Consider the following 57,671-nt stretch of genomic DNA (forward strand, 5'->3'; position numbering starts at 1 on the left):
CCCTTCCAGGGGGGCCTAACAACGCGCTTCTTCTTTTCGCCTCCCCTGAAAGGGGAGGTGCCGAACGAAGTGAGGCGGAGGGGTTGTGTTTGAAGTGGTGCGTTCAGTTGTCCGTCCCCCGCCGCAGCGCCTCGACCTCGTCAAGGGATAGCCCGGTGAAGTCGGCCACCTGTTCGGACGGAACACCCCGGGCCAGCATCCGCTGCGCCGTGGAGGCGATGCCCTTCGCCTCCCCCAAGGCCTCGCCCTCGGCAAGCCCCTCGGCAAGGCCCTCGGCAAGGCCCTTTGCCCGGCCCTTCGCCATGCCCTTCGTCATGCCCTTCGCTTCCGCCTTTCGCTCTGCCAGCCTGAACGTGTTGTGGTAGTCCGTCTCCTCCCGCTCGTGCATTCGGTACAACGCAAGGTTCCCAGGCGTACGGAAAAACAACCGCTCTCCACGCCTCAGACGCTCGATCCCGGCGTCCCGCTCCGCAAGACGTTCCATCTCCGCTTCCCCTCCTATTCGTCCAAGGTACCGCAACAGACGTTCCAACCCCGTCTCCGCCCCTCGCTCCATCCCACCCGACTCGTACAGTCGACGCAGCTTCCCCAGCTCAAAAAATTGAAACTCCAACAGGTCGCTGCGGCAACGGTGGTCCTCCACGTCCAGAATGCGGTGCACGGAGCGCCACTTCAGCGATCGCTCCTTGAAAAGACCGTGCTTCAGAATCGACACGAACACCACGGGCCGCAGGCAATCGTAACCCTCCCCGCGCGACAGCTGGTCGCTCAGGCTGCACGCCGCGTAGTACGTCACACGCTCAAAAAAATTCTCCTCGTTCGCAAGCTGGACCTCGACGTGAAAGATTCGTCCGTCCCGGGAACGAGCCAGAACGTCCAGAAACGACGTGTGCCCGCCGAACCGCGGCGGGTCGCTCTCCCGGTCCAGACACTCCACGCCCGACACCCTCCGCTTCGGCCCCAGAACGTCGTTCAGCAGGCGAAGAAGGTTCGCCCGGTTCTCCTTCGCCGCAAACAGGTACTTGAAAAGGATGTCGTTCAGCGGGTTCACAGGGAACGTCCGCACCTCGGCTCCATCCTCCGCCATGCCTCCCTCACCCCTTTCGCCGTCCCGACCATAGCACACCCCGCCGCAAAAGGCAAGAAAAACAACCCGTAGGGAGACCGGGGTCGCTTCTCGCGCCAAAACAACCCCTCAGTCTCGCCCCTACGGGGCTCGCCAGCTCCCCTTCCAGGGGAGCCTAATAAAACGGGGGCCTAAAGTGTGCCGCTTCTTTTTGCCTCCCCTGAAAGGGGAGGTGGTTCGCGCTAGCGAACCGGAGGGGTTGTCTTTCGCGCCAAAACAACCCCCTGAGCCTTGCATTTTTTACGGATATCTGGTATCTTTCACAATAACCATCGTGTGTGGGGTGTTCGTATTTTTCAGTTGAGAATATCTATCACTATACCTTAAGGAGGAGTTGGGAACATGGTTTTGAACAGGAGGTTTTTGCGTGTGGCGGCGCTGGGGGCGGTCTTCGCCCTGGGCCTCGCCGGGACCGCGTTGGCGCTGCCGACGACTTATAAGTGGAAGGGGGAGGCTTCAGGCTCTGAAAAGAAATGGGCTGAGGCAGGAAACTGGGTGCCCCTTGTGGGTGATGGCACTACTTACCCCAAGACCACCGACACGGCGATTATCGGAGCAAACTTTGAGGTTGAGGTCGATGGAGAGGCGGCAGCAGCAGCGGTGGTGGACCTTGGCGATGGCGCTAAGCTGACGATTAAGACCGACAAGCTGACCCTCGACAATAACGGCGAGCTCAGGGCATCGGGCAGCGCGACGGTGACGAGCAAGGTGGCGGGTGGACTGGAGTTCACCGGCACCAACAAGGTTGCCGTCTCCGCGGACAAGACCCTGACCCTGGCGGCAGAGGGTGCGGGAGCGACCATAGTCGGCGCTGCCGCCGCCCTGCAACTCTCCGGCGCGGGCGCGCTGATTCTGAAGACTCCAATGATGGCGGCCACGGACCTGAAGATCACGGACCGCAGCTGGCTGATCGTGAATGCCGACACCAGCGATAACAAAGGGGCGTTGCCGGGGCTTTCTGCTGTTTCCCTAGAGATCGACGACGGTATCATCACCGTCAACGCAGAGCATTTTGGCGTTGGCACTGGAGTAACTAACACGCTGAAGATGAAGAAGGGCACGCTGGAGCTGAAAGAGCCGCTGGCAGCGAACATCAAGACCGTCGATATCCAGAATGGTGACCTGTTTGTTTTGGAGAACGGCGCGATTGGCGTCGAGGCCACGCCGGACGGTATATTGAATCTGGGAGTTAACTCAAATTCTTCAGGCCATCTCCATCTGCAGCGTAACATGACCCTTGTGAAGTTGACGACGGCAACAGGAGATGTTGTCAACACCATCGACATCGCCAGCGGCAAGGCCTTGACCGTCGCGGAGCTTGATACTAATACGCTCAACGCTGCGGTGACCGGGAACGGAACCCTGCACCTGAAGGGTGCTGCTGGCTATACGGCCACCCTGAAGAAGGCGGTCGAGGGAACGGTCAAGATCGAGGCTGGCGGCGCCGGCGTGTTGACCCTGAACGCTGACGAGAACGTAGACGCGGTCGAGTTTGCGGGGCCTACCACTACTACCGCTACCCTGGCTCTTGCGGTCGATAAGAAGATTGGGACTCTGACTTTCGGAGATGTGACCACTTCCCTTGCCCTGAATTTTAGCGGCAACAACACGATTGAAAAACTGAATTTGAATTCAACGAAACCCCTGACGGTCCAGAGCGGCGGAGCAGAGAACACGATCAACTTCCTGGCCCCTGTCGCTAACGCCGAAGTGAAGGTGACCAGCACGGGGCCCCTGTCGATCGTGGACGGAACGCCGAGCGTGAAGTGGAACGCAGAGCTAGCAGCCGGTGCCAAACTCGCGGTGAAGGGCAAGGACCTGCTCGCGGGGGAGGTCAAAATAAAGCTTGCTGGCGGCACCCTGACCCTGCCCAGCGGGGAGTTCTCGAAGCTGGAGCTGACAGAGGACGCTGCCAACTCGGCGATTGCGGTCGACGTCGCGACGCAGGACCCGGTCCTGAAGGTGAAGAAGGTTACGCTGGCGAATGGCTTGACGATGAGGGGTCCTGCGACCTGGTTGCAGGACCAGCCGGCGGGCGGAAAGGTCACGCTGCTGGAGATGGAAGATGAGCTTACTCCGGGAAAGAACATCACGAGCGATATTGACCCCACTTTTGCGACCGCGGCACTCGATACCGATAGGAAGAAGCTGATCCTCACGATGGTGAAGCCTTTCGGCATCCCTGCGCTGGAGGCGACGACGGCCTCCCTGGGGAACCTGTGCGACGTGACCGTGAAGGTCATCAATAACGTGGTCGTGGGGGCCGGGAAGTGGACGACAGAGCTTGTGAGCCTCGATGCCATGGGGACCGCCGAGGTGACGCCGGGCCTTGCCGGCGATTTCAGGGCGGAGTACCGTGTGACTCTGAAGCAGGGCTTCAAGAGCGGGTTCCTGAGGGTTATCGCTGAGAACAGCGATGGCTTCAAGGGCTTTGTCGACGTCGAGCTGAAGGCCGGGTCCGGCGGCAGCAACGACGACGACTCCGATAAGCCGAGCATCGACCCGGCGAGCTGGACCACGACGGCCATCAGCGGGGACGCGGGAGAGGTGGTGCTCCAGGCGAAGCTGAAGCTGGCGGGCACGCCGAAGGCCGTGGCGGTGGAGACCTCCGGCATGAAGGAGAAGCCGAAGGCCGAGCTGCTGGACGCGAACGGGAAGAGCGTCCTGCCCACGGCCAGCGCGAAGACCAAGGAGTACACGCTGAAGCTGACGTGCAAGACCACGAAGGCCGAGATCGCGGCGGGTGCGGCGATCAAGAAAGTGACCGTGACGATGACCGACGGCACGAAGCAGGATATCACCGTGGACAAGAAGCTGAAGGACATGAAGGCCGACACCAAGAAGCCCGGCGGCAACAAGCCCGGTGACGGCAACAAGCCTGGTGACGGCAACAAGCCCGGTGACGGCAACAAGCCTGGCGACGGCAACAAGCCCGGAGACAACAAGCCTGGCAACAACAAGAAGGACAGTTCCGGCGGCGGGTGCGATGCGGGGTTTGGCGGACTGGCGCTGGCTCTTGGCGCGGCGTTCCTGCTGAAGCGGAAGGCGTAGTCCGAAACCAGATGACGAGGCGGGCCTCCCTCGAGGCTCCAGCCTGAGAGACACGCGAGAGCGGCGCCCACAGGGCGCCGCTCTCGCGTCTTTGCTTTTGGAGTGCCAGTGCCGGTTGATACCAATTTGCGTCTAAAGGGAAAGAAAGGCCCCCCTGCAAGGGGGGCTGCCCCGAAGGGGCTGGGACTGACGGCCCGTGAGCGGTAGCGAACGGCAGCCGGAAGGCTCCCCGAAGGGGAGGGGTGTTTTTCATAAGACGCGCCTGTCTGACATTCCCCGTCAACGCCTCCACAAGGCAATCAAATGCCTTGCTTCGGCACAGCCGACCGACACGACGCCGACCGCCTGTCGGCGTCCGTAAGTCGTGTCGTCTGGCCGAACCCCTCCGCCGCCCTTGGCGGCACCTCCCCTTTCAGGGGAGGCAATCCGTATTAAACGTAAATTGGTATCAGCTTCCGGTCCCGGCCCTCAGCGCCTCGACCTCGTCAGGAGACAGGCCGGTGAAGTCGGCAACCTGCTCGGACGGGACACCTCGCGCCAGCATCCGTCGCGCCGTGGTGGCAATGCCATCTGCGATGCCTTTGGCCAGACCCCTGGCTTCGCCCCTCGCTTCGCCCTCGGCGCGGGCAACTCGGCGGATCGTCTCATCGCGCGTCATCGCGTCCCGCATCGCCTTATAGCTCACAATGTATCGTTGCCGTTCCTCACGGCTCTGCAAAAACAGCTTCTCCAGGTTCAGCGCCTCACCAATCATCGGGTCCTTCACCATCGCCTCAGGCATCTTCCTCGCCTCCATCCCCGCAAGATACATCAGCCAATACTCCAGACGATTCCGTGGCGTCCCATAACGCGCGCACTTCGGCACCTCAAGGTAGATCAGCTTCAGGTCGTCGCTCAGTTTCTCCCCGCTCTCCACGTCGCACAGACAAAACTCGCGGCGAAAACGCTCCCCGGCAAACAGGCTGAACGCCAGAATGTGAATCGACACCGTCCGCTTCAAGTCCAGGTACGAACCACCCAGGCTCATCTGAGAGGCGTGCAGCGTGCTGAGGTAGTAGGCGGAACGCTGCAGGTAGTCGTTCCAGTTCCTCACCTGCACCTCGACCTCCACCTGCGTCCCGTCCGCCATGTTGGCCACGATGTCCAGGTAGCAGTCCTTACCCTCGACGCGCACGGCGGAGAGCTCGCGGTTCGCGTACTCCAAACCGGTGAAGCCCGCGCTTCCGTCGGGAAACACAAGGGCGTTCACGAGGTCCAAAAACAGGGGCTTGCGGTCCTCGCGGCCCAACAAAAATTTGAAGAAACGGTCGTTGAGGCGATAGATTTTTCCCCGCTCCAGGTCCGCCTCGATTTGCCCTTCCGTCACGGGCCCCGACGCCGGACCGATCAGCCCACCGTCGCGCTCCCGCTCTGCGTCCTCCATGTCCCCGCCTCCTCGCTAAACGTCCTCTCACTGCCTGACTATATTATACAATTTGCCCGCTGCGTTCTTTGCCTCCCCTGTAAGGGGATATGCCGAACGGAGTGAGGCGGTGGGGTTGTTTTTGAAGTGGTACGTTCAGTTTCCGGTCCCGACCCTCAGCGCCTCGACCTCGTCAGGAGACAGACCGGTGAAGTCGGCAATCTGTTCGGGCGAAACGCCCCGCACCAGCATCCGCCGCGCCGTGGTGGCGATACCTCTGGCCTCGCCTCTGGCCTCGCCCAACTGAATACCTCTGGCCTCAACCTTGTCCAAAACGCTCAACATCGTGACCGCCTCCCCCTTCCTGAACTCGCTCTGCGTCTCCTCAAACCGATGGTCCCGCGTCAGCGCAGACATGAGCTTCAACACCGCATCCACGTGCTCGATCGTCTGACGCGGGGGCACGTAGTCCTCGTCCCGACCCATCTGTACAAAGTAGTCCGCAACGATCCTGAAGTCGCTCTTGAACTGCCCCACCTGCTCCGCCGTCAGACGCGGAATCTCAAAGACGTTGACCCGGTAGTCGTTCACAAACGGCTTCAACCCCTCAGCCACCGAAACCCTCTCGAACAGCGTCCGCGGCGCCGTCCAGGGCGAATCACCAAAGTAGAGGACCAGCGTCACCACCGGGTACAGTCCCTGACCCGCGGACAGCTGACCCCGGTAGTCCGCCCCCTCGTACCCCAGCACCCGAAGCGCCATGTCCCAGTCCGCCTCGGTCTGGTTCTCGAACCCGATCAGGGAGATCACGGCCCCCTCGGAGACCCACAGCTTGGAGACGTCCCGCTCCTGCTCATGGAGCTTCCCGTCCGTCTTGTAGAACGTGCGGGCCCGCGTGTCCTTCAGGTCCTCCGGCTTCACCCGCCTCTTTCCATCGAAAAGCAACACGTTCACCACGTCCGCAAAGACGTCGTTGTATCCCTCCAGGTGCTTCTCGGTCATGTCACGCTCCGGCACCCGCATCCCCCTCCTTCAGCGAGTTTCTTCACCGACCGTCAGTTCCCCACTTCGGGGAGCCTTCCGGCTGCCGTTCGCTGCCGTTCGCTACCGCTCACAGGCCGTCAGTCAGGAATAATGAGACCCGAACAATCACACGTCGTCGTAGGGCGTGTTGACCAACAATCCGCATCCCTCCCCCATCCCTTCGGCTCCTGGCCTCATTATAGCAAACAAGCCCCTCGCTCAAAACCGATCAAAACAGGGAAACACCCGGCAGGCGCACAATAAAGAGAGCGGATGGTCCCGCGTCAGGGGCCATCCGCTGTAAGTGGTACTTTCGCCGGAGGGAGCGCTTTCGCCTCCCCTGAAAGGGGAGGTGGTTCGCGTTAGCGAACCGGAGGGGTCGGCCAGACGACCGGCCTCACGCAAGCCGATCTTTCGGGAGGATTGCGGCGGCCGGTCGGTCGGCTGTGCCGAAGCAAGGCAATGGATTGCCTTGTGGAGGCGTTGGCGGGGAATGTCAGACAGGCGCGTCTTATGAAAAACACTCGCTGCTCCTACACCCCCCTTCGGGGAGCCTTCCGGCTGCCGTTCGCTACCGCTCACGGGCCGTCAGTCTCGCCCCTGTGGGGCTCGCCAGCCCCCCTTTCAGGGGGGCCTGAAAAACCGGGGGTCTTTGCCTCTCCTTATAGGGGAGGGCTTCACGTCCTCTCAGATTTCGGACGCCTCGTTTGACAATCTCGTGTTTTGCCGTATAGTTATGGGGAGAGACAAATTGAACCTCGAAAGGCGTTCGGGAAGTCCGGTGAGAGACCGGCGCGGACCCGCCACTGTAAGCTCGGCAATGCCGACCATGCCCACTGGGACGTTTTTCATCCTGGGAAGGGGGTCGGAGTAAGGAGAGCGAGCCAGGAGACCGGCCTTTCGCAGGGAGCGCACGCCCCCCCGCGCGGATTCGGGCCGGTATGCGGAAAAAGCATGGCCTTTGGCGTCCCGCACCGGCGGCGAACGCCGTCCAAAGGCCACTTCCTCCGTCATGCAGGGCCGTCCTCGCCAGAGGGCGGCCCTTTGCGGCCCTCTGGGGCCGACGTCATCGAACGGGAGGAACCCTACACATGCAAGAAGCGAACAAAGCCCTGTTGTCCCACCCCCTGAGGAAGCTCTTCGCCCCGGAAAGCATCGCCATCGTCGGAGCCTCGTCGAGCCTGGAGCGCCTGACGGGCCGGACGCTCCGCTACCTCCAGTCCTTCGGCTACGGCGGAGCCATCTATCCCATCAACCCCAAGGCCGACGTCATATCGGGGCTCCCCGTACACCGGAACGTCACGGAGGTCGAGGGGCCCATCGACCTCGCCATCCTCAGCATCAAGGCAAAGCTGATCCCCGACGCCCTGCGCGCCTGTGCGGACAAAAAAATCCCCTTCGCCCTGATCTACTCGTCCGGGTTCTCCGAGACGGGCGACCGCGCGCTTCAGGAGGAGGTGTCCGCCATCGCCCGCGACGGAGGCATCCGGGTCCTGGGGCCGAACTGTCAGGGGCTGGCGAACTTCGCCGAGGGGATCCCCCTGACCTTCTCAGGGGCCCTTTACGAGGTGCCGCGGCCTCTGCCGGGGCACGTGGCGCTCGTGTCGCAGAGCGGGGCGTTCGGGTTCTCCTCCTTCGGGGTGGGGTTGGAGCACGGGGTGCGGTTTCGCTACGTGGCCACCACCGGCAACCAATCGGACCTCGACGCGGTGGAGTGCGCGGACTACGTGCTCGATGACCCCGAAGTCCGCCTCCTGATGCTCTATCTGGAGGGCCTCGAGGACGGCGCAGGGTTCCTCCGGCTGGTCCGCAAAGCGCGGGAGCGCGACATCGCCGTCGCCGTGTTGAAGGCCGGACGTTCGCCCTCGGCCCGTGAGGCGGCCAAGAGCCACACGGCAGCCCTGACCGGGGACGATCGCGTCTGGTCGGCCGTCTTCTCGCAGTACGGCGTCATCCCGATGGAGGACATCGACGACATCATCGGGATCGGTCAGGTGCTGGGCGCGGAAAAGCGCATGAGCGGCGGGCGTTCGGCGATCCTGACCACCTCCGGCGGAGCGGGCATCGTCATGGCCGACTGCCTGAACGACGTGGGCCTTTCCGTCCCCGTCTTCTCGCACGACACCCGGTCCCGCATCGAGGCGGCCATACCGCCCTTCGGGGCGTCCCGCAACCCCGTGGACATGACGGTGCAGATATCGGAACAGCCGGAGAACTTCCGCAGCGTCTTCGACGCGGTGCAGGAGGACCCGGAGCTGGACTCGATCGTCACCTCCCTCTCCATGATCGTAGGACACGCCGGCGACGTCATGACGGACACCATGATCGAGAGCTACGCCAAGAGCCCCAAGCCTCAGGCCGCCGTGTGGATGATCGACCACCAGCACGGCGGAAGCTTCATCGAACGGCTGAAGACGGCCGGCATCCCGATCTTCCAGAGCTTCCGCCAATGCGCGCGGGCCCTCAGGGAGTTGAACCGATGGGGGGCGTTCAAGCCGCCCGCAGCCCCTGAGGTCGGCGGGAATGCGCCGATCCTGCCGCAGTGGAAGGACGCCATGACGGAGTACGACGCCAAGGTCTTCCTCTCCCGCTACGACATCCCCGTGACGCGCGAGCGCCTCTGCCTGAACCTGGAGGAAGCGTGCGACGCGGCCGAGGAACTGGGGTTCCCCGTGGCGCTCAAGGGGATGGCCGCCTCCGTGCTGCACAAGACGGAGGCTGGGATCGTGGCGCTGGACGTGCGCTCCTTCGAGGAGCTTCGGGGAGCGCTGAAGACGGTGCGCAAGCACCTGGCCGACTACGTGGGGGACGGCGCCGTTCAGGGTTTTCTGGTCTCCGAGATGGTGCGCGGCGGGTTCGAGTGCATCGTCGGGGTGAAGCGGGACCCGGTGTTCGGGCCGATGATCGCCGTCGGTCTGGGCGGCATCTACGTCGAGGTCCTGGGCGACGTGTCGCTTCGGCACGGCCCCGTGGACGAGGAGGAGGCGCTGAACATGATCCGCCAGCTCAAGGGGTACTCGTTCCTGTCCGGGACCCGGGGCAGCAAACCGCGGGACATCCGCGCCCTGGCCGGCATCGTCAGCCGGGTTTCACGCCTTGCCGCGATCGAGACGGACCTTCTGGAGCTGGACATCAACCCCGTCTTCGTGCTGGAGGAGGGAAAGGGCGCCGTCGCCGCGGACGCGCTGGTCGTGAAGGCGTGAGACGGCAGAAGAGGGCGTGAGCCGACCTCCGCGCTGGGTCGGCGCCCCGCCCCCGCTGGAACGCGAAAGCCCCGGCCCCTCCTGCGATGGAGGGCCCGGGGCTCATTGGCTCGTCATTAGAAAGCGCGCAGGAGCGTCAGGGATAGGAGAGGCCTTGCACGCCGCGGGCACCTACCGTCCCGTACTGCCGAAGCCCCCCTCGCCCCGCTCCGTGGCGTCCAGCGTTTCCACCTCGCACCAGGCCACGCGGGTCACGGGCGCGAAGACCATCTGGGCGATGCGGTCCCCCGACTCGACGACGAAGGGCTCGTCCCCCAGGTTGATGAGGATCACCTTCACCTCGCCGCGGTAGTCCGCGTCGATCGTCCCCGGACTGTTGGGCAGCGCGACCCCGTGCTTCAGGGCCAGGCCGCTTCTGGGGCGAATCTGGGCCTCGTACCCGCAGGGGATGGCCAGCCGAATGCCCGTCGGCACGAGGGCGCGGGCGCCCGGCGCGATCACGCAGGGCTCGGAGGCGCGCAGGTCCAGCCCCGCCGACGCCTCGGTGGCGTAGGCGGGCAGAGGGAACTCCCTCGCCCGCCCAAAGCGTTGGATCCGGACCTGAACTTCGGCCATGAGGGCTTAGTAGTCCCTTCTCCGGGGCCGGTCGTCCCTCCTGCGGTCGCTGAAGCTCCCGCGGTCGCGGTCCCTGCCGGGGCCGCGGCGGTCCCCGAAGCCTCCCCGATCCCGATCGCCGTAGCTGCGGTCCCGGTCGCCATAGCCGTGGTCGCGATCCCGGTAGGAGGAGGGCTCCCTGGCGGCCAGCTGGGCGATCAGGTTGTCGCGCTCCCGCTCATCCGGCAGCGCGCCCTCCAGGCCGACCGCGCGCACCCTGTCCTCGTCCGCCAGAAGGCGCCGCCGGGTCAGGTTGACGCGCCCCTGGTCGTCGATCTCCTTCACCATGACGAGGACGCGGTCGCCGGGCTTGAAGACGTCCTCCACCCGCGGCACGCGGCTCGTGCTGATCTCGCTGACGTGCAGCAGCCCCTCCTTGCCGGGCAGGCACTCCACGAAGGCGCCGAAGGCCATCAGGCGCGTCACCGTGCCGTGGTAGACCTCGCCAGCCTCGAGCTCCTTCGTCAGGGAGACGACGATCCGATGGGCCTCGTCCACCTGCTCCTGAGAGGCGCCGGCGATGGACACCTGCCCCGAATCCTCGACGTTCATCTTCACGCCCGTCTGCTGGGTGATGCCGCGGATGACCTTGCCGCCGGGGCCGATGACGTCGCGAATCTTCTCCGGGTCGATGTTGAAGGTCATGATGCGCGGGGCGTTGGGCGAGAGCTCCCTGGGTCCGGGCGCCGCGGCCTCCATCTTGTCCAGGATCTCCATGCGGGCCCTCCGCGCCTGGTTCAGGGCGGACTCCAGGATCCCGCGGGTGATGCCGCCGGCCTTGTTGTCCATCTGGAGCGCCGTCACACCCTGCCGCGTCCCGGCCACCTTGAAGTCCATGTCGCCGTAGTGGTCCTCGAGGCCCTGAATGTCCGTGAGGACCCGCACCTTGTCCCCCTCCTTGATGAGGCCCATGGCAATGCCCGCCACGTGGCAGCGAAGGGGCACCCCGGCGTTCATCATGGAGAGGCTGCCGCCGCAGATGCTGGCCTGGGAACTCGACCCGTTGGACTCCAGGATGTCCGAGACGACGCGCACCACGTAGGGGAACTCCGACTCCGGCGGCACCACGGGCGCCAGGGCGCGCTCCGCCAAGGCGCCGTGACCGATCTCGCGCCGGCCCGGTCCCCGCATGGGGCGCACCTCGCCCACGGAGTAGGGCGGGAAGTTGTAGTGGAGGATGAAGCGCTTGGCGGGCTCGTCCAGCTTGATGCCGTCCAGCACCTGGTCGTCCTCCCCCACCATGCCAAGCGTCGTCACGGCCAGGGATTGCGTCTCGCCCCGCGTGAAGAGCGCCGACCCGTGGACCCTGGGCAGCACCCCCACCTCGCAGGCGATGGGACGGATCTCGTCCATGGAACGGCCATCGACGCGAATGCCCTCGTTGACGATGATGGAACGCATGATCGCCTTCACCCGCCCGTCCACGAAGGCGGAGATGTAGTCGCCCTTGTTGGGGTAGGCCTCGGCGAAGTGCTCCTTCGCCGCGTTCTTGACCTCGGCGATCCTCTCGGCGCGGGGCTTCTTCTCGTGAATGCGCACCGCCGCGTCCACCCGGTCGTCCAGGTTCGCCGCGATCCACTCCTCGATCTCCGGGATGCGTTCGGGCGCGGGGACGACGACCTCCGGCTTGCCGACCTCCTCCTTCATCTGGCGGAACAGCGCGATGATCTTGCGAATCTCCCGCTGAGCCAGGTCCAGAGCGTCCACCAGGAGCTCCTCGGAGACCTCCTGAGAGCCGGACTCCACCATGGTGATGCCATCGTCGTGCCCGGCGACGACGAGGTTCAGCCTGGATTCCTTCATCTGAGGCTCCGTGGGGTTCACCACGAGCTCCCCGTCGATCAGGCCGATGCGGACCGCGCCGACGGGGCCGTTCCAGGGGATGCCGGAGATGGAGAGCGCCGCGGAGGCGCCGTTGATGCCCAAAACGTTGGGCGGGTAAGTCTGGTCCATGGCCATGACCGTGTTCACGACGTGTACGTCGTTGCGCATGTCGTCGCTGAATAGCGAGCGGATGGAGCGGTCCGTGACGCGCGCCCCAAGGATGGCCGACTCCGAGGGTTTGCCCTCGCGTTTGATGAAGCCGCCGGGGATCTTCCCCGCGGAATAGTAGCGCTCCTCAAAATCGACGAGCAGCGGAAAGAAGTCGATGCCCGTGCGTGCCGTCTCCGTGATGCAGGCCGTGCTGAGGATCACCGTCTCCCCGTGGGACGCCATCACCGCGCCGTTGGCCTGTTTTGCCACCTTCCCCGTGCGAAACACGAGCGGCGTCCCGCCGATCGTTACCGAATATTCCTTCTCCAAAGTCAAATAGCCTCCTAAGCGTTGTTGATTCCAGTCCTTATAAGCGCACTTAGGATAGCACAATCGCCCCGTTAGTCCAAGGGTTTTCGGCGGGAAAAATGGCCCGCCGAAAAATCCCCCTCACGCGCGGACCCGCTGGGCGTCCGAGCCGTTCAGGTGCTCCAGGATCTTCCGCGCCAGCACCGGCCCCACCCCAGGCGCGCCGGCCAACTCGTCGGTGGAGAGCGCTGCGATGCGCTCCGTCGAGCCGAAGCGGACCAGGAGCTGCGACGCACGGGCCCTGCCGATGCCGGGGATGTCCTCCAACGAGGATCGCTTCATCCGCGCGTTGCGCGCCCGCCGGTGCGTGGTGATGGCGAAGCGGTGGACCTCGTCCCTCATGCGCTGCATCAGCTGCAGCACGGGGCTGCTGCGGTCAAGCCGGATCGGGTCGTCTGGCCGGTTCGGGAGGAAGAGCAGCTCCTCGCGCTCCGCCAGCGCCACGAGGGGCAGCTCCATCTCGAGCTCCGCCAGCGCCCGCATGGCGAACTCCAGCTGCACGGGGCCACCGTCGATCAGCGCCATCTGGGGCATGGGTTCCGACTGGTCCAGGACGTGCCGATAGCGGCGGCGCACCGTCTCCTCGATGGAGGCGAAGTCGTCGACCTCCCCCTCCGCCAGGCCGCGTATCCTGAAGCGACGGTAGAGGGAGGGGTTGGGCCGCCCCTGCTCGAACACCACGCAGCAGCCGTAGGTGTCGTGCCCCGCCGTGTGCGAGATGTCGAAGGCGTCCATCCGCCAGGGGATGGTCCTGAGGCCGAACGCCCTCTGCGTCTGGTTCAGGACGTGCCACGTCTCGCTGTCCAGGTCCTCCTGCAGCGCCGAGGACACGCGCTGGCGCGAGATGCGCCAGAGGGCGCGCATCGTGTCGCGGCAATGGGCCGCCTCCTCGAAGTCCATTCGGCGCGCGGCGGCGTCCATGCGCCTGTGCAGGCGCTCGATCAGCTCCCTGGTGTTCCCCTCCAGCAGGAGGATGACGTCCCCCACTCGCTCGCGGTACTCCGCCTGCGTGCAGAGCCCGGCGCAGGCCCCCATGGAGTGCCCCAGGCTGTACTCGATGCAGGGGCGCTTCCCAGGGTCCGGTTTGAGGTCCGCCCGGCAGACGCGCAGGGGGAAGTACCGCTCCGCCAGGCGCATGAGGGAGCGGATGTTCCCAGCGCTGACGAAGGGGCCCAGGTAGACGGCGCCGTCGTCGCGCTTGACGCGGGTGATCTCGAGGCGCGGGAAGGCCTCGTCCGTCACGCGGATGTAGGGGTACCGGTCGTTCATCTTGAGGTCCACGTTGAAGAAGGGGGAGTATCGGCGGATCAGCCTGGCCTCGACGATCAAGGCCTCCGCTTCCGTCTCCGTGCGGATGACGGAGATGTCCTCCACCAGAGAAACCAGCTTGCGCAGCCTCGGCGAGGCGAAGTTGGAATGGCGGAAGTAGGAGGACACGCGGCGGCGCAGCTTGATGGCCTTCCCCACGTAGATCACCGTGCCCTCGGCGTCGCGCATGATGTAGACGCCGGGCCTCTCCGGCAGGCTCCTCAGGATCGCGGCGACCTTCTCCTTGATGGCGCCGCCCTGCCGTGCACTGTTTTTGGCGCCGGGACGGGCGACGTTCCTCTCCCCCCGCGCCCCCTCCTGCTGCGGCGCGGGGCCATCAGCCATGGAAAGGCCCTCCCCGGCGATTCAAGGCCGACCTCATCTCCGGCCTATCGATCCCGAAGGTATCGGCCGGAGATCCACCCCTCGATCCCCCTGTCCGTGCTGACGTGGTACCACACCCCGTCCGCAGCGGTGCGGGATTCGGTCGCGTCCACGAGGTCGCCGCGGGACATCCGCGCCAGGACCTGAGCGGTCAGGTTCGGCGCGCTGCGCAGGTTGACCCTGCTGCCGCTGACCCTCATGGGAGCCGTGGCCCCCGCGTCCCCGGAGGCCGCGGCTGGCTGGTCGTCCCCGCTGGCGGGAAGGGCCCCCGACGACGCCCTCACGACCGCGATCCGCGCGTCCGAGGAGGCTTCAGGGGATGCCTTCGCGACCCTGGCGGGAAGGCTGACGCTTCCGCTGACCGTCGCCCCCTCCCCCTGGACGGCGGGGCCCGCCGGCTCGGAGGAATCGGGAGAGGTTAGAGGCTCCGGCACACGAGGCGGAACGACGGGGACCACCACGGCCCCGGAGCTCACCTCATTGTCATGGGATCGGGTCACTTCTTTCGCCTTGTCAGGCTCCTTCGCGCCCTCCTTGAGCGGAAGGACCTCCTTGACCCTCTCATCAGGCTGCGCCGTCACGGGCTCCTCCGTCGGCGCGGGCACGTAACCGAACAGGCTCGCCAGCCAGCGCCCGCCACCGAACAGGACGAAGCACACAAGGGCTGCCACGACGAGGGCGCGCCGCACCCAGCGCCTCAGGACCCCCCGTCGCGCCGCGGCGATCTTCGCCGCGCGCCGGGCCTCCTTCGAGAGGCGGCGGGCGTCCGCGGCAAGCTGCTGGGCGTCCCGGTAGCTGCCGAACCCGTCAAAATGCTCCGCGATCTCCTCCAGCTCCTCCTCCGTCCGGGCCCGATCCTTCAGGGCGACCAGCTCCGTGTAGCGCCTCTCCATGCGCGCCCTCGCGGCGAGGGCCGGGGTGTCTCGATACGAGCCCAGCTCCTCCAGCACGGCCGTCAACTTATCATAATCCTCGGGGGTCTGTGCGCTCTCCAGCATGGAGACGGCCTCGTCGTACCTCTTCCTGGTCTCGATGCCGCGCTGGGCGTCCTCCACGAGTTTCCGGACGTCCTTGTAGCCCTCCAGGGACTCCATGAGCTTCATGAGCTCGTCGAGGTCCTCCTGGGTCCTGGCCGAGGCGCTGAGGGCCTGAGCCCGCTTGTAGCGCCCCTCGAGCTCGGCTTGACGCTCCTCGTGGAGGCGCTCCAGGCGCCTGTCGCGGGCCTCGATGTAGTCGTTCAGGCTGGCGCGCTCCTCGTCGCCCGCAAACTTCAGGGCGCGCTGAAACAGCCGGCTCTGCTCGAACAGCGGGGCGTCGGCCAGGGCCTCCGGAGTGCGGGCCCCCAGCTCCACCATGAGCTTTCCCAGGTAGGCCCGCGAGTTCTCCGGGTCCTGGGTCAGGGCCTGCTCCAGGTACTGGTCCGCCCGGGCGAATTCGCCGTCCTCCAGAAAGATGAAGGCGCGGCGGACCAGCGCTCCGGTCTCCACGCCGACGAGGGACTCGACGGGCTGCAGCGCGTCGTCACGCAGGAACTGGACGCGCCCGTCCAGCTCCTCCCCCTCGACGGGGGCCTCCAGGAAGACGTGCATCGCCCGCAGCATTCCGGGCAGGCGCGGGGGCTCGCCGTCGGTTCGGGCCGCCAGGGCCGAAGGGTCCTCCCGCAGGGCGCTCACGTCAAGCCGGGCCAGGATGGCCGCCAGGAGGTAGAGCACGGCCCAGACGGCCGCGCTGTGGAGCCCCATGAAAAAAGCCGCAGCCGCAAGGCCTGCATCGACGCCAAGCAGGATCGAGGCCCGCTCCCTTCGCGTCAGGGCCATGCCGCCTCCGACCAGCCCCCACAGGGAGGAGAACATGACGACCATGCCCGCGACCTGAAGTCCGACCGTGCTCGAAGCCGCCCATCCGGGGACTGCGGCGCCCGCGAGGACGGTGACGCCCGAAAAAATCGCTGAGAACAGAGAAAGGGCAAACGCGACGATATTCATGAACCAATCTCCCCTCTACGTTGGCGCTGTGCTCCACACAAAATTCGCCAGCCTGTCCGGCTCGAGGCGGCTCCGCCGTGCCGAACGCACCTTCCGCCGACTCAATCGCCGGCCTCATTATATAGCACCAAAGAACAAAAACAACCTGGCGTCCTCGCCGTCCTCGACGCGAAAGAGCCCCTCACGGGGCCCCTCTTTGAAAAAAGCGAGAAAAGCGCCACACAAAAAGCGCTATCGGCTCGTCTCGATCTCGCCCAGCTTTTCCTCGAAGCCGTAGATCGTCGGGTCGATCTCGTCCACGGTGTCGTTCAGCTCATCGAGGCCGCGGAAGCGCCGTCCCCGCGGGAGCTGGTTCGAAAAGCGCTTGATCTTGAGCAGGGATTGAAGGTAGTTGCGCTCATAGGGCATGATCATCTGGGCGGCCATCAGGGCGCTTGGGCTGGGCTCCTCCAAAAACATCATCGCCATCTCCAGGTTCTCGTCGACCTCCATCTCGTCGTACCAGATGTCGGCCAGGATCGCCTGAAAGCGCGCGCGGTCCGCGCCGCGCACCTGCTGGCGGATCACCCAGTCGATGCGGTTCATGCCGCGCCGCAGCGCGTCCACCGTCCTCCTCGCGTCCTGGGCGGGCAGGGAGTTGCCCGCGATGTACTCCGCCTCCACCTCCAGCAGGACCTGCTTTCTCAGGAGGCGCCCATAGGAGGGCCTCAGCTGGACCAGGGCGGGCTCGGAGGGCGCGTTCACGAGGGCTTGAAAGACCGTGCCCGTGTCCACGCCGCGCCGCTCGTAGGGGGAGTTCTTCAGCCACGTCACGTACCCCGGATCGAACAGCCCCTTGCGTCCCGCCCGTCCGGCCATCTGCAGGAACTCGTTTTTGGAGATGGGATCCCGGTGGTGGTACTGCACCAGCTGCGCAAAGATGACGTACTGCGCGGGCAGGTTCACCCCAAGTGCCAGCGCGTTCGTCCCGCAGACCACGTCCAGGATCCGCTCGCGGAAGGCGGACTCCACCAAGAGTTTCTCCTTCGGGAACATCCCCCCGTGGTAGATCCCCACGCCGCGGAGAAGGGGCGGGGCGATGCGCTGGACCTCCAGGATGGCCGCCAGCTCTTTGAGGCGCTCCCGCGCCTCGCGGGACAGCAAGTGGTGCGGCCGAAGCTCCGCGACGTCCTCCGCCATCTGAAGGGCCCCTCGCTGGGAGAAGAGGAAGATCAGCGCGTCGTGGACGCCGCTTCGTCTGGCGGGCTTCTTCGGCGTGAAGATCAGCTGCGTCGTGCGCTTGTGGCTCTCGTGGATGATAAAGTTGCGCGAGCTGATCCGCGAGAGGTAGGCCCCCACGTTCTTGACGCCCCCCAGGGTGGCCGACATCACCAGGACGGGCGTGTCCGGGTGAGTCTCCCGTATCCCGTCGATGTAGGTCCGCGCGCGATCCGGATCGTTGAATATGTAGTGGAACTCGTCGATCACGAGCCGCTGGCCGGGCGTCGAGGCGTACTTCATCGTGTAGATCTCCTGCGTGCAGCAGATGACGCGCGCGTCCTCGTTGCGCTTGAAGTCCCCCGTCTCGATGCCCACGTCCAGCCCCATGCGCCGCAGGTCCATGTAGCGCTCGTTGCTCAGGGCCTTGATGGGGGCCGTGAAGATGACGCGGGCGGCGTCGGGCTCCCGGACGACTCCCTCCTCGTCCAGTATCCCGGCCCAGAGGTAGGCCACCAGCGTCTTGCCCGATCCCGTCGGCGCCGAGAGGACGGCGCTCTGTCCCGCAATGCTGCGGTATGCGTTCTTCTGCCAGTCGTAAAACGTCACTTTCTCCAAAGGCGCCAGCTCCAATGACACCCTGCGCCCCGTGCAGGGAAAAATAGCGAGCAGCTCATAAGCCGGGTTCTGTATACGACGGCCATTTATCTGGACGTCTCCTTGCGGAGCGCCTCGAGCGATCGTACCCGGGGGTCGGCGGGCCGCTTCATCCCCCCCTATTCGATCTTGCTCCGGGTGGGGTTTGCCAGGCATACGGCTCACACCGCATCCGGCGGGCTCTTGCCCCGCCTTTTCACCATTGCTCCCGTCTGGGGGCTGTCTGTTTTCTGTGGCACTTTCCTCCGGCTCGCGCCGACCGGACGTTATCCGGCACCCTGCCCTGCGGAGCCCGGACTTTCCTCCGCGCACCTGGCGCGGCGGCCGTCCGAGCTGCTCTTTTTAATTGTATCACGATGAGGCCGGTATCGGCCCGGCGTCTCCCCATCAAAAAAGCCGGCCCCGCAGCGCGGAAAAGGTGCGGAAAAAGAGGCTTTTTCGCTTGTTAATCCTCTGATTGAAAGGTAAAATTTAAGTTGTGTGTCTGAAGTTCTTTCTGATCTCATTCCGATCTGAAGTTCTTCCGGAGTCAACGCACGATACCATCATTCTGCCCCCTCTTTCGCTGCTTGCGGAGGGGTCGTTACAGTAAGGAGCGATACAAGGACATGCAACTGATCATCGCAGCATTGATTTTTGCGGCCGGCGTGGGCGTCGGATACCTGATACTTCAGGCATGGGACAACACGCGCCTCACCGGGGTGAAGAACCAGACCCTCCTCATGTTGCAGGAGGCCACCGACGCGGCCGAGCGCCTCAAGCAGGATCGGCTCACCGAGGCCAGGGACGAGGTTTCAAGGCTGAGGCAGGAGGCCAACCGCGACGCCAAGGAGCGGAGGGCCGAGCTCCAGAGGGTCGAGCGCAAGCTGGAGCAGCGGGAGGAGAACCTGGAACGAAAACTCGACCGGGTCTCCCACAAGGAGGACGAGCTGAGGCTGAAGCAGGAGGCGATCGAGAAGCGCGGCGCGGACCTCGAGGCGCTGATCCGACAGCAGGGCGACAAGCTGGAGGAGATCGCGCAGATGACGAAGGAGGAGGCCCAGGAAATCCTGCTCCGCAAGACGGAGGAGGACGCCCAGTACCTCATCGGGCTTCGCCTGAAGGAGCTGGAGGAGCGGGCCCATCGCGAGGCGGACCGCAGGGCCCGCGACATCGTCGTCGCGGCCATGCAGCGCTGCGCCGTGGAGAGCGCGGGCGAGGCGACGGTCAGCGTCGTCCCCCTCCCCTCGGAGGAGATGAAGGGGCGCATCATCGGCCGCGAGGGCCGCAACATCCGCGCCTTCGAGATGCTGACGGGAGTGGACCTCATCATCGACGACACGCCGGAGGCCGTGACCCTCAGCAGCTTCGACCCCGTCCGCCGCGAGGTCGCCCGCCGCGCCATGGAGCGGCTCGTGGTGGACGGCCGCATCCACCCCGCGCGCATCGAGGAGTTGATCGACAAGGCCACACACGACGTGGAGGACGAGATCATCAGCGAGGGGGAGTCCGCCGTCCTGGAGATGGGGATCAAGAACATCCACTCCGAGTTGGTGCGCACCCTGGGCCAGCTGAAGTTCCGCTTCAGCTACGGCCAGAACGCCCTGTCCCACAGCCTCGAGGTGGCGCAGATCGCGGGTGCCATCGCCGCAGAGCTGGACCTCGACGAGGAGCTGGCCCGCCGTTCGGGCCTGCTGCACGACCTGGGCAAGGCCGTCGACCATCAGGTGGAGGGCCCCCACGCCGCCATCGGGGCGGACCTGGCACAGCGCTTCGGCGAGAGGCCGGAGGTGGTCAGCGCCATCGCCTCCCACCACGACACCCTCGAGGTCAGCTCCGTCTACGAGGTGGTGGTCGCCCTCGCGGACGCCATCAGCGCGTCACGGCCCGGCGCGCGCCGCGAGAGCCTGGACGCCTACATCAAGAGGCTGGAGAAGCTCGAAGAGCTCGCCATGGGCTTCAACGGCGTCTCCAAGGCCTACGCCATCCAGGCGGGCCGCGAGGTGCGCGTCGTCCTCACCGCGGGCAAGACCGACGACGGCAGCGTGTACAAGCTGGCCTACGACATCGCGCGCAAGATCGAGGCCGAGATGAAGTATCCGGGGCAGATCAAGGTCAACGTCTCGCGGGAGACGCGCGCGTCGGAGTTCGCAAAGTGATGCGGGTGCTCTTTCTCGGCGACGTCGCCTGGAGCGTGGGACGGCGCGCCCTGGCCTGCGCCCTGCCGGAGCTGCGCCGCGAGTGGGGCGGCTTCGACTTCGTCGTCGTCAACTGCGAGAACGCGGCGGCGGGAAAGGGGATGACGGAGAAGATATTCAAAGAGTTCCTGGACCTGGGCGTGGACGGGATGACCTCAGGGAACCACATCTGGGACAAGAACGACTTCGGCGTCGTCCTGGGCTCGGACGCCCGCATCTTTCGCCCGGCCAACTACCCGGCGGTCTGCCCCGGCCAGGGGTGCGGCGTCCTGGAGCGCGGCGGACGCCGGCTCGGCATCCTGAACCTGGAAGGACAGGTCTTCATGCCGCCCATCGACTCCCCCTTCTACGCGGCGGACGCCTGCCTGGAGGAGCTGCGGGCCCAGGGGGGCCCTGAACTCCCCATCCTCGTGGACTTCCACGCGGAGGCGACCTCCGAGAAGGAGGCCATGGGCTTTTACCTGGACGGGCGCGTCTCCGCCGTCCTGGGGACCCACACCCACGTGCAGACCGCGGATGAGCGCATCCTCCCCGGAGGGACCGCCTACCTCAGCGACGTCGGCATGACGGGCGGCCACGGCGGCATCCTGGGCGTGAAGAAGGAGAGCGCCATGCCCCGCTTCCTCACGGGGATGCCCGCGCGCTTCGAGATGTGCACGGAGCTTCCGGCCGTCAACGGCGCGGTCGTGGAGATCGACGAGTCCACGGGCAGGGCGCGGAGCATCGTCCGCGTCCAGAAGGCCGTGGAGCTTCCGTAGGGCCATCCACGACCGGACCGAAGGCCCCGCCCCTCCGGGCGCGGCCGGGCTCGACCTGAAGGCGAGGGGGCGCGGATAATCCCGCGCCCCCTCGCCTTATACCAACTCGCGTCTAAAAAGAAGGGCAGAAAGGCCCCCCTGCAAGGGGGGCTGCCCCGAAGGGGGCTGGGGGGTGTTGAGTAGGCTAAGAGCAAACCCCTCCGCCGCCCTTGGCGGCACCTCCCCTTTCAGGGGAGGCAATCCACATTAGATGCGATTTGGTATTATATCAAAGCTCACTGGAGCCGTCCTCCACCTCCAGCGGCCCGCGGCTCAGGGTTTCCGCGTCCCCCCAGAGCCGCTCCAGCCTGTAGAAATCCCGCCCCTTGCGGCTGAAGACGTGCACCACCACGTTGCCAGCGTCCACCAGGCGCCAGTTGGAGCTCGTCTCGCCCTCCAGGCGGCAGGGGAGCCCGTGGCGCTCCAGAGCCTCCTCGGCCGCGTCCATCAGCGTCTTCATGTGGACCTCCGAGTTGCCCGTCACCAGGACGAAGACGTCCGACAGCGCTCCAACGCTGCTCAGGTCCATGAGGACGACGTCCTCGCCGCTCTTTTCCTCCAGCGCATCGAGAAGCCACCGGTATCCCTCCGCGCCGTTCGACAGCGCCTCTTTATCCAACACAGCCCCTCCCTTCTCTCTCGTCCCCGCCTTCCGCCTTTTCGCGCCCGGCCCGTCAGGGCGCCGGCTCGAGGCGGCGGAAGACGTCCTCCTTGTCGTGCCCCAGGATCAGCGTGAGCGAGGCGGCCCGCCGGTCCGCCCGAATCAGCCCCTGGTTCGTGATGCCGCACAGCTCGGCCAGGGCCAGGGCAGCGTCCCGCGCGGCCTCGCCCCCGTCCGGCGGGTAGATGATGTTCGTCGTGTGGTAGTCGTAGTGCCTGGCGTTGCCCGTGTAGGGAACCTCGATCCCGATGCGCTGAAAGATGTCCGCAGCCCGTTTGCCCAGGCCGCTCTCCCCGTCCCCGTTCAGGATGCGGAGGCTCCCCACCCTCAGGCGCAGCTCGGCAAGCCGGTCCGCGCTGACGGCCGCCAGCCCGTTCTCCTCCCGGCCGATGGCCGGGGCAAAGTCCGCGCTGCCCACGTCGAAGCTGACGGGGGCGGATTCGTCCGCCGAGGGAAGCGGCTCCGCCAGCATCATGGAAAAGCGGGCGTTGTCCAGTATCCAATAGCTGAGGCCACCGGCGTACCCGGCCTTGCCCGGCGCCATGAACATCTGGATTCGCTCCTTCGGCAGCGCCGTTGCGAACTGCAGGAGCTGCAGGGCCTCCACCGGGCTCAGGTCCGTGTCCACCGCGTTCACCACCTCGCCGATCAGGGACGGGATCTTCGGAATGATCGCCGGGGTCTTCAGCTTGGACATCAGGACGTCCATGAACTTCTGCTGCCGCTGCACCCTGCCGATATCCCCAAGGGGGTCGTGCCGGAAGCGCACGTAGCCCAGGGCCGCCATGCCGTCCAGGTGCTGCTGGCCCTTCTTGATGTTGATGAAGAGCTTGCCCGAATAGTCGTTGTAGGACAGGTTCTTCTCGACGTAGATGTCGATCCCGCCCAGGAGGTCCACGATCCGCGGAAAGCTCTCGTAGTTCACCTTCACGAAGTAGTCCACCGGCAGCCCCGTGAGGTTGACGATCGTCTCCCGCACGAGTTGGACGCCGCCGTAGACGTAGGCGTGGTTGATCTTGTCCCAGCCCTTCCCCGGAATGTACACGCGGGAGTCCCGCGGAATGGAGGCGACCCGCACCGCCTTGTTATCCACGTCAAAGATCACGATCGCGATGGCGTCCGTCCTGGACCCGCCGTCCACGTTGTCCAGCCCCACCACCAGGACGTTGACCGTCCCCCTCGCGGAGGCGATCGTCGGGGCCTCTCCCGCCGGAACGACCAGGTTTCCCTCGCTGTCCATGCTGGCCACGTCACCCTCAGACCTGGACAGGGAAAGGACGTTGGGGCTGAAAAAGACCTCCTTCAGGCGCAGAGCCGCTCCGCCCACGGTCGCTGCGAAGATCAGGAGGACGATCCCAAGAATCTTCAAAAACCTCACCGACGCGACACCTCCAACTCGATCGGTTTTGCGCGTCAACGCGCGGCCGGGCAGGACGCAAAGCTCTCCGCCCAACCCTCTTTACTTGTAAAGCCCGTTGGACTCGATGTAGATCTCGACCAGGTGCGGCACCAGAAAGCGGATGCTGCGCCCCCCCCGCGCTCGCTCGCGGATCTCCGTGCTGGAGATCGCAAATTGCGGGATCTCCACCAGCTTCAGGTTCTCCCGGACCTCCTGCGGCAGGGCTTCAATCCCCTCCACGGGGTACCCCGGACGACAGGCCGTCACCAGGGTGCAGAGCTTCGGGAGCAGCTTGTAGTCCACCCACGTCGCGATGTCGAGGATCGCGTCCAGCCCCGTGATGAAGAACAGGTCCTCCGGCGCCACGCCGCCCGCGATGAACTCGCGAAGCGTATCCACCGTGTGCGACGGCTGGCGCCGATCGACCTCCGTTCTGGAGACGGAGTAATTCAGGACGCCCGCCGTGGCCAGAAGGGTCATGGCGTAGCGATCCTCCGCCGACGTCACCCGACGATTCCGCTTGTGGGGCGGAGAGCCCGTGGGGACGAAGACGATGCGATCGATGTTCAACCGGCTCCGGCACTCCTCGGCGAGCAGGAGATGACCGTAGTGTATGGGGTCGAAGGTCCCCCCCATAATCCCCGTCTTTATGGACACTAAAATCCCCTCTCCCAGAAACGGCGCTGCCGGCAGGAGGACCCGGCGGCCGCTCCCTACTCCATGATCCTCTCGGGCTGAAAGTCGAACTCGGCGTCTCCGATCAGGACCCGGTCACCTTCATGGGCGCCCGCCGCCTCCAGGGCCTCCTCGACGCTGAGGCGCTTCAGGAGGCGCGAGAACTTCAGCATCGCGTCCTCGTGTTCAAAGTTGATGCGCCCCACGGCCCTCTCCAGGTTGGCGTGATCCACCCGGAAGCGGCCGTCCGAGAGACGTCGGACCTCCACGGGCTCCGGCGCGCCGCCGCGGCGGCGCGGGAGCTCCTGAACGTCCTGGACCTCCGGTGCCTCCGCGAGCGTCGTCCTCCCCACGGGCCGAGGATGGGCCCGGACCAGTGCGACGACCTCGCGGATCAGCTCCGGGATGCCGTCGCCCCTCAGCGCGCTCACCAAGAGGCAGGGCCTGCCCAGACGCTCCATCTCCCGCTTCAGGACGCGGGCGTTCTCCTCCGTGCCGGACAGGTCCGTCTTGTTGCCCACCACGATGCAGGGCCGGCCATCGAGGTCCGCGCCGTAAGCGCGAAACTCCGCCTCGACCACTTCAAGGTTCTTCAGCACGTCCTCCTCGGAGAGGTCCACCACGTGCAGCAGCACCCGCGTGCGTTCGATATGGCGCAGGAACTGAAGCCCCAGACCCTTGTTCTCGTGCGCCCCCTCGATCAGGCCGGGCACGTCGGCGACGACGATCTGCTGGTCGTCCACGGCCAGGACGCCGAGGTTGGGGGAGAGGGTCGTGAAGGGGTAGCCCGCGATGCGCGGCTTCGCCCCGCTGATGGCCGCCAGGATGCTGGACTTCCCCGCGTTGGGGAACCCGACGAGCCCCACGTCGGCGATGAGCTTCAGCTCAAGCGTCAGCGTCCGCTCCTCACCGGGATCGCCCTTCTCCGCAAAGCGCGGCGTGCGGCGCACGGAGTTGGCGAAGTGGGCGTTGCCCTTTCCCCCACGGCCGCCCCGCGCCGCCACGAAGGTCTGCCCCGGTTCCACCAGGTCCGCCAGGACGCGCCCGCTCTCGTCCCGGACCAGCGTGCCGCAGGGCACGAGGACCTTCAGGTCCGCGCCATTGGCCCCCGTCTTCATGGCCCCTGCGCCGTGCCCCGCATGGCCGGCCTGAAAACGGCGGTTGTACTCGAAGTCCGCCAGGGTGACGACGCCGCCCACGGCCTCCAGGATCACGCTGCCGCCCGTCCCCCCGTCCGCCCCGTCGGGGCCTCCCTTGGGGACGAACTTCTCCCGCCGGAAGCTCAGGGCGCCGTTGCCCCCTCGTCCGGCCCTCACCATAATCTTCGCAACGTCCACAAATTTCAAGTCAACACCACCGCGACAGAAGAACAGAAAAAAAGAAGGCCCCGCGCAAAAGGGGGGCCCTCAGGGGTTCCAGGGACAAACATCCGCCCACCGAGCGCGGAATTCAAGCAGGGTAAAGGGAAGGGGCGCCGTCGCCGCGTCGCTTCAGCGGCCCCCTCCAGCCGCTTCAGTTCGCGAGGGCGGGGACGATGGAGACGTACCTGCGGTCCCCCTTGACGGCATACTCCACCTTGCCGGGGACCAGAGCGAAGAGGGTGAAGTCGCGCCCAAGCCCCACGTGCTTTCCGGGATGCAGGTGCGTGCCGCACTGGCGGACCAGGATGCTTCCCGCCGTGACCTCCGTCCCCGCATAGACCTTGACGCCGCGGTACTTCGGATTGCTGTCGCGGCCGTTCGTGGAGCTGCCCTGCCCCTTCTTGTGCGCGAAAAACTGTATGTCGAATTTATAGATCATAGCTGCACCTCCGTAATGTGTACGTACTCACCGTTTCCAGCCGCGACCTCCCTCAGCGAGAGCGCCACCGTCCTCGTCAGAAGTTCCAGCGAGGGGGCGATCCTCTGCGGCCAGAAGACCCGAATCAGCGGGACGTCTCCATCCACCCGACACTCCAGCCCCTCGGCCTTCGCCACGTCGGAAAGGCCCAGCAGGAGCGCGTGGACCAGCGTGGAAACCGCCGCGCAGACGACATCCGCGCCCTTTTCGGCGAAGTCGGAGTGCCCGCGGCTCTCCAGCCCGCAGAGCGCCCCCTTCGCCCAGTAGAGCGTTACCTCCGTCACCGGAGGCTCAGGCGTCGATGCCCCGGATGACGACCTCGGTGAAGTACTGGCGGTGTCCCTGCATACGGCGGTAGTTCTTCTTGCTCTTGTACTTGAACACCAAAACCTTCTTGCCACGGCCCTGGGCCAGGACCTCCGCCCTCACGCTGGCTCCCTCGACGTAAGGTGTCCCAAAACGGACCCCCGTGTCGCCTCCGACCATCAGGACCTTGCCGAAGACGACCTCGCTCCCCGCCTCGCCGTCGAGGCGCTCCACGCGAAAGCGGTCCCCCTCCTGGACACGATACTGTTTCCCGCCCGTCTCAACCACTGCGTACATGATGATTTTTCCTCCTCCCGCTGAAAGCAGGCCCTCACCCTCGAGGTTCTTCACGCCTGCTCCATGCGATAGATAACTTCATGATTTTACGCAAGAGAGCGGCTTTCGTCAAGCAATAAAGCGCCTCCATCGTTACAGAAGTTAATCCGACTCTGACCCTGCATCCGTTCGGTGTGGGGAATGAAGAAGCGCGTTTTTCTGGCCCCCCTGAAAGGGGGTCTGCCCCGCAGGGGCTGAGGGGTTGTTTTGGCCCCGCAGGGGCGAGACTGACGGCCCGTGAGCAGCAGCGAACGGCAGCCGGAAGGCTCCCCGAAGGGGAGGCGAAATGAAGAAAGGGGAGCGGCTAGAACCGCCCCCCTGGTCCAGGAATCATTCCAATTCCCAATCGATCGTACAGTTCGTCGTTTTTGCCCGTCGGGACAGCGGTTCAGGCGCTTGCCTGCCCCTGCTTTCCGCGCGTCATGACGTCCATGAACACGGCGATCGCCCCGTCGCCGGTGACGTTGCACGCCGTCCCGAAGCTGTCCTGCGCGATGTAGAGCGCGATCATGAGGTTGAGCATACTGTCGTTGAAGCCCAGCATGGAGCTCAGGATGCCGAGGGCGGCCATCACGGCTCCGCCGGGGACGCCCGGCGCGGCCACCATCGTGATGCCCAGCATCAGGATGAACGGAAACAGTCCGCCCAGCGTCACGTCCATGCCGTTCAGCATCATGAGGGCGATCGAACAGCTCGTGAGGGTGATGGTCGATCCGGAGAGGTGGATGGTGGCGCAGAGAGGACAGACGAACTCCGCGATTCGGTCGCTCACGCCGTTGCTCTTGGTGCAGGCCACCGTCACGGGGATCGTCGCCGCAGAGGACTGGGTGCCGATGGCCGTGAAGTACGCCGGAAGCATACGACGGATGAGCTTGATCGGGTTCTTGCCCGCCGCGGTCCCCGCGATCGTGTACTGGATCAGGATGACCGCCACGTGCAGCAGGATGATGATCGCGAAGACGCGAACGAAGACGGACATGATGTCCATGACCGTGCCGGCATAGGTCATGTTGGCGAAGATGCCGTACACGTGCAGCGGCAGGAGGGGAATGAGGACGCCGGCCACCAGCTTTTCGATGATGTGCTGGACCTCGGAAAAGCCGTTCTTCAGCGACGTGCTGTGGGTGACGGCGATGCCGATCCCGAAGATGAAGGAGAGGAGGAGCGCCGTCATGACCCCCATCAGGGGCGGCATGTCGATCGAGAAGAGCCCCTTCAGCATGGTCTCCTCAGCGTTTTGAGCGTCCTCGAGCACGATGGAGCCCACCTTCAGGAAGGACGGGAAGACGGACACGTCCACGAAATAGGCCAGGAGCCCCGCAAAGAGGGTGGAGGCGTAGGCGATGAGGACGGTGAGCCCCAGGGTCTTCCCCGCGCCCTCGCCCAGCTCCGCGATGCCGGAGACCACAAAGCCGATGATGATCAGCGGGATGCAGAAGCCCAGGAAGTTGCCGAAGATGCTGTTGAAGGTCGCGCCGATCTGGATGATGAGCGGCAGTTCCGCGCTCCTGGCCATCGTTCCCACGACGACCCCCAGAACGATGGCGATGATCAGCCGCGGAAGAAGCCCGATGTGAAACTTTTTCTGTCCCTCGTTGCCCATGACGAAAGATTCCTCCTTAAACCTTAAATATTGTGTATGCGCGTCAGAGTTCGCGCGCTGCGCCTACTTCCCGAACGACCCGATCGCCGCCAGGACCTCGTCGATGTCCGCCTCCGTGTGGTCTGCGTTGATCTGGAAGCGAATCTCCTCCGCTCCGCGCGGCACCACTGGGAAGGTCATGCCCGTAGCCAACACCCCGTTCTCCAGCAGGTGCGCCACCATGGCTCTGGTCCGATCTGTGTCGTGCAGCACGAGGGGCGTCACGGGGTGCTCGCCGGGGATCGTCTCATACCCCAGCTTGACGAGCCCGTCCTCGAAGCGCTTCGTCATGACGCGCAGGTGCTCCAGTATCTTTGCGCCCTCGTCGCTTTCAAGGATGTCGAGGGCCTTCATCGTGGCGCAGGCCTCGCCCACCGTGATGGGGTTCGAGTAGATGTACATGGCCGCGTGCTCCCGCAGGTAGGTGATCAGCGCGCGCGACGCCGTCACGTAGCCGCCGTTCACCCCGTAGGCCTTGCCCAGGGTCCCGATCAGGACGTCCACCCTGGCTCCGGTCATCTCCTCCGTGCCGTGTCCGGTGCGGCCACAGGCCCCCACGCCGTGGGAGTCGTCCACCACGAGGAAGGCCCCCTCGGCGAAGTGCTCGTCATAGCTGTGGACCAGCTCCTGGATCTCCTTGAGCGGGGCGTGGTCACCCCTCATGCTGAAGATGCCGTCCGTCACCACGAGAACGCGCTTCGCCGTGCCAGCCTTCGCCTCATCGAGGCAGCGCTTCAGGTCGCCCAGGTCGTTGTGCTTGTACACCGCGCGGAAGGGGGGCCGGCCCAGTTTGATGGCGTTGATGATGCTGTTGTGGTTCAGCTCGTCGCTGACGACGAAGGTCTCCTTGCTGATGAGGGAGGTGATGACCCCGCCCACGGTCACGTAGGCCGCGCTGAAGATCATCGCGTCCTCCCGGCCATGGAAGGCCGCCAAACGGTGCTCAAGGTCGCGGTGCGCCTTGAACGTCCCGCTGATAAAGCGCACCGCGCCGGGCCCGACGCCAAAGCGGCGCGTGCCCTCCTCGTCCGCTGCGATCATGTCCTCGCGCAGGGCGAGGCCCAGGTAGGAGTTGGAGTTCATGCGAATGAACTCCTTGCCGCCGCGCCCCTCGAGCAGGTAGCGGGGCCCCCTGGACCCGGCGGCCCGCTTCACCTCGACGATGATCTCCTCCTTCCCCTTCATGCGCCCTTCCTGCTTCAGCCTCTCAAGCTCCGCAGCGAGGGCCGCCTCCAGCTTCTTCATGATCTTCATCGCTCTCCTTTGATTTAAAGATGAACAGGGATGAACATTAGAATTTAGAACGGGGACGATGCCGCCCAGGCAGGATTAGAACTTCGCCTCATCGCCCAGCTTGAGGCGCAGGTTCTTCAACATGTCGTCGGTCATGGCGTTCAGGTCGTACTTCGGGTTCCAGTCCCACTCCGCCCGCGCCGCCGAATCGTCGATGGAGTTGGGCCAGCTGTCAGCGATGGCCTGGCGCACGGGATCGACGTCGTAATCCATGACGAAGGACGGAATGCGGACGCGGATCGCCGCCGCCACCTGCTCCGGCTCAAAGCTCATCGCCGTGATGTTGAAGCAGCAGCGGTGGACCAGTCGTGCCGGGTCCGCCTCCATGACCTGCACCATGCCGTCGATGGCGTCCGGAATGTACATCATGTCCATGTAGGTTCCCGCCGCGATGTAGCTGGTGTAGCGCGCCGCCTGCACGGCCTGATAGTAGATGTCCACTGCGTAGTCCGTCGTCCCCCCGCCCGGCAGCGTCTTGTAGGAGATGAGGCCGGGGAACCGCACCCCCCTGGTGTCGACGCCCCATTTCTTGTGGTAGTACTCGGCCAGGAGCTCTCCGGCCACCTTGGTGATGCCGTAGATGGTGTTGGGACGCTGAATCGTGTCCTGCGGGGTCTTGTCGTGGGGTGTTTCAGGGCCAAAGGCGGCGATGGAGCTGGGGAAGAAGACCGCACAGCCCTTCTCGCGGCCCATCTCGAGGGCGTTGCACAGCCCCTGGATGTTGATCTGCCAGGCAAGCTGAGGCTTCTTCTCCGCGTTGGCCGACAGGATCCCGGCCAGGTGGTAGATCGTGTCCGGCTTGAACTTCGACACGCACTCCGCGTACCGCTCCGCCTCTCGGACGTCCAGGATCTCGAAGGGGCCCTCCGGAAGGGCGTGCGCCGCATCCTCCCGGACGTCGGTGGCAAGGACGTTCGCCGCGCCGTAGTCCCGGCGCAGCCGCGTTACGAGCTCCGTCCCGATCTGTCCAAGGCACCCCGATACCATGATCCTCTTCATTGTGAAGACACCTCCATACAGGATTGGATTCCTGATCTCAGTATAGGACAACGAGAGGACGTTTTAAGTTGCTATATTTTATATTCTAAAAGGACACCCCATACAGCCTCGCTCAATGCTCTGAATGCCTCTCCTATCTTCTCATTATGACAAAAAAGGTTCAGAGGGCTGAGCAAGTCTGGATGAGCTATGAAGTATGAGAGCGGCTTCGCCTTAGGCATCCAATCTGTGGATTTGAAATCTGCGATAGGAACGCGGACGGTATCGCCGCGTTGCAATGTTTCATCCACACGCCACCACAAGCCAACTGGAACGGAGTACGTCGTGTTCATAACCAGTCGGCCGAAACAGAACAGGGCGGCAAGCGCCGCCCCGACAAGAAGAATCGATGCTGCACTTCGCCGCATTATAGAATGGAATTTGATTGCATCGTCTTACGCCTCTTTAATTAAGCGTCTGTTCGTTTTCTTAGCCGTAATGTTACGATGCTCTCTGTTGAAAGAATAGAATTTACTTAAAGCCGGGAGTGAAAGTTTCGCCCTTAGCACGGACGCTCAAGTACAGGATGTCTCCGCCGTCATACCTCTCTTCAGGGGCTATGCTCCTGTATCCGTCGTGTTCCACATCGACGTTTTGAGCCATCTCCTTGCGCACGTCTTCAGGCACACCTTCAAGGCTGTACCCAATCCAGCACTTTTTGCTGTTCCCGTGAAATGACCAACGACCACTGGAAAAATCGACAGCGGTCTTAGGAATACCCAACTCATACAGCTTTTCAATGTAGGGACGCAAAATTTTTTCCATGTGTTCCGGTGTATCCAGGACGGTCCCCAGGTCAAAATCCTTGTTCGATTCAATTTCCTTCCTGTGGTCATCAAGATAGCCCATCCCCATCAGGCCATTGAGGGCCAATTTAACGTTTTTGATAGGACCGAGTATGTTGTTCAGTTCCTCAGAGGTAGAAAATTTGCCGAACGTCTTCTTGTGGCTCTGGATACCGAGTTTCTCAAGCGTCTGTTCGTTCTCCTCAGCGTAATACTGTGTCAGCCAGTGCATTTCTTTCCCCTGCTCTGCCTGAAGTTCCTCAAAGACCGTGCGGGCCTCGCGTACACGGGCTTTCAGCTCAACGTTAGCTGCGGCCGGGTCTTCCGGCAGCGGAGCATCCTTTCTGTCTTTGCAGTATTTTTCAATCCAGGTGTTCGCAGACTTCGAGCCTCTAACGGCTATCATCTGCAACTCCATCGAAGCATCATGAGCCTGCTTCGTCAGCATCTCATTCTCCGCAGCGAGCTCCTCCGGCGTCATCGAGGCAATGGCCGGCGTGTTGATGGACGAGCCGCCGCTGCCTACCAGGGAATACACTCCGGCAGCCAGAATTCCCAGCACCAGGACAACAACAACCACGTTTCCCATTTGCAGCTTCTTCACGAAAACCGCCCCTTTCCATCTTGCCACACAGGCTATCTGCGCAGCGTTTTTTTGTTCTTTTGTACCAGAGGCTCGACACGCGCCGTGCTGCCGTCCCTGGCATAAGCGATCTTCAGGTTCTGGCCACGCTCCGGGGAAACATCCAGCCTGTCCAGTCTGTGGACGTACAGGCCGCTGCCGATCCTCTGGAGGCAGTAGCCTTGCTCCTCGTTCACGTGGATGATCTCACCTTTGTATGTCTGGCCATCCTCGCGCGGTTCGACAAAAATCTTTGGCGCCTCGATGAGGTTGAGTTCCTGGATTTCCTTCTCCAGCTTTACCGCTTCCGGGAAAAGCGCCTCGCGCTGGAGCTCTTGAAAGTGTTCGAGGCCTGCTCTCAGATTCGCCTGGCGGGCGGCATAGTATTCCGTTCGGGCATCCTCCTGTGCCGGAAAGTACCGCTTCCCAACGCCCAGATAGGATATTTGGCCGCTGACGAAGGTATACATGCCATCGCCCCGTGGAATGCCTCGGATTCCGTTGGGGAAGATGCTCTCGACGTGTTCTCGGTAGGTTTTCGGGTCCTGAACGAGCTTCAAGGACAGCTCCGCTTCTCCGCTCCGCGAAAGCTGCTTGTCCAGGATATCGGAATCCGTCTCCTTCAGGTACTGCTCGACTGCGATACACTGGCGCTCCAGCTTGAGGGCATGGAGGGCGTTCCCGTCCTGTGACGCCTCCAACAGAACAGACGAAAGTTCCTTCAACGCTGCGTTGTAGCCGCTCCGATCCTCTGATGAAGCAACGGATTCAAATGCTTTCGTTAAGTCAAGAAAAAGATTCTCTCGACTCGTTATATCAGGCTTCAAGCCATTCTTTTCCATAGGCTGCTACCACATCATCCAAATTGTGTCCAGATTTTTTTAACCGTTCAACACCCCAATCTGTCTTGAGAACACGAGCCATGGGCAACGATAAAGGAATTTGCTTTGCAAGTTTTATGGCTAGTTCTTTGTTTCCAGCTTTAAAGGCATCTGCAACCTGTCTTCCAATTTCCTTACGCCGAGCTTCTGGCATTGTAGATTGAAATATAAAGCTCCTCCCCCTTCCGAGTGACATCGTATCACTGCCTGAGAACACGGGTTTTCCGCCGCCGTCATCCACGGTCAACGGTTGTACGGCACGTCAAATGATCGGACGTTCCAGTACAGGATGTCTCCGCCGTCACTCCTCGTCCCGTTCCCTGAGGCGCACCGTCGGGATCTTCGACAGGCGCGAGAAGGTCGAAACCGGCAGCTGCGGCGTCTCATCGGCCCCCTCCACCTTCGCGGAGCGCTTCGCCGCCTCCGCCGCAACCCGGTTCTCCGCGACGATGACGTCCCAGAGCTCCTTGCGCCAGATCTGCGTCGCCTGAGGCGCCGTGATCCCCAGCCTCACCACGTCGCCCCGAACGTCGATCACCATCACCTCGACGTCCGTCCCGATCTGTATGGACTCGTTGATGCGTCGGCTCAAGACCAGCATCAGCCCTGTCCCCCTGCAGCCGCAGCCTGACTCCGCATCCTCGTGCGCACGTCGTCGGGGAAGACGGCGTGGCGAATGGGGTACTCTTCATTGAGCGCGATGACCTGCACGGCCTTGCGCGTCTTGAGGTTCAGCAGAATGGGCGCCCTCAGGTTCGCCGTCATGTTCCACGGCGCGCCCTCCGGAATGGACACCACGATCAGAAGGGCCAGGTCGGCGGGGTCCATGGAGCCCACCAGCTCCAGCTCGTCCTCCGGAATGCGCGCGTTATAATCCGGGCGCACCGCGTCCGGCGTCGTCACCGGCAATGCCAGAGCCGGGTCCTCCAGGTTCTGAAGCCACTTGATGGCGTTGTCCTCGCTCCCCACCAAAATCCAGCGATGCCGGTCCTCAAAGGCCGGAATGCCCCTGGGAAACGCCAGGACGTCCTCGTCCCCATAGGAGACCTCGCCAAACCGTTCCGTCGCTATCGTCGTTGCTGACATCTTTATCCTCATACTTTCACGCCCGCCACGAAAAATCAGGAAAACAGGGCGGACAAGACCTGACCGCCCTGCGCCTCCGACCGCCCCATCGAGACCGCCGGTCCGTCGTTTCGGCACTATTATACACGAGGCGCCCCGCAGCCCGGCGAGGGGCCGCGGACGCCCGCCAAAAAGCCACAGGGGGCAAACGCCCTCCGCGGCCTGCAGGTCCTAGCGAATGAAGTCCAGCAGGCTGGGCTGGATCAGCTGAGCGATGACGGCGAGGTTCGACTGATAGACGTAGTTGGCCATCATGAGCTGCGTTGCGATCTCCGCCGGGTCCACCGTCGCAAGTTCGTCGTGGGTCTCCGTCAGCAACGTGTTCTCCGTCGTCAGGCGGTCCATGTTGGCCTTGTAGCGGTTCTGCATGGCGCCGTTGGAGGAGAGCACGCTCAGGACGTTGTCGATGAAGGCGTCGATGCGCGGCAGCATGACCTCGCTCAGGCCGGTCCGGTTCCCGGCCCGCACCGCCGCGGTGACGTCGCCGAACATCTCGTAGCCGTTCTGCTTCCTCTCGTTGGCGCCGCTGCGGTTCGTCGTGTTCTGCACGAAGATCCCCTGGGGTTTGCGCGTGTTGGCAGGATCGTCCAGCTTATACCCGCCCCGATAACAGGTCTTGACCTCGCTGGCGGTCCCGCCGAAGAACTCTGCCGTCCGATCTCCCGCCGTCGTCATCGGAGTGCCGTCCGCCTTCACCTTCGTGACCTCGGCCCTGATCGAGTAGCCCCGCGGGGACCACAGCACGAGACGGCCCTCGTCGTTCAGCTCCGCCTTGACGTCGTAGTCCTGCATGCGGGCGTTGATGGTCGCCACCAGGTCCTTCGCGTCCATCTTTCCGTTCCCGTTCACGTCGCGCATCGCCGTCATGTCGATGGTGTGCGTGTATCCGGCCACGGTGATCGAGAAGACGCTTCCTTCGGTCTCCCCCACCGACCACTCCATGCCGCTGACGTCCTTTTCGCCCTGGATACCCGTGCTGAGGCCGAGGTGTTTTTTCGCGATCGTCCCCTTGACGTCGACGACGTTGACCGCCGAGCCGTCCTTTGCCGCGATGGAGAGGATGGGGTAGTCGCCGCTCTGCCGCCCCTCCTGCCCCAGGTGAGCGTCGAAGTAGTTGACGTAGAGCCAGTCCTTTGCCTGGGAGCGCAGGCGGTCCATGACGTCCTTCACCGTGTCGTTCTCCGAGACGTCGATGGTCACGCTGCGCCCCAGGCTCTCAAAGCGCAGGACGCCGGACGCCCCGAACTTCTGTCCGTCCTTCATCGGGGCCTCGGTCCGCTTCAGGTTGGCCGAGACGCCGCCGTGGATGCCGAGCTGGGCCGCGATGCCCCCCGCGTAGTCCGACCATTCGGGGTCGGAGAAGGGCAGGTCCACCACCGAGAAGGGCTCACCCGACAGGAAGTGGATGGAGGCGGAGTGCGGAATCTCCGCGCCGTTTTTGTCCACCGGCACGGTGAGCCCCATGACGTTCGCCCCCTCCTGAGCGTTCACCTGGTTCACGATCTCCCGCATCACCTTCACCCGATCGACCTCGCCGGTGGCGGGGTCCACGACGGCCTTCTTCGTGATGTTGACGTCGTAGGTCTTTCCGCAGTTCATCTGGACGCGCACCTTCACCCCCAACTCGTCGTCCACGCAGGGGGCCTCGGGAAAGACAATGCTCTTCACTCCCATGTCGGGGGTCGTGCGGAGCGACGTGGACAGGCCCATCTCGTCGGCGTAGTGTTGGTCGTTCATGTCCAGGAACAGGACCTGCTCGCCCTTCAGCCCGCGGATGACAAGGCGCTGCGTGGCCTTCTCTCCATTGTAGCTGGTGCCAAGCCCCGACTCCGTCCCGTCCTCGCTGCGGCCGTCCTTGTTGTACACGTCCACCGTCACGTCAAGCCAACCCGCGCCGGCGTTTCGGATGCGGGCGGCCAGGTCGTCCATCGTGTACTCTCCGGGGTTCAGGGTGATGTCCGCCGTGTGCCCGCCGCTCATCACGCGCCAGTGCAGCGGCTTACCCTGATAGGGATTTGTCTTGGGGTCATAAGGCTTCGTGGGGTCTTTCAGCTGCCCCACCTTCAAGGTTCTGCCGTTCTCGAACTCCACGCTCTTCAGGGCCGTCTCCATCCCCAGGACGTCGAACACGTCCATGTGGCTGTGATCGACGGGGCGCGTCTGCGGCTTGGAGGCGATGACCCCCCGCTGCTCCCCCGTCTCGGCGTCCTCGGCGAAGGTGAAGTCGAAGAGTGCCAGCGCCCCTCCGGACCCCGTGATGGTGAGGGAGGGGTAGTGCAGGGACTCCGCCGCGGCGTTCGTGGACAGGCTGTCCGCGGGCAGCTCGCCGACGCGCTTCGCCACGGCCACCAGCTGGTCCGCGTCGGCGGAGGTTCGGGAGTAGACGCCCTCGATGGCGTTGAGCTTCTCCGCGACATCCGTCAGGGTGTCGCCCTCGTTGACGTAGACCGTCACCGACAGCTTGTCCCCCACCTTGACGGAGAGGGAGCTGGTGGAGCTCTTCACGGGCCCCGCCTCGCCGAACAGCTGCTGGACGCCTCCCGCAGCGCCGTGGTCCTTCACCGTCACCTGACCGCGGGAGGACTGGAGCACCAGGCGTCCCGCGACGACGGAGGCCACGGGCACGTCGCCGGCGTCCACCGGGATCTTCTTGTTGATCTCCGCCACCAGGTCCGAGATGGAGCGCATTCCGGCAAACTCGAAGTCGTAGTCCTTGCCGTCCACGTTGACGGTGATGCCCTTGCCCAGCGAGTCGTCGCGCCAGCCCAGGACGCTGGCCTTCCCCATGAGGCCGCTGTACTTCGCGGCCTCGCTCCGGCGCGCCGCGCCGAAGAGCTGCTCCGCCGCCGTGCCGTCCACGCGGATGGATTTACCGTCCGCGGAGGTCAGCACCAGCTTCCCGTTCCTGCTGGAGGCCGTGACGCCGGCGGGGAGAACGCCTGCCGTATTCAGTTCATCAAGCAGAGCCTTCACGTTTGCGGGGTCCGCCGCAAACGTGTAGGTCTTTTTCTCCTGGGTCCCGTCCTTCGCGGTCGTGACGACGGTCAGGGCTTTATCCTTCAGCCCGGACAGGGAGATGTCCGCCGTGCCGCCCAGCAGGGAGGCGTTCCAGTTCGGGGTTTCTACCTTCAGATTCCCTCCGGCCGTCGTCCCGGTCTTCTTGAACTGAATGCCGGCGATGGACTGTGGCATGGGCGTGTAGTCCGTGGTGGGCCAGCCGGTGATGCCCACCTTTTCGCCCGTGTGGCTCTTGATGACCATCTGCTGGCGGCCCGATGCCAGGTCCTTCTCCACCGACGCCCGGACCAGCATGTCCGCCCCCTGCTCCTCCAGGGAGCGGTTGACGAGCGCCGCCAGGTCGTCCAGGCTGATGCCCGACACCTCGCCGGGGTCGCGGAACTGGTTGTAGTCCGTCGGCTTCGTCTTCCCCGTCGCCACCTCGTCGATCCAGCGCTCCGGGATGAAGACGGAGATCGTCCGGTTCCCGACGGTGATCTGGACCTTTTCCTCGCGCCCCTTCCACTGCCAGTCCAGCGGCACGTAGTGGCTGCATACGAAGTAGGCCTTCTCTTTGTTCGGAAGCACCTCGCTGCCCGTGAAGGAGACGTCCCCCGTCAGGACGTTCGAGAGCGCGTACTTGATGCGCTCGTCCGTGCCGCGGTAGGTCAGGGTGCCGTCCGCGTTGAGCACGAAGGGGGCCTCCCCCGTGCTCGTGCCGCCGAAAAGGTACTGCCCTGCGACCTTGGTGTTCAGGGCGTCCAGGATGGTCTGCCGGTTGGCCTCGATCTGCTTTGCGATGATCTCGCGATCGCTCTTGCTCAGCGCGGCGTCTCCCGCCTGGATCACCAGGGTCCGGATGGCCTTCGCCGCGTTCAGGACCTGATCCAGCACGCCCTCCGCGTGCTTCAGGAGCGCCACGGCGTTCTCGCCGTTCTCCTTGTAGTCCTCGTTGGCCCCGATGGCGGATTGCAGCTCAAGCGCACGGGAGATGGCCGAGGGGTTCTCGGACAGGTTGGAGTACTTCTTCAGGGTCGCCAGCTGCTTTTGGAGGTTCTGAATGTTCCTGTAGTTGCCCTGCAGCGAACTCAAAAGAGTTTTGTAGGAGCCCACGCTCGTCGCTCGGCTGTACATGTCCTTACCTCACCTCTCCTGAACGGTTAGCGGCCCACCAGGCCGAAACCGTTGATGATCGCGTTCAACATCTCGTCCACGGTGGTCACGTAGCGCGACATGGCGCCGAAACAGCGGTTGAGGGTGATCATGTCCATCAGCTCCTCGTCCAGGTTCACGCCGGACACCGCCTCGCGCTGCAGGCCGATCTGTTCGGCCAGGCTGTCCTGCGCGGTGCTCATCAGCTGCGCGTGCGCCGCCTTGGAGCCGACCTGGGAGAGCATCGCGTCGTAGACGCCCCTGATGGTCATCGTGCCGCCCTTGAGGACCCGCGCGGAGGCCAGGTTCGCCATGCGCAGGGCGTTGCTCCCGTCACCCGACCCGCCGCTCACTCCGCTCACGGCGACCCCCGCAGCGTTCTTCCGGCCCATCGCCGCCCCGATCAGGGCGTTGTCCGCCACCACGGCATCGTTGACGGAAAGGTTCGAGGCCGCCCTGGTCCGCGTGCCGAGGGGTTTGAAGAAGGCGACCCCCGTCGTCGTGATGTCGCCACCGATGCCGTACCCGGAATACTGATAGGCGTTGACGTGGTTCACCAGCCCCCAGGTCAGGTCGTTCAGCTGCCCCTGGAGGTTGGGGATGATCCCGTCCCTGGCCTCCTCGAGGGCCTTGATCGTGCCGCTCCGGACGTGGTGGCGCACGGTGATGGCCGTGCTGCCGGCGTGCTTCAGGTTGAACCACATGCCCTCCTCCACCTGGGCGAGCTTTGACGCGCTGTAGTCGCTGCTCCCTCCCGACGCGGGGATGCGCCTCGCCTCCTTGAACCGGTTGTCCGAGGAGAGGTAGCGCACGCCGTTGAAGGTGAAGGAGGCGTCCTCCGCCACCGTGCTGATGGCCGCGACCTCGCGGTAGACGGGCGTTTTGTCCGTGGCGCTGACCGTACCGATCTGTTCGAGGCGCATCAGCCCCAGGCGCCGCAGGACCTGATCGTTTCCGTCCGCCCCCCCCATCAGCGTGATGCGCTGCGCCTCGCCCGGCACGTCCGAGGCGATCGTCAGGTACCAGGACTGGTCCGAGTCCTGCTTCAGCGAAGCGTGCACCCACTCCTCCGGCGCGGTGATCCCCAGCTCCGCCTGATACTTCTCGTTGATCTTGTTGCGGATCGTGGTGAGCGTGTCCGTCTCCTCCACGTCGATGGTAACCACCGACGCCTTGTTGACGATGCCCATGCGCTTCGCCAGGCTGCCCTCCACGTCGCTGATGGAGATCAGGCGGTGGTCCTTCGACTCGACGTAGAACTGCGTGGCCGTGCCCGTAGTCGGCCCCGACACGGCGGTGAGCCCGGATATCCCGCCGCTGGGCAGCGCCTGGTTCATGAAACCCGTCAGCTCCGCGACGGTCAGTGCGCCCGAGGCGCTGACGACGGGATAGGGCGAGGGCGTCGGCCGGGTCGTATCCGCTCCGGACGCGAACACGTCGCTCGTCAGCTCCCACCTCTTGGAGGAATCGTTCCAGGATGCGGTGACGTCCACCTGATTGTCCGCCACGCCGATGCGGAACGTGTGCCGATCCCCCGCCTTGCCGGGGCCGATGATCTCCCCCTCCTTCAAGCCCTCGGCGGCGTTGGCCCGGAAGATGCCCGACGTGACGCGCGTGCCCTGGGTCCCCACCTGGATGCGGAAGGAGCCCTTGATGCCGAGGGCCTCCGTGGGGGACATGGGGCGACTCCGCATCCGGGTGTTGCCCTTCTTCACCACCTGGACCGGCGAGAGCATCCCCAGCGTCCCTCCCACGTCCCGGACCTCCAGCGAACGGGTCCAGCCGTCCGCGTCGTTGCCCGCCTCGATGCGGAGGGAGGTGGGCGGTGTGACGCCGTCCGGCAGCAGCGAAACCTTCAGTCCGGAAGCCGAGAGGTCGGGACTCGCTGCGATCGCACTGCTCAAAAAGTCGCCCAGCTCTTTAACGGTCAGCTCCGCGTCGCCCGAATCACCGTCCGTGCCCAATGGGTTCCCGTCGGAGTCCTTCGCCTTCAGGGTCCATTTCGAGTTTGCCGCATCCCAGGCGATGTCAACGGTGAAGCTGGTGGGCGTCCCGTCCACCTTCGTCGTTCGGATGGTGATGCTCCGCGTCCTCGCCTTGTCCGATGCGTCGCTCAGCATGACGCCGTCCTTAAACCTGGAGGTGGTCACGGCCCGCGTGTCGAGGCAGAGGGGGTCGCCGCCGCCCAGGGCCCACTCCTTGCCGTTCGCGAGGCGGTCGACGGTGAGCTGATGCACCCCCTCCGGCCCCGTGGCCAGGACGTCGGCGACGTAGCAGTTCTCCACGATGTCGAACTCGTTCTCCGCCACCTGGACGTCGTAGTAGACCTGACCGTCCCACTGGAAGGCGTGAGCCCTCAGCTCGCGGACGTGGTCGCCCTGGATGAGGGCGCGCCCGTTCAGCGTCAGGAAGAACTCGCCGTTCACGTCGCCGTACCGCAGGGGCTCCTGAGGGGTGACGTCCAGCATCTCGGACAACTTGTCGAGGAGCAGGTCCCGCTGGTCCCTCAGGTCGTTGGCGTTCTGGTCCAGCGCCTCGGCCTTGTATATCTGCTTGTTGAGGGCGGCGATCTTGTGCAGGATCTGGTTCGCGTCCTGGACCGCGGTCAGGACCTGCTGATTCAGGTTCTTCGCGTACGTCTCAAACCCGGTGACGATCGTGTCCAGCACCCCGCCGATGGACCGGGCCGCCTCCACGAGGCTGCGCCGCGCGGCGGCGTCCTCCGGCTTCTGCTGCAGCGTCCGCATGGCAGCGTAGAACGTGTTCATCGCAGCGCTGAGCCCCTTGTTCTTCGGCTCCGGAATGTAGTTTTGCAGGTTCTGGTAGACGGCATTGATCGTGTCCCAATACCCCTTGGTGGCCAGGTTGGAGCGGTACTGAAAGTCGAGGAACTGGTCCCGGATGCGGACGATCTCGTCGGCCTTCATCCCCTGGCCGACCTGCCCAACGCCCGGAAGGTCCATGGGCTGCACCGTGGAGCGGAGCACCCGCTGACGGGAATACCCCTCCGTCCTCATGTTGGAGACGTTGTGCCCCACGGTCTGCATGCCGAGCCTGTAGGCGTTCAGCGCCCTCTTCCCCATCTCGATTCCCGAAAAAGCGTTGAGCATCTTCTACCCCCTGAAATCCGCCGCTCCCGCGTCCGCGGCGCCCTCACCCATGAGACGGCGCCACTCCGACAGCAGCATCGCCGTATACCGTTTATTTTGATCGATCAGCCCGCTCAGGATCGCCATCTCGGATTTCAGCACGAACACGGACTGGGTCAGCCGGTCCGCCGCGCCGTTGAACAGGGCGCGCTCAGCCTCATCCATGGGGACGGCCAGGGACTCCGCGCAGGGCTCGCAGCCAAACTGCGCCGCCAGCCGCTTCGCCAGGTCGCTCCGCCGGAGCTCCTGGGTCTGCACATCGAAGACGACCTCATGCATCTCCTTCATCAGGCCGTCCATCTCCTCCGCGTCCCCCACCTTCACGGCCTCGCGCTGATCCCGAACGACCTCCACCAGGTCGTCGATCGCGTCCGCTTCCTCCAGGACCGCGCTGATCAGAGCCTCAACCTCGCCGCGCACGGCCTCGCCCCCCGCTAGCGGACGTTCAGCATCCCCGCCACGATCAGGGAACGGGCCACCTGGTCCAGCTGCGGGACGTAGGTTCCCGCCTCCACCTGCTCCCTGTAGGCCGCGACGACGTCCTCCCGGACGTCCGGAACGTTCTTGAGCTCCGCGTCGATGCGGGCCAGCTCCACCGAAAACGAGCTGAAATCCGCCTCGTCCGTGCCGACGGACGTCCCTCCCATGCCGGCCTTCCGCCGCGCCCTCTTCGCGTTCGGCGCGTCGAAGCCGAACTGTCCGTATATCCTTCCTACCAAAGGAAACACGCTCCTTTCCGTCCTTCCTCGTTCGCATTCGCCCGTCCACCAGGGGCGTCCATGCCCGGTCTGCGCGCGGACGGCCTCGTTCCGGGTAGAGTATCGGAGCTTTCTCCCCCGCCCTTTACCCGCCGGCTCCACTCGCTCCACTCAGCCGGCGCTTCCCGCGGCGGCGCAGGCGCCCAGCACGGAGGCCCCCGCCGCCTCGCAGGCCCGCGCAAGGCAGGCCAGGGTCGCCCCCGTCGTGCACACGTCGTCCACCAGGACCACGCGGGCCCCGCGGACGCGAGGGGAGACGTCGAAGGCCTCCGGCCGAAGCGACAGCCGCTCCGCCCGACTCAACCCCGTCCGGGGCGTCAGGGCGACCGCCCAGCGGGCCGCCTCCTGCACCCCGACGCCCCAGACCTTCCCCATCCCCTTCGCGATCTCAAAGGCCTGGTTGTACCCCCGCCGGCTTCCCCGGTGCAGGGGCACGGGGAGCAGGAGGTCCGGGGCCGGGGACTCCCAGAGGGCGGCCATCCCCTCCCCCAGCCGGCACCCCAGCGCCCGGAATCCCCCGTACTTCAGGGCGAGGATCGCGCGGCTGACGCCGCCCTCGTAGAGGGCGGCGGTGCGGATCAGGGGAGCGCTGACGTGCCTCTTGCAGGGGCTGAGCGCCCCGCAGTACAGGCAGCGCGGCAGGGGCGGGCGAAACAGGGCGTCGCGGCACCCGGAGCAGAGCACCTCCCCCAGCCTCCCGCAGACGGGACAGCTCACGGGCCAGAGGGCGTGAAGCGCCAACGCCCCAAGACGGCGCAGGACGCGGAGGCCAGGGCGGGCGGATGCGGCCGCCCCGTCCTTCACCTCGGGAGGCCTCAAGGAGCGGACCCCGCGCTCGCCCGAAAGCGCTCCCTGGCCTCACGCACCAACTCGTCGCAGCGGTTGTTGCGCCGGTCGGCCGCGTGGCCCTTGACCCAATGCCATCGGACCTCGTGGGTCTGCGCCAGATCCCACAGCGCCTCCCACAGGTCCCGATTCTGGACAGGCTCTTTGGCGGCCGTGCGCCAGCCGTTCCTCCGCCACTTCGCGAGCCATCCCCGTTCAAAGGCGTTGCGCAGGTAGGTGGAGTCCGTGTGCAGATCCACCCGGCAGGGACGCTTCAGAGCCCTCAGGGCCTCTATGGCGGCGGTGAGCTCCATGCGGTTGTTCGTGGTGTCCTCCTCGGCACCCGATATCTCGCGCTCCGCGCCGTGGGACGGCGACAGCAGCACCGCGGCCCACCCCCCAAGGCCCGGATTGGGCGACGCGCCCCCGTCCGTGTAGACGGTCACCGCCGTCCTCGTCGTCTCGTTCAAGGGAACCCCTCCTCACAAAAAACGGCCCACCGTCCTCCAGCCCTTCGCCCCCTTCGCCGTCAACGGCAGCGCGGAGAACTTACGCAAAGCCCACCGTTCGCCCCATGGGCTTGCCGACGCACTCCGGAGGCTCCAGGTCATCGGGCAGGAAGGTCCTGATCGACTCGTCCGTGACGGCGTCCGGGGGAAGGGCCAGCACGCGGGCGGCGTGGCGCATCTCGGCCCGCTCCACCAGGTTCCGCACGAAACGACCGTTGCCGAAGTCCGGAGCAGCCGTCGCCCTCTCCAGCAGGGTCCGCGCACGCTCCAGGGTATCGGGCCCGGCCCTGCGGCCCTTCTCCTTCAGGATGAGGCCGAATATCTCCAGCAGTTCATCTGCCGTGTAGTCGAGAAAATCGACGTGGAAGGCCACGCGGCTCTTCAGGCCTGGGTTGCGCTCCACGAACTCCTTCATGCGGTCGGGATACCCGGCAAAGACCACCACCGTGTCCTCGCGGGCGTTCTCCATCTCCTGGACGATCGTGTTGATCACCTCGTCCCCGAAGAGCCCCCCGCGCTCATCCAGCAGGGAGTACGCCTCGTCGATGAAGAGGACTGATCCCCTGGCTTCCTTGAACTTCTTTTTGACGATCTGCGCGGTCCAGCCCACGTACTTGCCCACCAGGTCGGCCCGACCGACCTCCACCAGGCCGCCCGTCGTGAGCAGCCCGTTGTCCTTCATGATCCGGGCCATCAGACGGGCGACGGTCGTCTTGGCCGTTCCGGGGTTCCCGGCAAAGACCATGTGCATCGCCGGCCTTTGGGTGCTGACCCCCCGGTCCGCAAACAACCTCTGGGCCTTGTGGAACTGGACGGCCTGAAGGATGATCTCCTTGACAGCCGGAAGGCCGACCATGTCCATCAACTCCCTGTAGGCGTCGCCCCTGGGCTTCACCTTCCTCCCGCCGGCCCCTGCGGCCAGGTCCCGATACTGGGCGTGAAGCTCGGTCCTGAGGTAATCGTCATACCATTTGCTGAACGTCTTGTTGAGGTTTGCCGTGATGTGCCCCGACTCCGCCACGGGCAGACGCTTGAGGAGGGAGTCACAGTTCTCGACGCCGTTTTCCTCGGCCAGCCGCCTCAGGTAGCCCCTGGCCGCCCTGTTGAACACGACCTCCTCCTCCAGCTTGACGAACGTGATCTCCGGGAGCTCCTCCATCAGCCGGCGGCACAGCCTCTCGTCCGACCGCCTCATCTCGATGATGGAGAGGGTGTTGCGGCGAAACGCGGCAAGGCAGGAGGCGGCGACCGCGAGGTTCTCGCCAGAGGCGTCGGCATAAGAGCGGTCCTCGTCCTCATCGGCGCCCGTACCCGTCAGGGACAGCACCAGGGTACACCCCTTCTGCGACTCGTAGAAATTGCGCAGCCACTCCGCGTCACAGCACCCCCGGTTGGGGTCCAGCGTCAGAACGCAGTACCGTCTACCCAACAGGCGCCGCCTCTGGAGCAGGGCCCCCAGCAGGAGCTCCCGAATGGATTGACGAATTTTTGGGTCGTCCGACGTCACGACGTAATGGACCGGGTGCCCCACGAAGTGCTTCGGCCCGCGGGCGTCGAAGATCCGATCGATCTCCGGCCTGAAGGAGGCGCTGCAGAGCAGGCGCCTTGCCTCCACAAGGGCCTCTCGCTTCGCAAACGGCTTTGGGATCAGCACCTCGCTGTGGCTGCCAGAGCGGTAGCTGTCGATAAAATCCATGTTGAGGTCGGACTTGTATTCGTCATCGTCCTCGATGTAGTCCCTCCGATTGGCGCCGTACAGCAGTCTGGAGAACTCCCCCACGGTGATCTCCTCGAAGGCGGCGTCCTTCCCGTGGAGGTCAAGCCTCTCGCAGAACCGCTCAAGGCCCCTCTTGAGGTCCTCCTGGTCCGGAACCTTGATCCCGGCAAACGTCGCGGCACCGATGGAGACCTTTCGATCGTGGATTTCCGACACGAAAAAGCTTATCTCTCCCCTGGACCTTTCGTTCGCCTCCTCCGTCCTCTCCTTGATCCTGGCCCGCGTTTTCCTCTATCTTCTGCTCGCTGCTCTCCAGGGCCCTGTCGCTCTCCATTTCGATCTTGTAAAACAGCATCGTCATCACCCCTGATCGTTTGGTCAAGAGCATACAGGGCACCCCGCACTGATATCAGTGCGGTCAGCCGATGGAGGCCGGATCAGCGCATTGAAGGCCGCCTCAGAGGCCGTATCGTTTGGTCATCTTCCTGACGTCCTCCATGACCTGCTCCCGCAGCTTGCGCGGGGAGACGACCTCGCAGTGGTTGCCGAACTGCAGGGCGAAGAATCGCATCCCCTCGAGAGCGGCGATGACGCGCACCTTCATCAGGTCGTCGTCGATCGGGGTCATGGAAGCCCGGCTTCCGAAGGCGTCCAGCACGTCTCCCGCGCAGGAGCGGGACATCTTCAGCACCACTGTCCTGGGCTCCCCGCCGAACATGAAGTGGTGCTCCTGGGCGTAGAGCGCGGCGTCGAAGCTCCTGTCCCGATAGGCCGGCAGGCTCCAGATGGGGCGGGCACTCTCGTCCAGGACCTCGACGTCCGTCATGCGATCGATCCGGTAATGGGTGAGATTGTCTCGGCCGTCGTAGCAGCCGATCAGGTAGTATTGGCCGTTGGTGCAGACCATGGCGAAGGGGTGGACGACGTAGGGACGCCCCCCGCGGGGGACCAGCTCCCCGTTGACGCTGACGGAGTTCAGGATGAAGCGGAGCCGTCTTCTGTCCTCGATGGCCTCCTCGACGCGGTCCAGGTTCTCGAAGAACGCCCCGTTTCGGTGGTGGGGCCAGAGGGGCAGAGAGTGGACGTGGCTAAGCCGGCCCTGAAAGTAGTGGTTGGCCAGGCCGACCAATTTTCCGATGAGGCTTCGGGCGTCCTCCTGCGGTATGTACCGGGAGGACAGCACGCTGTCGATGAGCACCCGCAGCTCGACGTCCGAGAGCTCCCGGCTCCTCAGGTAGGCGCCTCAGCCGTTCTCCTCGTAGGTGCTGATGTCCCAGCCCAGCTCGCAGAGCAGCGAGAGGTTCCGCCCCACCGCGTTGCGCACCGCGCTCAGGCCGTAGTCGGCCTTGAGCTTTTTGATGATCTCCCCCGACGTGAGGGGGTGCTCCTCGTCGGAATAGTTCTTTAATATTTCGAGTATGCATAAGGGCAGCGCACTCCGCCCTCCAACGCTTCCACCGGCGCAGCGCACAGGCCATCGCCTCCGTTTGAATTTCAGGTCACAACAGACTGCGGTATTCCCTGGCGCCGTACAGGACGCGCATTACCACGGCCTCATGTTCCGCTTCATGCAGAATGTAGAAGACGAGATAATTTTCAACGACTAGTTTTCGATAGCCCCTCGAGGCAAGAAACGTGTCTCGTGGTTGTGCGCCGATTCTGGGATAACGTGTCAGATGTTGAAGCTCCTGCTCAATTTTACTCAACAGTTTCTCAGCGGCCTCTGGATCGCCCAGCGTCACGCTGATGTAGTCATCAATCTCGTCCATGTCCTCATACGCCAATGGGGTAAAGCGGACATGGAAGTGTTCATCATCCATGTTTTTCTCTCAGGCGCCGGAAGACATCGTCCGCGTTCAGCAGCGGCTCTCCATCGACAAGCTGCTGCTCGGCGGCTGCCAGTTTGCGATACACGTCCAGCAGGCAAAACTGCCGCGCGTACGCCTGCGTTGTCATGATGACCAGCCCGTCGTCCCCCTCCTTCGTAAGGAACACGGGCTCGTCCTTCTGCCGGCACAGCGCCGCAATGGCGTTTGTGTCCTGAAGACATTCTATTGGTCTGATGGTTGACATTACCGTCACCTCTAACGGCGATAATACCTGCGGTGCAGGGCAATGAGGTGATTTCAGATACGCCCGGCGATGTCGATCGTTTGGTGCAGCCGTCCGTTCCTCTTTGACTGATAGAGCTTAAAGACGTAGGTTCTCACTTATTCTTTTGCTCCTCAATGTATTTAAGCACTGTTTTTTCCGAAATATGCCCTACGGATTCACAATAGTACGAACGCGTCCAAAGGGAAGGCATCTTCAAGAGATGGGGAAATTCTAAACGCAAAAAACGCGAAGTGTAGCCCTTAAATTGCTGGACTACATAGTGTGGTGCGTTTACCAGGTTTTGTTTTGACGAAAAGATGAACATGATCCGGCATAACCTTCAATCTTGCGATAGATACGCCAATTTCTTCGACTTTCTCATACAGAAGCTCCTTTAGTCTGCTTTCTACGTCGCCCACCAGCACCCTGCGCCTGTATTTAGGACACCAGATGAGGTGGTAGCCAATATTAAAAACACACGTTTTAGATTGCGTCCATCGTTGTGACGACATAAAAAAAGTTTAACATGAATGTAGATAAACGACAAGAATCAAACCCAAATCCACAGGTTGCGATGGCTTTATCGGCGCTCAAGCCCGTCGTTGTACAGGTTAAGCCGATACTGACCTTTCACCCGTCAGGTGCAGCAGAAAATGTGCAAAACCGGTTTCCGACGCACGTTAAAAACTTTGCCTGTGGTTTGGGGTCAAAAACAAAGGCGAACGCCGACGAGTTGGCGGCGTTGCGGACCGCAGGTTTCGTGAAGCGACTCTTCATCCCGCGGCTAAAGTCGCGGGATGTCCTGTCGCACTGTCGGAAGGGGCGGCCTGAAGGCCGCTCCCGGATTTTTTGTTTTCTCCTGCGCTCCCCCTGCCGGAGGGCGTTCATCGTCCGATCCGGAGGTATTTTTCCGGAACCTCGACCTCCGTGATCCCCAGGTACCCCTGGCCAAGGATGTAGATATCCTGGTTCACCAGCACCACGTTCCTGAGGCAGGTGCCGGTCCCTGGGTCCACGTAGTGCACGGCACTCCACCGGGCGCCCGGCGTGTGCGCTTCGTAGCAGGCCTTCAGGTCGTCCAGGCTCTCCAGGCGGGCCTTCCCCTCAACGCATCGCTTGCCGAACTCCGCCAGGGCCACGATGTTAGTGAAATCGTAGGAGAACGTCCCCGTCCCGATGCGGCCCCCGGCGCCAGCCTCCACCACGGAGCGCTCCACCTTTTTGAGGATGGCGGGCCAGTTCCCCTTCTCCTTCGAGAGGTCGATCCCCAGCGCCCCGGGCAGCCCCATGACGGGGGAGAAGAGGTCCACCACGTAACCGCCCAGGGAGACGATCCGCATCAGCATGGGCTCGATGTGCGCGTAGTTGGTGCACAGGAAGGCCGTGTCCTTGCCGTACTTGTTCAGCCAGGTGGGCATCTTCTCCAGGATGAACTGCTGGGCGCCCGCCATGCCGACATCGCTGAGGGGGTCGGGGGCCATCTCGAAGAAGAACTCGAGCCCCAGGTCCTTGCAGGCCTCCTCCATGATGACGCGTCTGCGCCCCAGGGTCTCGAAGCTCATGTGGCGCGGGAAGGAGATGTGGACGAACTTCTTGGCCCCGACGCGCTTGGCGGCCAGGGGAATCAGGTAACCGCGGCTGAAGCTGTCCGCGTTCACCACCAGGTCCGCGGCCGTGCCGGCGATGTTCAGGTCCTCGTGGGCCTCGCCCACAAGCAGCAGGATGTCGGGGCGCCGTTCCCGGACGTGGCGGAGCCCTTCCGTTGTGCCCGGAACGCCCTGGCTGATAACGATCACCTTCATCTTGGGGTCGTCGGCGAGCCCCACCAGCTGGCTGATGGTGGTCTCCATCTCCGAGACGAACCGGTCGGGGTACGTGACGTGGACGATCATGCCCCCGCGTTTGGTGCTGCCGTATTGGTTGATCAGGCTCTCGGCGCCGCGGGTGGCGTCCTCGGTCGCCGAGACGGTGCCGGTCATGATGCCGATGTGGAAATCGGCCTGGGCCAGGGCGGGGCTCGAGAGGACGGTCGAGAGCAGGAGCGCAGCCAGGAGGAGTGCCCCGCCGGGGCGGGGGAGGGGAATACGGGAACGGACGTGTTGCATGACGATCACCTCATCATTGATGGAGGCGAACAAAAAGAGCACTGTCCTCGACAGCGCTCCGCGATGAGTGTAGCTCAAACCTCAACAGCGGACGCGACCATGCACCGTACGATCCCTCGTTTCGTTCCACAGCGACATCCCATCTGCAGACACTTGACGCGCATGGCCTACTCTGTTTGCAGCCTTCGTAAATTGCCCTAATCATTATAAAGAGGAAAGGGAGGAGATGTCAACGGAGTCCGCCGGTCCCCAATCCACAGGAAGTGTAAATGCAGTGTAAGTCGATGAAGCCGTCAGAGGAAGTTTTAAAAAAATCGGCTCTTCCGGCCCTCCTCTGCCGTCAAAACTGACAGCCCGTGAGCGCCAGCAAACGGCTGCCGGAAGATCAGGAGTACTCGATCGGACAGCGCATGAGCATCATCAGGCCCCGCTGCGTCTCAAAGCCCCGGCCCCTGAGGAAGCGCATCCACCCGGTGGTGTAGGCCATGACGATGGGGATGTTGCGGATGGCCGGGTGGGTCAGGGCGTAGTCCGCCAGGGCGCCCCCCAGCCCACGACCCTGGTGCGCGGGGTGCACGATGACGTCCCACAGGGACGCCCTGTAGACGAAATCCGTGATGATCCGGCAGAACCCCACGAGTTTGTCGTCGTGCCGGGCCGAGAAGCAGAGGCTCGTCCCGTCGATCATGGCCTGGATCCCCTCGACGGAGCGGCTGTGTCCCCACTCCGTGTAACGATAAAGGCTCTGGAGCTCCCGCGCGTTCACCGCCAATTTGCTGTCGTAGAAAAGGTAGTCCTCCATATCGGCCTCCGTCCCTCATGGGGCCCTTGTGTCTGGGGCCGCGCTGCGGCTCATTCTTGAAAGGAAAGTCGAACGTTGACCGGCCCCTCGGTGTGGATGTCCCCCGACGCCAGGCCGTTGACGATGACGGGCGCGTGGATGGACCTCAACGCCTCCACGGCGTCGAAGAACTCCTCGCCTCGAAGCGTGCCGACGTTGTTCGTGGCCGGGTCCGGGAGCACGCCCTCGTGGATGGCGCTCATCTTCAGATCGCGCAGGAAGCCGTGCAGCGCCTCCTCCGCGTCGAAGTCCTGGGCCTGAGCGTTGTACACCCGTCGGTAGATGACGTCGCCGTCGGAATAGATCAGGAGGCTCCTGCCCGCCTCAAAGCGCACGCTCACCTCCTCGCCGAAGGCCACGTTCTCGCGGGAGATGGCGCGGACGTAGAGGCGGTCCGGCGCGTCCTCAAGCCGCTTCAGCAGGGAAGCCTCCTCCACCGGATCGAACGTGACGGAGACGCCCCGCGGGGTTGACGGCAGGAGCTCCGACATCCGCACCAGGACCGCGACACGGGCTCTCTGCTTGAGGTCCTCCAACTCCTTTCGGGCCTCCGCCTCGGACGTGCCCGGTTCAAAGGCCCCCTGGGCCAGGAGGACGTTGGCGCTCAGGGCGATCGACCCGCTGCGCATGGTGCGAAGCGCCTGCTTCAGCTGCTCCGACTCGTCCCTCAGGCCCTGGACGGAGGCGGTCAGGTCGGACTTCTCCTGCTCCAGGAGCAGGCGGTCGTTGCGAAGGGAGTCCAGGTCCAGCCGGGCGAGGTCCAGGCTTGCCGTGGTGACCTGCATCCTCACCTGCTGTTCGGCGAGCGCCTCCTGGGCCTGGTCGGCGATCTCCTGGCTCTGGTTCAGCTGAAAGCGCAGGTCCAGGAGCTGCTGTTGAATGTAGTTCATGCTGAAGAGGGCGGTGCGCACGTCCTGGGAGAACGCGGAGAGCACCCCAAGGACGATCACGGTGATGACCCCGCCCGTGATGGCGGTGATCAGGCGGCTGGTGTGCTTGGGGCGCAGGCCGAAGATGGATATCCTCTGCTTCCCGTACCGGAACCCAAGGACGTCCCCCAGAAAGGCCAGCGCAGCGCTGCCCAGGATCAGGGATAAGATCAAAAACCAGTTGGCGCCGGAACCGGAAAAATTCAACGGTGAGCTCTCCTTCGCTGTCAAACGATGCGCGGTCCGCGCGGCGGGGATCGAGAAGCCTTTTAACGATACTCTGAAAATTATAGCGACGGAGCGCGGGCGCGTCCTCTTTGTTTTCGCCTATTTCGCAGCGGCTCAGCGGGGAACGGAAAAGGGGACGGGCAACCCCGTCCCCTACACGGCAAACGAAAGAGAGCTGACGGCTCAAGGGGCCGAAGGGCCGTTCACCTTCGACATCGCCTTCTGGACGTCCATGGTGAGCCAGGCCTCGACGGCCTCCTCCACGCGGTCCAGGACGGAGGGCAGGAGCTCGCGCTCCTCGGCGGTCAGGTGCCCCAGAACGCGGCTCACCATGCTGCCCGGACCGCTGCCCAGGCCGATGCGCAGGCGCGGGACCGAGAGCGTCCCCAGGGCGCCCAGGACGGATGCCAGGCCGTTGTGCCCTCCCGCGCTGCCCTGAGCCCGCAGCCTGAGCCCCCCGTAGGGAAGCGCCAGGTCGTCGTAGACGATCAGGACGTCCTCCGGGGCAAGTTTGTAGAAGTCGAAAGCCTCCCGCACCGACTGTCCGCTGAGGTTCATGAAGGTCAGCGGCTTCAGGAGGACGCCGAAGCCGGCGCGCCAGAACTCCCCGCGAAACTTCAGCTGCGGCTTCCCCAGTCCGAAGCGCTGCGCCAGATGGTCCACGGACAGCCAGCCCATGTTGTGCCGCGTGAAGGCATACTCTTCGCCTGGGTTGCCCAGCCCCGCTATCAACTTCATGGGAGCTTGGTCCAAAGGGGCGTTTACTCGGACTTCTCCCCGTCGCCCTCCGCTTCCCTGGCCGCCTTGCCCTTGGCCACGACCTCGACGTCAGCGGGCTCTTCGCCCTCCGCCGCTGCGGACTCCCCGACGCCCCTCGACATGACGACGACGGCCACGATCTCATCCGGATCGGCCTTGAGCTCGACGCCCTCCGGCAGAGCCAGGTCGCGCACATGGATGGCGTCGCCGATCTGAAGCGCGGAGACGTCAACGGTGAGCACGTCTGGAATGTTCATGGGCAGGGTCTCCACCTCCACCTCCCGCAGCGTCTCGAGGACGCCGCCGTCCTTGACGCCGGGCGCGCTCTCGCGGCCGAGGACCTCGATGGGAATGTTGACCGTGATCTTGCGGCCCTTGATCAGGCGCAGGAAGTCCACGTGCAGGGGGCAGTCCGTAAGGGGGTTGACCTGCACCTCGCGGATGATGCACATCTCCTCCGTGCCGTCCGGCAGCGTCACGTTCAGGCGCATGGACTCCCAACGGCCCGTGGCCAGGATGCGCTCGACGTCCCGGGTCTTCAACTTGCCCTGGACGGACTTCTCCATCTGGGGCCCGTAGAAGATGCAGGGCGTGTACCCCTTCCTGCGAAGCCTCCCGTTCGCTCCCTTGCCGGTTTCCTCTCTGGGCTCCATCACTAGCGTTACTCGCTCAGACACACTCAACAGCTCCTTTGCAAACTCAAAAGTATGTCGCCCCTCCTGGGGCGGACAGGACAAGATTATACAACAGCCCTGGGCTTCAGGTTAATTGTCGAAGAGGCTGCTCACGGACCGCTCGCTGTGGACCCTCATGATGGCCTCCGCGAAGAGCGGCGCGATGGACAGCTGTTGCACCCTGGAGGAACGCTTGGCCTCCGGCATGGGGATCGTGTCGGAGAAGATCAGCTTCTCGATGACGGACTTCTCGATGCGCTCCATCGCCGGCCCCGACAGGACCGCGTGGGTCGCGCAGGCGAAGACCCGCCGGCAGCCCCGCTCCTTCAGGCCGGCGGCCGCGTTGCAGATCGTGCCCGCCGTGTCGATGATGTCGTCCACCAGGATGGCCGTCTTGCCCTCCACCTCTCCGATGATGTCCATGACCTCCGAGACGTTGGCCACCTCGTGGGAGCGGCGCTTGTCCACGATGGCGAGGTCCGACTTCAGCATGATCGCGAAGCTGCGGGCCCGCGAGACGCCCCCCACGTCGGGGGAGACCACGACGACCTCGCCCTTTGGAATCTCCTCCGACAGGCTGTCGCGGAAGTAGGACGCGAGAAGGGGCATCCCGGTCAGGTGATCGACGGGGATGTCGAAGAAGCCCTGAATCTGCCCTGCATGCAGGTCCGCCGTGATCACGCGGTCCACGCCGCTGTGGGTCAGGAGGTTCGCGACGAGTTTCGCCGTAATGGGCTCACGCGGCTTGGTCTTGCGATCCTGACGAGCGTAGCCGAAATAGGGGATGACGGCGTTCACGCGGTAGGCCGAGGCCCGCTTGAAGGCGTCCGACATGATCCACAGCTGAATCAGGTTGTCGTTGGCGGGCTCACAGGTGGGCTGCACCACGAAGACGTCCGCGCCCCGCACGCTCTCGTCCAACGAGAGCCCCAGCTCGCCGTCCGAGAAACGATAGTGCCTCGCGGCGGAGAGCCGGACGCCCAACTCGCTGCAGATGCGTTTGGCAAAATCCGGATGCGCCGTACCCGAAAAAATCTTGAGATCCTTCATTCCTGACACGCTCCTACCCCTGCTCAATCCTTAGCCCTACGGGATGCCCAGCCGTCGATGTTGCGCTGACGCGCGCGCCCCACGCCCAAAGCGCCATCGGGAACGGGACCCGTGATCACGGACCCCGCGGCCGTAGCCGCGCCGTTCCCCATGGTCACGGGAGCCACAAACATGGTGTCCGATCCGACGAAACAGTGGTCCCCAATCTTCGTCGGATGCTTTTCCCTGCCGTCGTAGTTGCAGGTGATCGTCCCCGCGCCGATGTTGACGCCCAGGCCCAACGTCGCGTCACCGAGGTAGGACAGGTGAGGCACCTTGCTCCCCTGCCCCACCGTGGTCCTCTTCAGCTCCACGAACTTTCCGGCGAAGGCGCGTTCCGCAAGACAGCACCCATCCCGAATGTAGACGAAGGGCCCGGCCTTCGAGAAGTCCTTCATTTCGCTGTCCTCGATCAGCACGTGCGCCGCAAGCGTCACCCCGCGGCCCAGCACCGCGTTCGTCAGGATGGAGCCGGACCCGATGAAGGACCCCTCGCCCACCCGGCTGCGCCCCCACAGCTGGACGTTCGGCATCAACACGACGTCCTGCGCCAGCTCGACGTCCGGGCCGATCCAGGCCGAGGCGGGGTCCGCCATCCTCACGCCGCGCTCCATCCAGAACGCGGCGATTCGGTCCCGCATCAGGGCCGAGGCGCGGGCCAGCTCCGCCTGCGTGTTGACGCCCATCATCTCCTCCTCCGGCATCGGGTAGGCCTCGACGCGGCACCCCTCCTCCGCCATCAGGGACAGGGCGTCCGGAAGGTAGTACTCGCCCTGCGCGTTGCGGTTCTCGATGCGCCCGATCACGCCCCTGAGGGCGCTTGTCCGAAAGACGTAACAGCCGGCGTTCACCTCGTTCACCCTGCGCTGTTCGGCGGAGGCGTCCCGATATTCCACGACGCGCACCCCCGACTCGCTGCGGAGGACGCGGCCGTAGGCTCCAGGGTCGCGCGCGACGAAGCTGATGACGGCGCAGTCCGGGCCCTCCGTCCGGCAGCGTTCCAGGAGGGACCGCAGGCTCTCCGGCCTCATCATCGGGAGGTCCCCATTGAGGACGACGACCGTCTCGAACCGCTCCCACCAGCCCATCGCCGTGCGCACCGCGTGCGCCGTGCCCAGCTGCTCCCGCTGCCACAGGACCTCGACCTCCGGGAAGCACTCCTTCAGGTGGGCCTCGACCTGCTCGCCCCCCGAACCGACCAGGACCGCCGTCGCCTCCGCGCCACAGGAGGCGGCGCTCCGCAGCAGGTAATCCAGCATCGGTCGGTCCAGTACCGGATGCAGCACCTTAGGAAGCGCGCTCCTCATTCGAGTGCCCTTTCCCGCGGCCATCACAAGAACGCCCAAGTTCTTCACGCCCTCACCCCACTCGTGGACGGACAAAAAACAAGCGGGATATCTCCCCGCTCGTCAGGAATTCAATTTGGCTGGGGTGGCTGGATTCGAACCAGCGATGACGGAGCCAAAGTCCGTTGCCTTGCCGCTTGGCTACACCCCAAACGTGCGCCCGGACGCTGTTTGCAAGACGGCGCCGGCAGCATGAAACGATTAATTATTGCCCAAAGCCCCCCGAACGTCAAGGTCCGTTCACGGGCCCACCAGAGCGCCCAAAGGGTTCAAGACGTCAGTCACGGGAGGCGACCAGCGCCAGGAGGGCACAGATCAGGGCGTAGGGGCCTCCCCACACCAGGCCTCCCGACTCCAGGGGGAAAAACCAGGGCGCCCACCAGCCATAGAGCACGCCCAGCGGGCAGGACGAGATCGCGGCCGCGACGAGGGGCCAGTGGCTCGCCTCCGAGAACCACCGGCGCAGCCAGAAGAGCAGACCCCAGAAGGACAGCCAGAACAAGCTCCCGAAGAGCAGCGAGGAGATGAACGCCTTCAGCAGGGTCCTGACGGCAAAGGGCTCCGGCAGCAGGAAGAGGGCTGCAGCCATCAGGAGCGGGAAGGACAGAAAGAGCGCCCACGTGACGCTCCTCTTCTCGAAGTAGCTGCTGAACTCCTCCTGCTGCTTCCGGCGCCTCCCCTCCGCCGCCCGCTGGCGCTCCGTCTCCTGATGGGATGAGCGGATCACCGTCTGCCAGGGCCTGCGGGACGATTGAAAGCTCGTTCCAGCCCCTCTAACGCCCTGAGGGCGCTGGAATCCCGCCCCCTGCGTCCCCGCGGCCTGCCCCTGAAAGGGCGAACCCGGCCCGCCTGAGGAAAAGGGGGACGAGGGCTGAGCGGAATGGGACGGGAAGGGGGATTGGGCAAAGGGGTTGCCTCCCCCCATGGTCCCGCCACCATAGGCGCCCCCTCCCTGCTGGCCGAAGCCAAGGCTTTGATCGTACATGCGGCGGCTGGCGGCCCCGCGGAGGACGTTCCACGCCACAAGGACCTCCTCGAAGAGCTCGAGGGCCTGAGGACTGGCGTTGACGTCAGGGGCGTAGAGCTTCACCATGCGCCGGAACGCGGCCTTGATCTGCTCTGCGGAAGCCGTCGGCTCGACGCCGAGGATCATGTAATAATTTTTATAGGTATCCAAGGCACACTTCCTCCTAAAGCTGCAACTTCTGCCGGCGGTCTCGACCGTTCTCCCTAACGGTCGGATGGGATGCCGGCACCGTGCCTCCCACACAGGATGCCCTGCCGTATGAGCGCTCTCATCAGGGGAATCCCAACCAAAAAACAGGCTCCAGCCTCACCCGCGCCGACGTAGAGGGCAGTCAGCCCCAGGGGCGCCCCCGCGACGAGGTGAAGCATGCCCCCCACCACGATCGCGTTTACCAGCACGGGCGCCAAGGCGCCCAGCCAAAGGTTGGAGGCCCTTCGCGTCAGCACCGCGGCCAGGAGGGTGGCGCAGGAACCCGCCGCCATGTCGATCAAACCGTACCCGCCAAAGGCGTTGGCCACAAAACAGCCCACAAAGAGCCCCGGCACCGCCTCCGGCAGATAGAGTGGGAGGAGCGTCAGGGCCTCCGCGACGCGAAACTGGACCGGCCCGTAGGACAGGGGGGCCACCGCGACGGTCAGGACGGCGTACAGGGCGGCGATCATCGCGCCCGAAGCCAGAGTTCTCGTCTTCATTCTCAACCCACTCCCCCATCCCATGCATTAACCTTGATATTATATAGCGTCAAGCGGAATTTTTCGCTTGTTTTTTAAGCCGATTCCACAATTTTCTCAGGAAAGCGAGGAGCTGGGACTGACGGCCCGTGAGCGTCAGCGAACGGCTGCCGGAAGGCTCCCCGAAGGGGGGAGGGGTTTTGGGGCTTGAAAAGCGACCCCTCCGGCCCTTCGGGCCACCTCCCCTTACAGGGGAGGCAAAAAAAGAGGCGCGTTTTTCCGGCCCCCCTGCAAGGGGGGCTGCCCCGAAGGGGCTGGGACTGAAAGGGACCCATACGGTTGACAGTTCTCAGCGACTTAATCAGTGTTTCCTTAGAGCCTCAGAACACGTCGTCGGAGTTGGAGAAGAGGGGGATCGCCCCGTGGGACTCGAAGCCCGCCGCCCGATAGAAGGGCACGCCGGCCGGCGTCGCCTGGAGGACGATCCGCTCCGTCCCCAGCTCCTTCGCCGCGCGAAGGACCTCCCCCATCATGGCCATGGCCGCGCCGCGCCTGCGATACCCCGGCAGCACCGCGAAGTAGTACACGCCAAGCGACGCAGCAAAGGGAGACAGGAGGAACGTCCCCACGGCCTCCTCCCCCGCCATGGCCGCCCCAAGCCTCAGGGGCGAGTCCGCCATGGCCTCCGCCCCGTTCAACGCGGACACGGGAACGGGAGGCTCGCCGCCAAAGGCCAGCCACGCGACGCTCGCCCACCGCAGCGCCTCCTCGCGGGTCCTCACGGTCCGGAAGGTCAGCTCCTTCCCCCCGCGTCCCGGATCGGCGTCGGCGGGAAGGCTCATCGCCTCGAGCTGCCCCGCCTCCTTCAGCCCCGCTGCACGCAGCGTTTCCG

Annotated in this window: 49 protein-coding genes, 1 tRNA gene, 1 other RNA gene, 1 pseudogene and 2 riboswitches (1 of these 54 cut by a window edge); of the genes and pseudogenes, 4 read left to right on the forward strand and 48 right to left on the reverse strand. The window is 64.4% G+C overall.

The window, feature by feature from the left end; translation table 11 throughout:
- Positions 1 to 103: 103 nt before the first annotated feature.
- Positions 104 to 1,087 carry an Rpn family recombination-promoting nuclease/putative transposase gene (locus ACK28C_RS12040; RefSeq protein WP_409152244.1) on the reverse strand — a complete coding sequence of 328 codons (984 nt, stop codon included), beginning with the start codon at positions 1,085 to 1,087 and terminating at the stop codon, positions 104 to 106.
- Positions 1,088 to 1,468: 381 nt separating this feature from the next.
- Between ACK28C_RS12040 and ACK28C_RS12045 the strand changes: the two genes are divergently transcribed.
- Positions 1,469 to 4,177 (forward strand): Synerg-CTERM sorting domain-containing protein, encoded by a 2,709-nt coding sequence (locus tag ACK28C_RS12045; protein ID WP_409152245.1) that lies wholly within the window; start codon positions 1,469 to 1,471, stop codon positions 4,175 to 4,177.
- Positions 4,178 to 4,625: 448 nt separating this feature from the next.
- Here ACK28C_RS12045 and ACK28C_RS12050 read toward each other — a convergent pair whose 3' ends face one another.
- A complete protein-coding gene (locus ACK28C_RS12050; RefSeq protein ID WP_409152246.1) occupies positions 4,626 to 5,600 on the reverse strand; it encodes an Rpn family recombination-promoting nuclease/putative transposase in 975 nt (324 codons plus the stop codon).
- 135 nt (positions 5,601 to 5,735) lie between these two features.
- Positions 5,736 to 6,596, reverse strand: coding sequence for an Rpn family recombination-promoting nuclease/putative transposase (locus tag ACK28C_RS12055; RefSeq protein WP_409152247.1), 861 nt, complete (start codon positions 6,594 to 6,596; stop codon positions 5,736 to 5,738).
- A 752-nt stretch (positions 6,597 to 7,348) separates the two neighbouring features.
- Positions 7,349 to 7,518, forward strand: a riboswitch (cobalamin riboswitch).
- Between the two features lie 175 nt (positions 7,519 to 7,693).
- On the opposite strand from ACK28C_RS12055, the gene ACK28C_RS12060 reads away from it, so the two are divergent.
- A complete protein-coding gene (locus ACK28C_RS12060) occupies positions 7,694 to 9,805 on the forward strand; it encodes an acetate--CoA ligase family protein (protein WP_015555768.1) in 2,112 nt (703 codons plus the stop codon).
- 171 nt (positions 9,806 to 9,976) lie between these two features.
- Here ACK28C_RS12060 and dut read toward each other — a convergent pair whose 3' ends face one another.
- The 6 genes from dut to rnpB form a co-directional block, all read right to left on the reverse strand.
- Positions 9,977 to 10,420, reverse strand: coding sequence for a dUTP diphosphatase (dut, locus tag ACK28C_RS12065; protein WP_015555769.1), 444 nt, complete (start codon positions 10,418 to 10,420; stop codon positions 9,977 to 9,979).
- A gap of 6 nt (positions 10,421 to 10,426) precedes the next feature.
- Positions 10,427 to 12,763, reverse strand: a complete 2,337-nt coding sequence (locus ACK28C_RS12070) for a polyribonucleotide nucleotidyltransferase (RefSeq protein WP_409152248.1) — start codon at positions 12,761 to 12,763, stop codon at positions 10,427 to 10,429.
- A 120-nt stretch (positions 12,764 to 12,883) separates the two neighbouring features.
- Positions 12,884 to 14,455, reverse strand: coding sequence for an excinuclease ABC subunit UvrC (locus ACK28C_RS12075; RefSeq protein ID WP_015555770.1), 1,572 nt, complete (start codon positions 14,453 to 14,455; stop codon positions 12,884 to 12,886).
- A 44-nt stretch (positions 14,456 to 14,499) separates the two neighbouring features.
- Positions 14,500 to 16,479, reverse strand: coding sequence for an SH3 domain-containing protein (locus ACK28C_RS12080; protein ID WP_409152249.1), 1,980 nt, complete (start codon positions 16,477 to 16,479; stop codon positions 14,500 to 14,502).
- A gap of 231 nt (positions 16,480 to 16,710) precedes the next feature.
- Positions 16,711 to 18,285, reverse strand: a complete 1,575-nt coding sequence (locus ACK28C_RS12085; protein ID WP_243440691.1) for a DEAD/DEAH box helicase — start codon at positions 18,283 to 18,285, stop codon at positions 16,711 to 16,713.
- A 52-nt stretch (positions 18,286 to 18,337) separates the two neighbouring features.
- An RNA gene (gene rnpB / locus ACK28C_RS12090) (RNase P RNA component class A) lies at positions 18,338 to 18,673 on the reverse strand.
- 268 nt (positions 18,674 to 18,941) lie between these two features.
- Here rnpB and rny point away from each other — a divergent pair.
- Both rny and ACK28C_RS12100 read left to right on the forward strand, forming a co-directional pair.
- The gene (gene rny / locus ACK28C_RS12095; RefSeq protein WP_015555771.1) at positions 18,942 to 20,471 is read left to right on the forward strand and encodes a ribonuclease Y; all 1,530 of its coding nucleotides are present in this window, start codon (positions 18,942 to 18,944) and stop codon (positions 20,469 to 20,471) included.
- Positions 20,471 to 21,268, forward strand: coding sequence for a TIGR00282 family metallophosphoesterase (locus tag ACK28C_RS12100; protein ID WP_015555772.1), 798 nt, complete (start codon positions 20,471 to 20,473; stop codon positions 21,266 to 21,268). The genes rny and ACK28C_RS12100 overlap by 1 nt, the downstream gene beginning before the upstream one ends.
- A 268-nt stretch (positions 21,269 to 21,536) precedes the next feature.
- Here ACK28C_RS12100 and rsfS read toward each other — a convergent pair whose 3' ends face one another.
- The 39 genes and pseudogenes from rsfS to ACK28C_RS12295 all read right to left on the reverse strand — a co-directional run.
- Complete coding sequence (gene rsfS / locus ACK28C_RS12105; protein ID WP_243440530.1) at positions 21,537 to 21,929, reverse strand: ribosome silencing factor; 393 nt, start codon at positions 21,927 to 21,929, stop codon at positions 21,537 to 21,539.
- A gap of 52 nt (positions 21,930 to 21,981) precedes the next feature.
- A complete protein-coding gene (locus tag ACK28C_RS12110; RefSeq protein WP_208872436.1) occupies positions 21,982 to 23,346 on the reverse strand; it encodes an LCP family protein in 1,365 nt (454 codons plus the stop codon).
- An 81-nt stretch (positions 23,347 to 23,427) separates the two neighbouring features.
- Positions 23,428 to 24,024, reverse strand: coding sequence for a nicotinate-nucleotide adenylyltransferase (nadD, locus tag ACK28C_RS12115; protein WP_243440531.1), 597 nt, complete (start codon positions 24,022 to 24,024; stop codon positions 23,428 to 23,430).
- A gap of 56 nt (positions 24,025 to 24,080) precedes the next feature.
- On the reverse strand, positions 24,081 to 25,379 hold the full coding sequence (gene obgE, locus ACK28C_RS12120; RefSeq protein ID WP_341524201.1) for a GTPase ObgE: 1,299 nt from the start codon (positions 25,377 to 25,379) through the stop codon (positions 24,081 to 24,083).
- Between the two features lie 175 nt (positions 25,380 to 25,554).
- The gene (gene rpmA / locus ACK28C_RS12125; protein ID WP_015555774.1) at positions 25,555 to 25,842 is read right to left on the reverse strand and encodes a 50S ribosomal protein L27; all 288 of its coding nucleotides are present in this window, start codon (positions 25,840 to 25,842) and stop codon (positions 25,555 to 25,557) included.
- Complete coding sequence (locus tag ACK28C_RS12130) at positions 25,839 to 26,165, reverse strand: ribosomal-processing cysteine protease Prp (protein ID WP_208872438.1); 327 nt, start codon at positions 26,163 to 26,165, stop codon at positions 25,839 to 25,841. Before ACK28C_RS12130 ends, rpmA begins: the two co-directional genes overlap by 4 nt.
- Positions 26,166 to 26,172: 7 nt before the next feature.
- The gene (gene rplU, locus ACK28C_RS12135; RefSeq protein WP_015555775.1) at positions 26,173 to 26,484 is read right to left on the reverse strand and encodes a 50S ribosomal protein L21; all 312 of its coding nucleotides are present in this window, start codon (positions 26,482 to 26,484) and stop codon (positions 26,173 to 26,175) included.
- 427 nt (positions 26,485 to 26,911) lie between these two features.
- Positions 26,912 to 28,126, reverse strand: a complete 1,215-nt coding sequence (locus tag ACK28C_RS12140; protein WP_015555776.1) for a dicarboxylate/amino acid:cation symporter — start codon at positions 28,124 to 28,126, stop codon at positions 26,912 to 26,914.
- A gap of 63 nt (positions 28,127 to 28,189) precedes the next feature.
- Positions 28,190 to 29,410, reverse strand: a complete 1,221-nt coding sequence (locus ACK28C_RS12145) for an aminotransferase class I/II-fold pyridoxal phosphate-dependent enzyme (protein ID WP_208873922.1) — start codon at positions 29,408 to 29,410, stop codon at positions 28,190 to 28,192.
- Between the two features lie 84 nt (positions 29,411 to 29,494).
- Entirely contained in the window at positions 29,495 to 30,457 is a 963-nt protein-coding gene (locus ACK28C_RS12150) for an NAD-dependent epimerase/dehydratase family protein (RefSeq protein ID WP_015555778.1), read from the reverse strand.
- Positions 30,458 to 30,528: 71 nt separating this feature from the next.
- The gene (locus ACK28C_RS12155; protein WP_409152250.1) at positions 30,529 to 30,789 is read right to left on the reverse strand and encodes a hypothetical protein; all 261 of its coding nucleotides are present in this window, start codon (positions 30,787 to 30,789) and stop codon (positions 30,529 to 30,531) included.
- Between the two features lie 178 nt (positions 30,790 to 30,967).
- On the reverse strand, positions 30,968 to 31,885 hold the full coding sequence (locus ACK28C_RS12160; protein WP_208872440.1) for a hypothetical protein: 918 nt from the start codon (positions 31,883 to 31,885) through the stop codon (positions 30,968 to 30,970).
- A gap of 32 nt (positions 31,886 to 31,917) precedes the next feature.
- Positions 31,918 to 32,745, reverse strand: coding sequence for a hypothetical protein (locus ACK28C_RS12165; protein WP_015555779.1), 828 nt, complete (start codon positions 32,743 to 32,745; stop codon positions 31,918 to 31,920).
- Positions 32,720 to 32,980, reverse strand: a complete 261-nt coding sequence (locus tag ACK28C_RS12170) for a hypothetical protein (RefSeq protein ID WP_208872441.1) — start codon at positions 32,978 to 32,980, stop codon at positions 32,720 to 32,722. The genes ACK28C_RS12165 and ACK28C_RS12170 overlap by 26 nt, the downstream gene beginning before the upstream one ends.
- 105 nt (positions 32,981 to 33,085) lie before the next feature.
- Positions 33,086 to 33,385 carry a carbon storage regulator CsrA gene (gene csrA / locus ACK28C_RS12175; RefSeq protein WP_015555780.1) on the reverse strand — a complete coding sequence of 100 codons (300 nt, stop codon included), beginning with the start codon at positions 33,383 to 33,385 and terminating at the stop codon, positions 33,086 to 33,088.
- Positions 33,385 to 33,870: a flagellar assembly protein FliW gene (gene fliW, locus ACK28C_RS12180; protein ID WP_015555781.1), complete on the reverse strand. Its 486-nt coding sequence runs from the start codon at positions 33,868 to 33,870 to the stop codon at positions 33,385 to 33,387. The genes csrA and fliW overlap by 1 nt, the downstream gene beginning before the upstream one ends.
- Before the next feature lie 210 nt (positions 33,871 to 34,080).
- The gene (gene flgL, locus ACK28C_RS12185; protein WP_015555782.1) at positions 34,081 to 38,040 is read right to left on the reverse strand and encodes a flagellar hook-associated protein FlgL; all 3,960 of its coding nucleotides are present in this window, start codon (positions 38,038 to 38,040) and stop codon (positions 34,081 to 34,083) included.
- A 26-nt stretch (positions 38,041 to 38,066) separates the two neighbouring features.
- Complete coding sequence (gene flgK, locus ACK28C_RS12190; RefSeq protein WP_409152251.1) at positions 38,067 to 41,168, reverse strand: flagellar hook-associated protein FlgK; 3,102 nt, start codon at positions 41,166 to 41,168, stop codon at positions 38,067 to 38,069.
- A 3-nt stretch (positions 41,169 to 41,171) separates the two neighbouring features.
- Entirely contained in the window at positions 41,172 to 41,627 is a 456-nt protein-coding gene (gene flgN / locus ACK28C_RS12195) for a flagellar export chaperone FlgN (protein WP_208872444.1), read from the reverse strand.
- Between the two features lie 14 nt (positions 41,628 to 41,641).
- Positions 41,642 to 41,926 (reverse strand): flagellar biosynthesis anti-sigma factor FlgM, encoded by a 285-nt coding sequence (locus tag ACK28C_RS12200; RefSeq protein WP_208872445.1) that lies wholly within the window; start codon positions 41,924 to 41,926, stop codon positions 41,642 to 41,644.
- A gap of 150 nt (positions 41,927 to 42,076) precedes the next feature.
- Complete coding sequence (locus tag ACK28C_RS12205; RefSeq protein WP_409152252.1) at positions 42,077 to 42,769, reverse strand: ComF family protein; 693 nt, start codon at positions 42,767 to 42,769, stop codon at positions 42,077 to 42,079.
- Positions 42,770 to 42,780: 11 nt separating this feature from the next.
- A complete protein-coding gene (gene rnhA / locus ACK28C_RS12210) occupies positions 42,781 to 43,260 on the reverse strand; it encodes a ribonuclease HI (protein ID WP_208872448.1) in 480 nt (159 codons plus the stop codon).
- Positions 43,261 to 43,339: 79 nt separating this feature from the next.
- A complete protein-coding gene (locus ACK28C_RS12215) occupies positions 43,340 to 45,232 on the reverse strand; it encodes an AAA family ATPase (RefSeq protein ID WP_409152253.1) in 1,893 nt (630 codons plus the stop codon).
- Between the two features lie 241 nt (positions 45,233 to 45,473).
- On the reverse strand, positions 45,474 to 46,214 hold the full coding sequence (locus tag ACK28C_RS12220) for a helix-turn-helix transcriptional regulator (RefSeq protein WP_409152254.1): 741 nt from the start codon (positions 46,212 to 46,214) through the stop codon (positions 45,474 to 45,476).
- 45 nt (positions 46,215 to 46,259) lie between these two features.
- Entirely contained in the window at positions 46,260 to 46,487 is a 228-nt protein-coding gene (locus ACK28C_RS12225; protein ID WP_208872452.1) for a hypothetical protein, read from the reverse strand.
- Between the two features lie 28 nt (positions 46,488 to 46,515).
- Complete coding sequence (locus tag ACK28C_RS12230) at positions 46,516 to 46,836, reverse strand: type II toxin-antitoxin system RelE/ParE family toxin (protein ID WP_015555784.1); 321 nt, start codon at positions 46,834 to 46,836, stop codon at positions 46,516 to 46,518.
- Positions 46,829 to 47,089, reverse strand: coding sequence for a hypothetical protein (locus ACK28C_RS12235; RefSeq protein WP_015555785.1), 261 nt, complete (start codon positions 47,087 to 47,089; stop codon positions 46,829 to 46,831). The genes ACK28C_RS12230 and ACK28C_RS12235 overlap by 8 nt, the downstream gene beginning before the upstream one ends.
- 133 nt (positions 47,090 to 47,222) lie before the next feature.
- Positions 47,223 to 47,622, reverse strand: a pseudogene (tnpA, locus tag ACK28C_RS12240) (IS200/IS605 family transposase).
- A gap of 372 nt (positions 47,623 to 47,994) precedes the next feature.
- Positions 47,995 to 49,215, reverse strand: a complete 1,221-nt coding sequence (locus ACK28C_RS12245; protein ID WP_409152659.1) for a DUF3798 domain-containing protein — start codon at positions 49,213 to 49,215, stop codon at positions 47,995 to 47,997.
- Positions 49,216 to 49,298: 83 nt separating this feature from the next.
- Positions 49,299 to 49,392, reverse strand: a riboswitch (THF riboswitch).
- A gap of 208 nt (positions 49,393 to 49,600) precedes the next feature.
- A complete protein-coding gene (locus ACK28C_RS12250) occupies positions 49,601 to 50,017 on the reverse strand; it encodes a GNAT family N-acetyltransferase (RefSeq protein ID WP_015555786.1) in 417 nt (138 codons plus the stop codon).
- Positions 50,018 to 50,067: 50 nt separating this feature from the next.
- Positions 50,068 to 51,192: a DUF3084 domain-containing protein gene (locus ACK28C_RS12255; protein WP_208872454.1), complete on the reverse strand. Its 1,125-nt coding sequence runs from the start codon at positions 51,190 to 51,192 to the stop codon at positions 50,068 to 50,070.
- 204 nt (positions 51,193 to 51,396) lie between these two features.
- Positions 51,397 to 51,951, reverse strand: coding sequence for an aminoacyl-tRNA hydrolase (gene pth / locus ACK28C_RS12260; protein ID WP_208872455.1), 555 nt, complete (start codon positions 51,949 to 51,951; stop codon positions 51,397 to 51,399).
- Between the two features lie 23 nt (positions 51,952 to 51,974).
- Entirely contained in the window at positions 51,975 to 52,625 is a 651-nt protein-coding gene (locus ACK28C_RS12265; protein WP_015555787.1) for a 50S ribosomal protein L25, read from the reverse strand.
- A gap of 111 nt (positions 52,626 to 52,736) precedes the next feature.
- Positions 52,737 to 53,696 carry a ribose-phosphate pyrophosphokinase gene (locus ACK28C_RS12270; protein ID WP_015555788.1) on the reverse strand — a complete coding sequence of 320 codons (960 nt, stop codon included), beginning with the start codon at positions 53,694 to 53,696 and terminating at the stop codon, positions 52,737 to 52,739.
- Positions 53,697 to 53,719: 23 nt separating this feature from the next.
- The gene (gene glmU / locus ACK28C_RS12275) at positions 53,720 to 55,090 is read right to left on the reverse strand and encodes a bifunctional UDP-N-acetylglucosamine diphosphorylase/glucosamine-1-phosphate N-acetyltransferase GlmU (RefSeq protein WP_409152255.1); all 1,371 of its coding nucleotides are present in this window, start codon (positions 55,088 to 55,090) and stop codon (positions 53,720 to 53,722) included.
- Between the two features lie 68 nt (positions 55,091 to 55,158).
- Positions 55,159 to 55,232, reverse strand: a tRNA-Gln gene (locus ACK28C_RS12280).
- Positions 55,233 to 55,358: 126 nt separating this feature from the next.
- Positions 55,359 to 56,258, reverse strand: a complete 900-nt coding sequence (locus tag ACK28C_RS12285) for a J domain-containing protein (RefSeq protein ID WP_208872456.1) — start codon at positions 56,256 to 56,258, stop codon at positions 55,359 to 55,361.
- Positions 56,259 to 56,311: 53 nt separating this feature from the next.
- Entirely contained in the window at positions 56,312 to 56,800 is a 489-nt protein-coding gene (locus ACK28C_RS12290; protein ID WP_015555789.1) for a QueT transporter family protein, read from the reverse strand.
- A gap of 359 nt (positions 56,801 to 57,159) precedes the next feature.
- Positions 57,160 to 57,671 carry the 3' portion of a GNAT family N-acetyltransferase gene (locus ACK28C_RS12295; protein ID WP_409152256.1) on the reverse strand. 259 nt of this gene lie beyond the right edge of the window, so 512 of the gene's 771 nt are visible here — the last part of the coding sequence; its start codon lies off the right edge, out of view — the gene reads right to left on this strand; it ends in the stop codon at positions 57,160 to 57,162.

The organism is Fretibacterium fastidiosum (assembly GCF_964642095.1).
Lineage (GTDB): Bacteria > Synergistota > Synergistia > Synergistales > Aminobacteriaceae > Fretibacterium > Fretibacterium fastidiosum.

What these genes read in the sequence shown, in the direction of transcription:
- ACK28C_RS12040 (WP_409152244.1), bottom strand. Translation starts at nt 1,087, where the DNA reads ATGGCGGAGGATGGAGCCGAGGTGCGGACGTTCCCTGTGAACCCGCTG.
- ACK28C_RS12045 (WP_409152245.1), top strand. Translation starts at nt 1,469, where the DNA reads ATGGTTTTGAACAGGAGGTTTTTGCGTGTGGCGGCGCTGGGGGCGGTC.
- ACK28C_RS12050 (WP_409152246.1), bottom strand. Translation starts at nt 5,600, where the DNA reads ATGGAGGACGCAGAGCGGGAGCGCGACGGTGGGCTGATCGGTCCGGCG.
- ACK28C_RS12060 (WP_015555768.1), top strand. Translation starts at nt 7,694, where the DNA reads ATGCAAGAAGCGAACAAAGCCCTGTTGTCCCACCCCCTGAGGAAGCTC.
- dut (WP_015555769.1), bottom strand. Translation starts at nt 10,420, where the DNA reads ATGGCCGAAGTTCAGGTCCGGATCCAACGCTTTGGGCGGGCGAGGGAG.
- ACK28C_RS12075 (WP_015555770.1), bottom strand. Translation starts at nt 14,455, where the DNA reads ATGGCTGATGGCCCCGCGCCGCAGCAGGAGGGGGCGCGGGGGGAGAGG.
- ACK28C_RS12080 (WP_409152249.1), bottom strand. Translation starts at nt 16,479, where the DNA reads ATGAATATCGTCGCGTTTGCCCTTTCTCTGTTCTCAGCGATTTTTTCG.
- rny (WP_015555771.1), top strand. Translation starts at nt 18,942, where the DNA reads ATGCAACTGATCATCGCAGCATTGATTTTTGCGGCCGGCGTGGGCGTC.
- ACK28C_RS12100 (WP_015555772.1), top strand. Translation starts at nt 20,471, where the DNA reads ATGCGGGTGCTCTTTCTCGGCGACGTCGCCTGGAGCGTGGGACGGCGC.
- rpmA (WP_015555774.1), bottom strand. Translation starts at nt 25,842, where the DNA reads ATGATCTATAAATTCGACATACAGTTTTTCGCGCACAAGAAGGGGCAG.
- rplU (WP_015555775.1), bottom strand. Translation starts at nt 26,484, where the DNA reads ATGTACGCAGTGGTTGAGACGGGCGGGAAACAGTATCGTGTCCAGGAG.
- ACK28C_RS12140 (WP_015555776.1), bottom strand. Translation starts at nt 28,126, where the DNA reads ATGGGCAACGAGGGACAGAAAAAGTTTCACATCGGGCTTCTTCCGCGG.
- ACK28C_RS12145 (WP_208873922.1), bottom strand. Translation starts at nt 29,410, where the DNA reads ATGAAGAAGCTGGAGGCGGCCCTCGCTGCGGAGCTTGAGAGGCTGAAG.
- ACK28C_RS12150 (WP_015555778.1), bottom strand. Translation starts at nt 30,457, where the DNA reads ATGAAGAGGATCATGGTATCGGGGTGCCTTGGACAGATCGGGACGGAG.
- ACK28C_RS12155 (WP_409152250.1), bottom strand. Translation starts at nt 30,789, where the DNA reads ATGAACACGACGTACTCCGTTCCAGTTGGCTTGTGGTGGCGTGTGGAT.
- ACK28C_RS12165 (WP_015555779.1), bottom strand. Translation starts at nt 32,745, where the DNA reads ATGGAAAAGAATGGCTTGAAGCCTGATATAACGAGTCGAGAGAATCTT.
- ACK28C_RS12170 (WP_208872441.1), bottom strand. Translation starts at nt 32,980, where the DNA reads ATGTCACTCGGAAGGGGGAGGAGCTTTATATTTCAATCTACAATGCCA.
- csrA (WP_015555780.1), bottom strand. Translation starts at nt 33,385, where the DNA reads ATGCTGGTCTTGAGCCGACGCATCAACGAGTCCATACAGATCGGGACG.
- fliW (WP_015555781.1), bottom strand. Translation starts at nt 33,870, where the DNA reads ATGTCAGCAACGACGATAGCGACGGAACGGTTTGGCGAGGTCTCCTAT.
- flgL (WP_015555782.1), bottom strand. Translation starts at nt 38,040, where the DNA reads ATGTACAGCCGAGCGACGAGCGTGGGCTCCTACAAAACTCTTTTGAGT.
- flgK (WP_409152251.1), bottom strand. Translation starts at nt 41,168, where the DNA reads ATGCTCAACGCTTTTTCGGGAATCGAGATGGGGAAGAGGGCGCTGAAC.
- ACK28C_RS12230 (WP_015555784.1), bottom strand. Translation starts at nt 46,836, where the DNA reads ATGGATGATGAACACTTCCATGTCCGCTTTACCCCATTGGCGTATGAG.
- ACK28C_RS12235 (WP_015555785.1), bottom strand. Translation starts at nt 47,089, where the DNA reads ATGTCAACCATCAGACCAATAGAATGTCTTCAGGACACAAACGCCATT.
- ACK28C_RS12245 (WP_409152659.1), bottom strand. Translation starts at nt 49,215, where the DNA reads ATGCAACACGTCCGTTCCCGTATTCCCCTCCCCCGCCCCGGCGGGGCA.
- ACK28C_RS12250 (WP_015555786.1), bottom strand. Translation starts at nt 50,017, where the DNA reads ATGGAGGACTACCTTTTCTACGACAGCAAATTGGCGGTGAACGCGCGG.
- pth (WP_208872455.1), bottom strand. Translation starts at nt 51,951, where the DNA reads ATGAAGTTGATAGCGGGGCTGGGCAACCCAGGCGAAGAGTATGCCTTC.
- ACK28C_RS12265 (WP_015555787.1), bottom strand. Translation starts at nt 52,625, where the DNA reads ATGGAGCCCAGAGAGGAAACCGGCAAGGGAGCGAACGGGAGGCTTCGC.
- ACK28C_RS12270 (WP_015555788.1), bottom strand. Translation starts at nt 53,696, where the DNA reads ATGAAGGATCTCAAGATTTTTTCGGGTACGGCGCATCCGGATTTTGCC.
- ACK28C_RS12290 (WP_015555789.1), bottom strand. Translation starts at nt 56,800, where the DNA reads ATGAAGACGAGAACTCTGGCTTCGGGCGCGATGATCGCCGCCCTGTAC.